The 57,208-nt window shown below is 63.3% G+C and carries 53 protein-coding genes and 2 pseudogenes (1 of these 55 cut by a window edge); 28 read left to right on the forward strand and 27 right to left on the reverse strand.

Annotated elements, in window-relative coordinates:
- Positions 1-213 precede the first annotated feature (213 nt).
- Complete coding sequence (locus tag EN859_RS09900) at positions 214-1,245, reverse strand: LacI family DNA-binding transcriptional regulator (RefSeq protein WP_127853178.1); 1,032 nt, start codon at positions 1,243-1,245, stop codon at positions 214-216.
- Positions 1,246-1,606: 361 nt separating this feature from the next.
- Between EN859_RS09900 and EN859_RS09905 the strand changes: the two genes are divergently transcribed.
- From EN859_RS09905 to purU, 15 genes and pseudogenes are all read left to right on the forward strand, one after another.
- Positions 1,607-3,220 carry an extracellular solute-binding protein gene (locus EN859_RS09905; protein WP_127853179.1) on the forward strand — a complete coding sequence of 538 codons (1,614 nt, stop codon included), beginning with the start codon at positions 1,607-1,609 and terminating at the stop codon, positions 3,218-3,220.
- A gap of 80 nt (positions 3,221-3,300) precedes the next feature.
- Positions 3,301-4,161 carry a carbohydrate ABC transporter permease gene (locus tag EN859_RS09910; RefSeq protein ID WP_127853180.1) on the forward strand — a complete coding sequence of 287 codons (861 nt, stop codon included), beginning with the start codon at positions 3,301-3,303 and terminating at the stop codon, positions 4,159-4,161.
- Positions 4,158-5,117: a sugar ABC transporter permease gene (locus tag EN859_RS09915; protein ID WP_127853181.1), complete on the forward strand. Its 960-nt coding sequence runs from the start codon at positions 4,158-4,160 to the stop codon at positions 5,115-5,117. Before EN859_RS09910 ends, EN859_RS09915 begins: the two co-directional genes overlap by 4 nt.
- Positions 5,114-6,205 carry an ABC transporter ATP-binding protein gene (locus EN859_RS09920; RefSeq protein ID WP_127853182.1) on the forward strand — a complete coding sequence of 364 codons (1,092 nt, stop codon included), beginning with the start codon at positions 5,114-5,116 and terminating at the stop codon, positions 6,203-6,205. The genes EN859_RS09915 and EN859_RS09920 overlap by 4 nt, the downstream gene beginning before the upstream one ends.
- 4 nt (positions 6,206-6,209) lie before the next feature.
- Positions 6,210-7,301: an ABC transporter ATP-binding protein gene (locus EN859_RS09925; RefSeq protein ID WP_127853183.1), complete on the forward strand. Its 1,092-nt coding sequence runs from the start codon at positions 6,210-6,212 to the stop codon at positions 7,299-7,301.
- 35 nt (positions 7,302-7,336) lie between these two features.
- On the forward strand, positions 7,337-8,425 hold the full coding sequence (locus EN859_RS09930) for a Gfo/Idh/MocA family oxidoreductase (RefSeq protein ID WP_127853184.1): 1,089 nt from the start codon (positions 7,337-7,339) through the stop codon (positions 8,423-8,425).
- Positions 8,426-8,467: 42 nt separating this feature from the next.
- On the forward strand, positions 8,468-9,382 hold the full coding sequence (locus EN859_RS09935; protein ID WP_127853185.1) for a sugar phosphate isomerase/epimerase: 915 nt from the start codon (positions 8,468-8,470) through the stop codon (positions 9,380-9,382).
- Positions 9,383-9,447: 65 nt separating this feature from the next.
- Positions 9,448-10,383 carry a substrate-binding domain-containing protein gene (locus EN859_RS09940; protein ID WP_127853186.1) on the forward strand — a complete coding sequence of 312 codons (936 nt, stop codon included), beginning with the start codon at positions 9,448-9,450 and terminating at the stop codon, positions 10,381-10,383.
- 40 nt (positions 10,384-10,423) lie between these two features.
- Positions 10,424-11,431, forward strand: a pseudogene (locus EN859_RS09945) (ABC transporter permease); the annotation flags it as partial.
- Positions 11,432-11,444: 13 nt separating this feature from the next.
- The gene (locus EN859_RS09950) at positions 11,445-12,221 is read left to right on the forward strand and encodes an ATP-binding cassette domain-containing protein (protein ID WP_127853187.1); all 777 of its coding nucleotides are present in this window, start codon (positions 11,445-11,447) and stop codon (positions 12,219-12,221) included.
- Between the two features lie 16 nt (positions 12,222-12,237).
- A complete protein-coding gene (locus EN859_RS09955) occupies positions 12,238-13,419 on the forward strand; it encodes an aldose 1-epimerase family protein (RefSeq protein ID WP_127853188.1) in 1,182 nt (393 codons plus the stop codon).
- A 133-nt stretch (positions 13,420-13,552) separates the two neighbouring features.
- Positions 13,553-14,635 carry a fatty acid desaturase family protein gene (locus EN859_RS09960; protein WP_189501831.1) on the forward strand — a complete coding sequence of 361 codons (1,083 nt, stop codon included), beginning with the start codon at positions 13,553-13,555 and terminating at the stop codon, positions 14,633-14,635.
- A 41-nt stretch (positions 14,636-14,676) separates the two neighbouring features.
- On the forward strand, positions 14,677-14,991 hold the full coding sequence (locus EN859_RS09965) for a MocE family 2Fe-2S type ferredoxin (protein ID WP_127853190.1): 315 nt from the start codon (positions 14,677-14,679) through the stop codon (positions 14,989-14,991).
- A 39-nt stretch (positions 14,992-15,030) separates the two neighbouring features.
- A complete protein-coding gene (locus tag EN859_RS09970; RefSeq protein ID WP_127853191.1) occupies positions 15,031-15,831 on the forward strand; it encodes a 3-methyl-2-oxobutanoate hydroxymethyltransferase in 801 nt (266 codons plus the stop codon).
- Complete coding sequence (gene purU / locus EN859_RS09975; RefSeq protein ID WP_127853192.1) at positions 15,828-16,709, forward strand: formyltetrahydrofolate deformylase; 882 nt, start codon at positions 15,828-15,830, stop codon at positions 16,707-16,709. Before EN859_RS09970 ends, purU begins: the two co-directional genes overlap by 4 nt.
- Before the next feature lie 19 nt (positions 16,710-16,728).
- On the opposite strand, the gene hutH is transcribed toward purU, so the two are convergent.
- A complete protein-coding gene (gene hutH, locus EN859_RS09980) occupies positions 16,729-18,210 on the reverse strand; it encodes a histidine ammonia-lyase (RefSeq protein WP_127853193.1) in 1,482 nt (493 codons plus the stop codon).
- Positions 18,207-19,208 (reverse strand): ornithine cyclodeaminase family protein, encoded by a 1,002-nt coding sequence (locus EN859_RS09985; RefSeq protein WP_127853194.1) that lies wholly within the window; start codon positions 19,206-19,208, stop codon positions 18,207-18,209. The genes hutH and EN859_RS09985 overlap by 4 nt, the downstream gene beginning before the upstream one ends.
- Before the next feature lie 195 nt (positions 19,209-19,403).
- Here EN859_RS09985 and EN859_RS09990 point away from each other — a divergent pair.
- Positions 19,404-20,497, forward strand: a pseudogene (locus tag EN859_RS09990) (MFS transporter); the annotation flags it as partial.
- Between the two features lie 110 nt (positions 20,498-20,607).
- Here EN859_RS09990 and EN859_RS09995 read toward each other — a convergent pair.
- From EN859_RS09995 to EN859_RS10045, 11 genes are all read right to left on the reverse strand, one after another.
- Positions 20,608-21,495, reverse strand: a complete 888-nt coding sequence (locus EN859_RS09995) for an amidohydrolase (protein ID WP_189501835.1) — start codon at positions 21,493-21,495, stop codon at positions 20,608-20,610.
- Positions 21,495-22,628 carry a VWA domain-containing protein gene (locus EN859_RS10000; protein WP_127853196.1) on the reverse strand — a complete coding sequence of 378 codons (1,134 nt, stop codon included), beginning with the start codon at positions 22,626-22,628 and terminating at the stop codon, positions 21,495-21,497. The genes EN859_RS09995 and EN859_RS10000 overlap by 1 nt, the downstream gene beginning before the upstream one ends.
- Complete coding sequence (locus EN859_RS10005) at positions 22,625-23,521, reverse strand: MoxR family ATPase (RefSeq protein WP_127853197.1); 897 nt, start codon at positions 23,519-23,521, stop codon at positions 22,625-22,627. Before EN859_RS10005 ends, EN859_RS10000 begins: the two co-directional genes overlap by 4 nt.
- Positions 23,522-23,530: 9 nt before the next feature.
- Entirely contained in the window at positions 23,531-24,535 is a 1,005-nt protein-coding gene (locus tag EN859_RS40235; protein ID WP_127853198.1) for a molybdopterin cofactor-binding domain-containing protein, read from the reverse strand.
- A 1-nt stretch (position 24,536) separates the two neighbouring features.
- On the reverse strand, positions 24,537-25,904 hold the full coding sequence (locus tag EN859_RS40240) for a xanthine dehydrogenase family protein molybdopterin-binding subunit (protein WP_127853199.1): 1,368 nt from the start codon (positions 25,902-25,904) through the stop codon (positions 24,537-24,539).
- 11 nt (positions 25,905-25,915) lie between these two features.
- A complete protein-coding gene (locus tag EN859_RS10020) occupies positions 25,916-26,398 on the reverse strand; it encodes a (2Fe-2S)-binding protein (protein WP_127853200.1) in 483 nt (160 codons plus the stop codon).
- A 60-nt stretch (positions 26,399-26,458) separates the two neighbouring features.
- The gene (locus EN859_RS10025) at positions 26,459-27,253 is read right to left on the reverse strand and encodes an FAD binding domain-containing protein (protein WP_127853201.1); all 795 of its coding nucleotides are present in this window, start codon (positions 27,251-27,253) and stop codon (positions 26,459-26,461) included.
- 16 nt (positions 27,254-27,269) lie between these two features.
- Positions 27,270-27,713, reverse strand: a complete 444-nt coding sequence (locus EN859_RS10030; protein WP_127853202.1) for an SRPBCC family protein — start codon at positions 27,711-27,713, stop codon at positions 27,270-27,272.
- A gap of 145 nt (positions 27,714-27,858) precedes the next feature.
- Entirely contained in the window at positions 27,859-28,686 is an 828-nt protein-coding gene (locus EN859_RS10035) for an AraC family transcriptional regulator (protein ID WP_127853203.1), read from the reverse strand.
- 247 nt (positions 28,687-28,933) lie between these two features.
- Positions 28,934-29,932 (reverse strand): ABC transporter permease, encoded by a 999-nt coding sequence (locus EN859_RS10040; RefSeq protein WP_127853204.1) that lies wholly within the window; start codon positions 29,930-29,932, stop codon positions 28,934-28,936.
- 37 nt (positions 29,933-29,969) lie between these two features.
- Positions 29,970-30,713 (reverse strand): ATP-binding cassette domain-containing protein, encoded by a 744-nt coding sequence (locus EN859_RS10045; RefSeq protein ID WP_127853205.1) that lies wholly within the window; start codon positions 30,711-30,713, stop codon positions 29,970-29,972.
- Positions 30,714-31,186: 473 nt separating this feature from the next.
- Between EN859_RS10045 and EN859_RS10050 the strand changes: the two genes are divergently transcribed.
- The gene (locus EN859_RS10050) at positions 31,187-32,176 is read left to right on the forward strand and encodes a sugar-binding protein (protein WP_127853206.1); all 990 of its coding nucleotides are present in this window, start codon (positions 31,187-31,189) and stop codon (positions 32,174-32,176) included.
- A 187-nt stretch (positions 32,177-32,363) separates the two neighbouring features.
- On the forward strand, positions 32,364-33,134 hold the full coding sequence (locus EN859_RS10055) for a FadR/GntR family transcriptional regulator (RefSeq protein WP_135913527.1): 771 nt from the start codon (positions 32,364-32,366) through the stop codon (positions 33,132-33,134).
- A 29-nt stretch (positions 33,135-33,163) separates the two neighbouring features.
- Here EN859_RS10055 and EN859_RS10060 read toward each other — a convergent pair whose 3' ends face one another.
- Positions 33,164-34,108 carry an NAD(P)-dependent oxidoreductase gene (locus tag EN859_RS10060; RefSeq protein WP_127853207.1) on the reverse strand — a complete coding sequence of 315 codons (945 nt, stop codon included), beginning with the start codon at positions 34,106-34,108 and terminating at the stop codon, positions 33,164-33,166.
- Positions 34,109-34,268: 160 nt separating this feature from the next.
- Between EN859_RS10060 and EN859_RS10065 the strand changes: the two genes are divergently transcribed.
- Positions 34,269-35,159 (forward strand): NAD(P)-dependent oxidoreductase, encoded by an 891-nt coding sequence (locus EN859_RS10065; RefSeq protein WP_127853208.1) that lies wholly within the window; start codon positions 34,269-34,271, stop codon positions 35,157-35,159.
- Between the two features lie 23 nt (positions 35,160-35,182).
- Here the strand turns inward: EN859_RS10065 and EN859_RS10070 are convergent, their stop codons facing one another.
- Both EN859_RS10070 and EN859_RS10075 read right to left on the reverse strand, forming a co-directional pair.
- Positions 35,183-36,040, reverse strand: a complete 858-nt coding sequence (locus EN859_RS10070; RefSeq protein ID WP_127853209.1) for an EamA family transporter — start codon at positions 36,038-36,040, stop codon at positions 35,183-35,185.
- Positions 36,037-36,651, reverse strand: a complete 615-nt coding sequence (locus tag EN859_RS10075; RefSeq protein ID WP_127853210.1) for a nitroreductase family protein — start codon at positions 36,649-36,651, stop codon at positions 36,037-36,039. Before EN859_RS10075 ends, EN859_RS10070 begins: the two co-directional genes overlap by 4 nt.
- A 67-nt stretch (positions 36,652-36,718) precedes the next feature.
- Here EN859_RS10075 and EN859_RS10080 point away from each other — a divergent pair, with 67 nt between their 5' ends.
- Together EN859_RS10080 and EN859_RS10085 are read left to right on the forward strand one after the other, a co-directional pair.
- Positions 36,719-37,678 (forward strand): LysR family transcriptional regulator, encoded by a 960-nt coding sequence (locus EN859_RS10080; RefSeq protein WP_245525517.1) that lies wholly within the window; start codon positions 36,719-36,721, stop codon positions 37,676-37,678.
- Between the two features lie 112 nt (positions 37,679-37,790).
- Positions 37,791-38,567, forward strand: coding sequence for a FadR/GntR family transcriptional regulator (locus EN859_RS10085; RefSeq protein ID WP_127853211.1), 777 nt, complete (start codon positions 37,791-37,793; stop codon positions 38,565-38,567).
- A 6-nt stretch (positions 38,568-38,573) separates the two neighbouring features.
- On the opposite strand, the gene EN859_RS10090 is transcribed toward EN859_RS10085, so the two are convergent.
- On the reverse strand, positions 38,574-38,861 hold the full coding sequence (locus EN859_RS10090) for a DUF3175 domain-containing protein (RefSeq protein ID WP_127853212.1): 288 nt from the start codon (positions 38,859-38,861) through the stop codon (positions 38,574-38,576).
- Between the two features lie 234 nt (positions 38,862-39,095).
- On the opposite strand from EN859_RS10090, the gene EN859_RS10095 reads away from it, so the two are divergent.
- The 7 genes from EN859_RS10095 (at position 39,096) to EN859_RS10125 (ending at position 47,068) form a co-directional block, all read left to right on the forward strand.
- On the forward strand, positions 39,096-40,268 hold the full coding sequence (locus tag EN859_RS10095) for an MFS transporter (protein WP_127853391.1): 1,173 nt from the start codon (positions 39,096-39,098) through the stop codon (positions 40,266-40,268).
- 175 nt (positions 40,269-40,443) lie between these two features.
- Entirely contained in the window at positions 40,444-41,472 is a 1,029-nt protein-coding gene (locus EN859_RS10100) for a LacI family DNA-binding transcriptional regulator (protein ID WP_127853213.1), read from the forward strand.
- 301 nt (positions 41,473-41,773) lie between these two features.
- Entirely contained in the window at positions 41,774-42,898 is a 1,125-nt protein-coding gene (locus EN859_RS10105; RefSeq protein WP_127853214.1) for a sugar ABC transporter substrate-binding protein, read from the forward strand.
- 77 nt (positions 42,899-42,975) lie between these two features.
- Positions 42,976-44,523, forward strand: coding sequence for a sugar ABC transporter ATP-binding protein (locus EN859_RS10110; protein WP_127853215.1), 1,548 nt, complete (start codon positions 42,976-42,978; stop codon positions 44,521-44,523).
- Between the two features lie 13 nt (positions 44,524-44,536).
- The gene (locus EN859_RS10115) at positions 44,537-45,517 is read left to right on the forward strand and encodes an ABC transporter permease (protein ID WP_127853216.1); all 981 of its coding nucleotides are present in this window, start codon (positions 44,537-44,539) and stop codon (positions 45,515-45,517) included.
- Positions 45,514-46,500 (forward strand): ABC transporter permease, encoded by a 987-nt coding sequence (locus tag EN859_RS10120; RefSeq protein ID WP_127853217.1) that lies wholly within the window; start codon positions 45,514-45,516, stop codon positions 46,498-46,500. The genes EN859_RS10115 and EN859_RS10120 overlap by 4 nt, the downstream gene beginning before the upstream one ends.
- 19 nt (positions 46,501-46,519) lie before the next feature.
- The gene (locus EN859_RS10125; RefSeq protein WP_127853218.1) at positions 46,520-47,068 is read left to right on the forward strand and encodes a gluconokinase; all 549 of its coding nucleotides are present in this window, start codon (positions 46,520-46,522) and stop codon (positions 47,066-47,068) included.
- Positions 47,069-47,164: 96 nt separating this feature from the next.
- Here the strand turns inward: EN859_RS10125 and EN859_RS10130 are convergent, their stop codons facing one another.
- From EN859_RS10130 to EN859_RS10170, 9 genes are all read right to left on the reverse strand, one after another.
- Positions 47,165-47,614: an Rrf2 family transcriptional regulator gene (locus tag EN859_RS10130; RefSeq protein WP_127853219.1), complete on the reverse strand. Its 450-nt coding sequence runs from the start codon at positions 47,612-47,614 to the stop codon at positions 47,165-47,167.
- Positions 47,615-47,871: 257 nt separating this feature from the next.
- Positions 47,872-48,858: a sulfate ABC transporter substrate-binding protein gene (locus EN859_RS10135; RefSeq protein ID WP_127853220.1), complete on the reverse strand. Its 987-nt coding sequence runs from the start codon at positions 48,856-48,858 to the stop codon at positions 47,872-47,874.
- A 254-nt stretch (positions 48,859-49,112) separates the two neighbouring features.
- Positions 49,113-50,153, reverse strand: coding sequence for a sulfate/molybdate ABC transporter ATP-binding protein (locus EN859_RS10140; RefSeq protein WP_127853221.1), 1,041 nt, complete (start codon positions 50,151-50,153; stop codon positions 49,113-49,115).
- Between the two features lie 69 nt (positions 50,154-50,222).
- Positions 50,223-51,107, reverse strand: a complete 885-nt coding sequence (gene cysW, locus EN859_RS10145) for a sulfate ABC transporter permease subunit CysW (protein WP_127853222.1) — start codon at positions 51,105-51,107, stop codon at positions 50,223-50,225.
- Entirely contained in the window at positions 51,100-51,951 is an 852-nt protein-coding gene (cysT, locus tag EN859_RS10150) for a sulfate ABC transporter permease subunit CysT (RefSeq protein ID WP_127853223.1), read from the reverse strand. Before cysT ends, cysW begins: the two co-directional genes overlap by 8 nt.
- Positions 51,952-51,974: 23 nt before the next feature.
- Positions 51,975-53,003, reverse strand: coding sequence for a sulfate ABC transporter substrate-binding protein (locus EN859_RS10155; protein WP_127853224.1), 1,029 nt, complete (start codon positions 53,001-53,003; stop codon positions 51,975-51,977).
- Between the two features lie 240 nt (positions 53,004-53,243).
- Positions 53,244-53,771, reverse strand: coding sequence for a M15 family metallopeptidase (locus tag EN859_RS10160; protein WP_245525518.1), 528 nt, complete (start codon positions 53,769-53,771; stop codon positions 53,244-53,246).
- Positions 53,772-53,970: 199 nt separating this feature from the next.
- Positions 53,971-56,052 (reverse strand): penicillin-binding protein 1C, encoded by a 2,082-nt coding sequence (gene pbpC / locus EN859_RS10165; RefSeq protein WP_127853225.1) that lies wholly within the window; start codon positions 56,050-56,052, stop codon positions 53,971-53,973.
- Between the two features lie 2 nt (positions 56,053-56,054).
- Positions 56,055-57,208, reverse strand: partial view of an alpha-2-macroglobulin family protein gene (locus tag EN859_RS10170; protein WP_127853226.1) — the 3' portion only. The gene runs 4,327 nt beyond the window's last position; only the last 1,154 of its 5,481 coding nucleotides appear in the window; its start codon lies off the right edge, out of view — the gene reads right to left on this strand; the stop codon is at positions 56,055-56,057.

A 57,208-nucleotide genomic window follows, 5' to 3' on the forward strand; every position in this document is an offset into this window, starting at 1 on the left:
AGTGCCCCCAGGGGTATCGCGCCGAGGTCATCCGCGCGGATCGAGGCTAACTGCCCGCCGAAGCGTCCGATCGGCGTGCGGATGTAATCGCAGATATAGGCCTCGGCCATCTATGCAGCCTTCTCTTATCCGGTTCCTTCATGCACCGCTCACATCTAGAGGCTTTGAGTCAATCCTGGCGAGAGTGTCAATTAACGACTGCACCGGGAAGGTTCAGATCTCTGGGATGTTTTCCCTGAAGATCACCTGCAGCCTGGGCTGGTGCAGTTCGTAGGGCAATCCCCTGACGGCATGGGTCAAGGTGTTGAGCGCTTCGCGGGCCTCGACGCGCGGGTTCTGGTCGATGACCGCGTCGAGCGTGCCGTCGAGCAAAAGGTCCTTGGTGCCTTCCGTCACTTCATGGCCGAGAAAAACGATCGAATGTTCGCGGCCGCGCTCCTTGAGCGCGCGAGCGATGCCGGTGTTGCCGGCGCCGACATTGTAGATCGCGGCAAGGTTGGAGTGGCGCTCAAGCAAAGCGGAAGCTTCTGAATAGGCCTTTTCCCGGTCGTCGAGCATCTCGCGCATCTCGACGATCTGCAGATTGGGCGATTCCTCCGTCAGTATGTGGCGGAAGCCCATCTCGCGTTCCTCATGGCCGCGATAGGACAGCGAGCCGGCGAACAGCGCGACCTTGCCCGGATGCCCGGTGCCCATGAAGCGGTTGAGCAGGTAGCCGGCGAGACGGCCGGCGGCACGGTTATCGATGCCGATGTAAGCGACCCGCGGTACGTGCAGGATGTCTGAGGCGATGGTGACGACCTTGACGTCGTTGGCCGACAGTGAGCGGATCGCTTCGCGGACCGTCGGGTGGTCGAGCGCGATCACGCCGACGCCTTGTGTGCGGCCGCGCAATTCCTGCAGCAGCCGGGCAAGGCGGTCGGGATTGAAGCCTTCGATCGTGGCGACATGCACGTCGAGATCAGGCCTGGAGAGCGCCTGCGCCTCGATGTGGCGATGCAGCATCTTGATGAAGGAATTGGTGCCGGCAGGCAGCGCGAAGTCGAGCCGGATGACATCGCCAGGCAGGGCCCTTTGCGGCGGCGCTCCGTTCGGGCCTTCCGCTATGTAGCCAAGCCGCTGCGCCATCTCGATCACGATTTCGCGCGTGCGTGCCCGCACACCCGGGCGGTTGTTGAGCACACGGTCGACCGTGGCGGCGGAAACGCCGGCTTCCCGGGCTATGTCTGTCAGGGTTGACCGCACAGTCGATTACCTCATTGTATGTGCGCTACAGGGGGCATCAAAATCGCGCAATTCCCGGTCGGAACACGGATGAGGTTCATCCGCGATTCTGATGGGAAATGATGTAACCGGCCTTGGCCGATGCGCAAGCCGCTGCGCTACACCAAATCGTCGAGCCGGGTCGAAGCGAGCCGGCGCGGCGCACGGTTCCCTCAATTTCAAGCAGCGAGTGCGGTATGATGACCTGGTGGACGGCATTTTCTCCCTCACTGAGATGTTATGACGTGTTTTGAGTATTTATGATGTTGACAGTTCTCCCATACTGCCGTCAATATCCATCATATGGGCCATGGAGGAACAGGCCCTGAGGGAGGAGTTTCCAATGTCGAATTTGATCCGCGTGTCGCGGCGGCGCTTGCTGTCGTCCGGTGGAAAGGCGGTGGTGCTTGTTGCCGCAGCAGGTATCGCGCCGAAATTCATTCGTCCCAGCCGCGCCTATGCGGCCGACGCCCTGGCGCCGGGCATGATCGGCGGCCCGACGGGCTTCGACGGCTCGGAGCGTTATCAATATGGCCCCGATACACCCGAAGGCCGCGCCATCGAGGCAATCAAGGCGATGAAGGGTGCCGGCAAGGCGCCGGCCAAGATCGTGCTCGGCCTGTCCGACGGTTCGATCGGCCAGCTGACGCAGCCGTTCCCGGCCGGCGCGCCCTCGATCAAGGATCTGTGGGAAAAGGAAACCGGCATTCCGCTCGAGATCGTAGGCGTGCCGAACGGCCAGGAATTCACCAAGACGATGCAGGACATCTCCACCAAGGGTGGGGCCTATGACATCTACGCCGTCGAGTGGAACCGCCTCGGCGACCTCGCCGAAACCGGCGGCATCCTGAAGCTCGACGACTTCGTCGCCCAGCACAAGCCGGAATGGGACGATCCCGAGCGCGGCTACGTCAACGGCGCCAAAGGCGTGTCGCTGCTCAACCAGTATCGCGGCTCGACCTATGGTGTGTCGCTGGACGGCGACTTCCAGACCTGGGTCTATCGCACCGACCTGTTCGGCGACGCGGCCGAGAAGAAAGCCTTCTCCGACAAGTACGGCTACCAACTGGCGCCACCGAAGACCTGGAAGCAGCATGACGACATCGCGGTCTTCTTCCAGCGGCCGGACAAGGGCCTGTTCGGTTCGACCGACCTGCGCAACCAGGGTTGGGGCTACACCAACTGGTACCAGCGCTACGTCTCGATGGCTTCGCCCAATCAGTTCCTGTTCGACGACAGCGGCAAGCCGCTGATCAATTCGGAGCAGGGTATCGCGGCAACCAACGAATATATCGCGTCGCTTGCGCATCATTCGCCGGACGCGATCTCGTGGGGCTGGCCGGAGCAGTACGGCAACTTCGCCAAGGGCGGTGCTGCCATGACCTGCGCCTTCTCCAACCTGCCGAAATTCCTCGACAATGCCGGCAACAAGGATTCCCAGGTCACCGGCAAGATCGGCTCGATGCTGCCGCCCGGCCGCGAGATCGACGGCAAGCTGGTCAGCCGCTCGGTGCTGTGGCTCAACCTGTCGGCTTCGGTCTCGACGCAGGCCAAGAACCCGGAGGCGTGCTACCTGTTCCTGCAGTGGTTGGGGTCGAGCCGCATCTATGCGTGGCTGACGGCCAATCCGGGCGGCTATTTCGACCCGTTCCGGCTGTCGGACTTCTCCGACCCGCTGGTCCGCCAGACCTATCACGCCTACCACATGGACGTGGTGCGCGAGACGGTCGCCCGTACCGTGCCGACCATCAATTATCCCGGCGCCACCGCCTTCCACAATGCACTGGACGAGAACCTCGTCGCCGCACTGACCAAGGCCAAGACCGCCGAGCAGGCGATGGCCGATACCGAGGCCGAGTGGAAGAAGATCGCCCGCCGCACCGGCGAGGACAAGCTTCTCGAAGCCATCAAGACCAACAAGGAGGCCTGGCCAACAGTCCTCGATCCGGTCGCTTGATCCTCCTCCCAGGATCCTAATGAAGGGGAGGAGTGAATGCTCCTCCCCTTCGCAAACGACGATACCAGCAAAGCTGCGAGATGAAGCGCTCCATTCCTTTTGAGATATTCCGCTATGCCGCGATCCTGGCGGCGATGGCGGTGACGCTGGTGCCAATCCTGTGGATGGTGTCGATGGCCTTCAAGCCGATCGCCGAATGGTCGGCGACCGGCGCCGAGCTGACCTGGTGGCCGAAGAACCCGACGCTCAGCAATTTCCGCTTCGTCTTCGGCGAGTCGACCAACAATCTCATCGTCGCGCTCGACCGCACCGCGCTGAAGCCGATCGCCTCGTCGCTATTGTCGGCGGTGTTCGGAACGGCGATCGCCATGTCGGCCGGCACCTCCGCCGCCTACGGGCTGTCGCGCTTCGGCTCGGGCCAGAACCTGCCGCTTGCGTTGATCCAGCTCAGGCTGTTTCCGCCGATGGCGGTCATGATCCCTGTCATGATCATGTGGTCCTTCCTCAATTTCACCGACAGCTGGTGGGGTCTCGCGCTGATCTACGGCATCGTCACGCTGCCCTTCGCCTTCTGGCTGATGAAGACCTTCTTTGACGATATGCCGCGCGAGATCGAGGAGGCCGCACTCGTCGAGGGCTGTTCGCGGCTGCGGGTCTTCACCCGCATCACGCTGCCGATGATGCGCGCGCCTTTGGCAAGTGCAGCACTCTTCGTCTTCATCCTCAACTGGTCGGACTATCTGATCGCGCTGCTGCTGACGACGCGCGAATGGGTGACGATCCCGGTCTACATGGCCTCGCTGTCGTCCTCGATGACCGGACAGCTCTACGGTGCCAAGGCCGCGCTCGGCCTGATCGCTGCCGTGCCGCCCGTCATCATGGGCGTCGCCATCCAGCGCCACCTCGTGCGCGGGCTGACGTTCGGAGCGCTCAAGCAATGAGTGCCGTCAATGTCGCGATTTCGGAGGACGCCATGGAAGCCGTCCTGGCAAAACCGGCCTTGCGGGACGAGGGCGCGCGGCTCGGCTTCCGGCTGACGCTGCCAGCGCAGATCCTGGTGCTGTTCATCGCACTCTTCCCGCTCTTGATGCAGCTCTACATCAGCCTGACCGACTGGTCGCCGCTGTCCGGCTTTGGCTGGTGGAGCGCCTGGTCGCTGTGGAACAGTTTTGCCAACTACACCGACCTTGCCGCCGATGCGCGCTTCTGGAGCGCGTTGAAGCGTACGGCGATCGTCATGATCATCTGCGTGCCGGCAGAGTTCCTCCTCGGCCTGGCGCTGGCCACGCTGTTTGCCGACGAATTTCCGGGCAAGCGGATCTTCTACTCGATCCTCTTGATGCCGATGATGGTGGTGCCGGCGGTGGCCGGCTACATGTTCTTCATGCTGTTTCAGTCGGGCGGTCCAGTGAATGACATCCTGTCGGCGATATCAGGCATGCCCGTCACCATCGCCTGGCTGTCGGACCCGACGCTGGCGCTGATCGCCGTCATGGTCGCCGATATCTGGCAGTGGACGCCGCTGATGTTCCTCATCCTGCTTGCCGGCCTGGTCGGCGTTCCCGAGGACCAGATCAAGGCGGCGACGCTGCTCGGCGCCAATCCCTGGCAGCGCTTCGTCACCATCGTGCTGCCGAAGATGAAGACGATCATCATTATCGCGCTGGCGATCCGGGTGATCGAGAACTTCAAGATCTTCGACACGCTCTACATCATGACCGGCGGCGGTCCCGGCGTCGCCACCGAGACCATCTCCGTCTACATCTACAAGGTCACCACCCAGGACCTGATCTGGGGCTATGTGGCTGCGATCGCGCTGACCATACTGATCGTTCTTTCCATCGCCGCCGTCTTTGCCATGAAGCGCATGGCCCGGGCTCGGGAGATGCCGGTATGAGCACCATCCACCTGCAGAACCTGGTCAAGAAATTCGGCGACTTCACCGCGCTGAAGACGATGGACCTCGCCATCGCCGACGGCGAGTTCATGGCGCTGCTCGGGCCGTCCGGCTGCGGCAAGTCGACGACGATGAACATGATCGCCGGCATGGAAGAGCCGACCAGCGGCAAGATACTGTTCGGCGACCGCGACATGGCCGGTGTGCCGATGGGGCGGCGCGGCGTCGGCTTCGTCTTCCAGAATTACGCGATCTTCACCCATATGAGCGTGCGGCAGAACCTCGCCTACGGCCCGAAGATGCGCGGCGCGGCGAAGGCCGAGATCGACCGCCGCGTCGGCACTATCGCCGAGATGCTGCAACTGACGCCGCTGCTCGACCGCAAGGCCGACAGGCTGTCGGTCAACATTTTGCAGCGGGTGGCAATCGGCCGTTCGACGATCATGGAGCCGGCGATCTTCCTCTTGGACGAGCCGCTGTCCAATGTCGACGCCGCCTTCCGGGCGGTGATGCGGACCGAACTGAAGCAATTGCAGCGCCAGTTCCGGCAGACCATGGTCTATGTCACCCATGACCAGCTCGAAGCCATGACCATGGCCGACCGTATCGCGGTGATGGACCATGGCATTCTGCAGCAGGTCGGCACGCCGCTCGAGGTCTACAACGATCCGGCCAATGTCTTCGTCGCGCGGTTCATCGGCGCGCCCGGCATGAACCTCCTCAAGGGCAGGCCGGCAGAGAGTGACCGTGGTCTGGTCATCGACCTCGGGCCGCTTGGCGCGACACCGCCGCTGCCGGCCGGGATTGCTGACACCGTACGCCGCGCCCGCGGCGAAGTGTTTTACGGCTTTCGCCCGGAGCAGGTGACATTGGTCGAAAGCGGCAGCGGCCTGTCGATGCCGGTGAGCTTCGTCGAGCGGATTGGCGCGCGCACCATTGTCCATCTCGGCGAGGGTGAGACCGCGGTGAAGGCGGTGTTCGAGAACGATGTCGGGCTGGCGATCGGGCAAACCGCCGTTATCGCCCCGGCCGAACCGTCAGTGCGCGTCTTCGACGCTGCTGCCGGCCGGGCTATGAGAGCGGGCTGAGACCATGGCCGATATAATCTTTCGCAATGTGACGAAACGCTATGGCAGCACTCTCGCTGTCGACGACGCCTCGTTCATGGTCAACGACAATGAGTTCTTCTGCTTCTTCGGGCCGCCGCTGTCGGGCAAGTCGACGCTGCTGCGGCTGGTGCTCGGGCTGGAGACCCCGGACACAGGCGAGATCCTGATCGGCGGCAAGCCGGTCAACGCGGTGTCGCCGGCCGAGCGCAACGTCGCCATGGTGTTCCAGAACCTGGCGCTGTTTCCGCATATGAGCGCGCTCGACAATGTCCGCTTTCCGCTTGTCGAACGCAGGGTCGCCGAGGCCGAGATCGAAAAGCGCGTCGCCGATGTCGCGACCAAGCTGCATATCGGTCATATCCTGCACAAGCCGCCGGCGCAGCTTTCGGGCGGTGAGCGGCAGCGCGTGGCGATCGCTCGCGCGCTGGTGCGAGACCCGGCCGCCTATCTGATGGACGACCCGATTTCGGCGCTCGACGCCCGGCTGCGCGAGGAGACGCGCGTCGAGCTGAAGCGCATCCAGCGCGAGCTCGGCAAGACGCTGGTCTTTGTCACTCACGACCAGGAAGAGGCGATGTCGGTCGCCGACCGCATGGCCATCCTGGAGAGCGGCAGGATCAGGCAGATCGGCGCGCCGGCCGAGATCTACGACCGCCCAGCCAGCACCTATGTGGCGCGGCTGCTCGGTTCGCCGATGATGAACATATTGAAATCGGTGCGCGGCGAGGGTGGCGTCGAGGCCGCCGAAGGCACGATCCGCATTGCGGATGCGGCTGCTCCGGCCGATGCCGTCGAGATCGGGGTCAGGCCGGAAGATATCAAGGTGCGGCCCTGGTCTGATGGGGGAGTATCAGAGGGGGGAATATCGGTTGGGGGTGCGGGCCGCCCGGCGCGGGTGTTCGAGGTCGAGCCGCTCGGCGGCTATACCGTGGTGACACTCGTCGCCGGGCAGGCGCGACTGAGAGCGCTGCTGCGCGGCCAACCCGACATCAGGCCAGACGCGATGGTGGCGATATCCTGTGAGCCAGGCCGCGTGCATTATTTCGGGCAGAGCGGGGGAGCGCTGGCGCGATGACAGCGACCGCAAGGAACAAGCTTCCGGAGGATCAGATGGCAAGCAACGGTTTCGAGCCGGACGTGAAAGTCCGCACCAAGGAATACAAGATCGGCTGCGTCGGCGCCGGTATGATCATGGCCGAATGCCATCTTGCCGCCTATCATGAGGCCGGTTTTCCAGTGGTGGCGATCGCCTCGCGCACCAAGGCCAGCGCCGAGAAGGTCGCCAAGCGCTGGGGCATCCCGACCGTCCACGACACGCCACAACAGCTGATCGAGGACACAAATGTCGAGATCATCGACCATGCGTTTCCGCCGGACCAGCAGCCGGCGCTGATCCGCCATGCGCTGAAGCAGCAGCACATCAAGGCGATCCTGGCGCAGAAGCCACTGGCGCTGTCGCTCGACGAGGCCATCAAGTTGCGCGACGAGGCGGCCAGAGCCGGAAAGATCCTCTCGGTCAACCAGAACATGCGTTACGACCAGTCGATGCGCGTCTTGAAGCAGATCATCGACAGCGGCGCGCTCGGCGATATCGTCTTCGCGCAGATCGACATGCATGCGATCCCGCATTGGCAGACCTTCCTGGAAGATTATGACCGGCTGACGCTCGCCAACATGAGCGTGCATCATCTCGACGTGCTGCGCTTCCTGTTCGGCGATCCGGACGAGATCACGACGCTGACCCGCAAGGACCCGCGCACGCGCTTCGATCACTCCGACGGCATCACCGTGTCGACGATCAAGTTCCCGTCCGGCGTGCTCGCCGTGTCGCTGGAGGACGTCTGGTCCGGCCCGCGCCAGGAAGGCTACAAGGACGACCAGCACATCAACTGGCGCGTCGACGGCACAAAGGGCGTCGCCAAGGGCACGATCGGCTGGCCGACCGGTTCTGCCTCGACGCTCACCTATGCCTCGACCGAGACCACCGGCGGCGAATGGGTCACGCCCAGCTGGGACACGATGTGGTTCCCGCATGCCTTCATCGGCGTCATGGAGCAGCTCCAGCACGCAGTGAAGACCGGCACGCCGCCGGCGCTTTCCGTCGCCGACAACGTCAAGACCATGGCGCTGGTCGAAGCCGGCTATCGCTCGATCGACAAGGGCCGCACGGTCAGGCTTTCCGAAGTCTCGACAGACTGAATCACCAATCAACTGAATCGCTTACAGGGAGGAACTCACACCATGATGCAGGCAGGTATCTTCACGGGCTATTTCCCGTACGGCCTCAAGGAAACCGCGCAGAAGATCCGCGCGCTCGATTTCAACACGGTGCAGCTCGACCTGCATTTTAGAGATGTCGATCTGTCGGCCGGGCAGATCACCAAGGACAAGGCGAGGACCGTGCGCGACACGTTCCGCGATCACAACCTGCCGATCTGCTGCGTGTCGGGCTACACCAACATCATTCATCCGGACAAGGCCGAGCGCGAGAGGCGGGTCGGCTATTTGAAGGAGATAGTCCGTAACGCGCGCCATTTCGGCACCCCTTACGTGATCTCGGAGACCGGCACCTACAACACCGAATCCGACTGGGTGCATCACCCGAAGAACAAGACCGAGGAAGGTTTCGAGGAGTGCCGCAAGGTCATCGCCGACCTTGCCCAGACGGCCTATGACCACGGCGCGGTTTTCCTGCTGGAAACCTATGTCAACAATGTCGTCGGCTCGGTCGAAGAGACGGTGAAGATATTCGCGCAGGTCGACCACCCCGGCCTCGGCCTTTTGATGGACCCGACCAATTATTTCGAGACGCACAACATCGACAGGATGGACCAGATCCTGAATCAGGTGTTCGACACGCTGACCGACAAGATCAAGATTGCCCACGCCAAGGACGTCAAGCGCTCGGGCGGCGACAAGTCGGAGAAGCACGCCGATATCGGCGACGAGGACGCGCTGGAGAGCCACACTTTCCGCGGCGTCGGCGAGATCGAGCTGCCGGCGCCGGGCCTCGGTTCGCTGAACTACGACCTCTATCTCAAGCGGCTGGCTGAAAAGCACCCGAACATCCCGGTCATCATCGAGCACCTTTCGGAGGACGACGTGCCGCGCGCCAAGAAATTCCTCGACGGGAAGTTCCGCGCCAACGGTCTGTGACGGCCACCGCGCGCCGCCCGTTTTGCGACGGCGCGTTTCGGCCCCAATGCAAGGGAGGAAGAGAAATGTTGAAGCTTGGATTGAAACTGGCGGCCGCAGCGACTTTGGTGGCAGGCGTCGCATTCGGCTCGCCGGCGTTGGCGCAGGAGAAGACCTTCTATCTGCTGTCGCATGGCGGTCCGTCGGACGCGTTCTGGATCGACTGGAACGCCGGCGCGACCAAGGCGTGCGACCAGCTCAAGGTGACCTGCAAGATCTCCTTCAGCGGTGGCGACATGGCGGCGCAGAAGGAAGCCTTCAACTCGGCACTTGCCGCCAAGCCGGACGGCATCGCCACCACTTCGGCACAGCCCGGCCTGTGGACAGAGGAAATCAAGGCGGCCAGGGCGGCCGGCATCCCGATCGTGTTCTTCAACACCGACGATCCGGCAACCGGGCGGCAGGCTTATGTCGGTGCCGACCTCAAGGAGGCCGGCGTCATCTGGGCCAAGTACCTGGTCGATCACAAGATGGTGAAGCAAGGCGACAAGGTGTTTCTGCCGGTGGAAGTGCCAGGCGCCAGCTACCAGCAGCTGGAGACTGAAGGCATCGCCAGCGTGTTCGATCCGCTCGGCATCAAATACGACGTGGTCGATTGCGGCACCGATCCGGCCGGCATCATCGCCAAGATGACCGACTACATGGTGGCCAACAATCCGCCGGCGATCATCGCGCTCGGTGATTCCGTCGCGGCGAGCGTCAAGCGGGTGTTCGACGGCGCCGGCGTGCCGGCCGGCAAGATCCCGGTCGTCGGCTGGGGCAATTCCAGGGGGACGGCCGAATCCGTCAAGGCCGGCTTTGTCAATGCGGCTGCTTGGCAGTTCCCGTCGGCGCAAGGCTTCATGCCGGTGGCGTTGCTCGGGCTCGCCGCCTCGGGCGAACCGATCGGCTACGACATCCACACCTTCAGCCTCTATGACGCATCAAGCGTCGAACCGATCCTGAAGCTCTACGACAAGTGAAACAGGCGTCCGCCGGAAGCGGCGGGCGCCACCCGGAAGCATGGACCAGGCAGTTATGGCAATCACAGCAGAAGACGACGTGCCTGTCGTGAAAAGCAGATCGGGCCTGATGCGCTCGCCGCAATTCTCATCCTTCGTCATCCTCATCATATTGCTGGCGGTGTTCGCCGTCGCCGACGGCAATTTCCTGTCGCCGCTCAACATCTCCAACATGATGGCGTTCCTGCCCGAGCTCGGCATCATCGCGCTCGGCATGACGCTGCTTCTGACGGCGGGCGAGTTCGACCTGTCGGTCGGCGCCGTGTTCGGGCTGGCGCCGGTCGTGGTCATGCTCCTGGTGCAGAACGGCGACGCTGATATCGGCATGGCGCTGCTTGCGGGCCTCCTGCTGTGCGTGGCGATCGGCGCGATCAACGGGCTGATCGTGACCAAGATCGGCATTTCCTCCTTCCTGGTCACGCTGTCGATGCTGCTCGTCGTGCGCGGGGCAGCACTGTACATCACGCAAGGCTTTCCGCTGAAATCCTGGAACCAGCCCGGCTTCTTCGTCACGCTCTTGGCCGGCAGCTTCAACATCGGCTCATTCCGGTTCTACACCTCACTGTGGTGGTTCGTCGGCCTGTCGCTGCTGGCGATCTATGTTCTGCGCTACGCCAAGCTCGGCAACTGGATCAGCGCCATCGGCTCGAACCGCAATGCCGCGGTAGCGCGCGGCGTGCCCGCCGAAGCGGTCAAGATCTGGCTGTTCATCCTGACCTCGGTGCTGGCAGGGTTGGCCGGCATGATCAGCGCCTTCCGCATCTCGGCCGCTTCGCCGGTGGCCGGCACCGGCTACGAACTCGAGGTGATCGCCATGGTGGTGGTCGGCGGCACGGCTCTGACCGGCGGGCGCGGCACTATCCTGGGGACGATCGTCGGCGCGCTGATGCTGCGTAGTATCCGCAACGGCATCGTGCTGATCGGCGTGCCCGGGCTCGCCTACAACATCTTTGTCGGCGTTATCATCCTCGCCATGCTCATCCTGCACGCTTTGCTGCAGAAGAACGCCCAAGGAGCTAACCATGGAAGTGCTTCGGCTGCAGAACTTGCAAAAATCCTTCGGCAGCGTGCGTGCGCTGAAGAACGCGTCCTTCGCGCTCAACGAGGGCGAGGTGGTGGCCTTGCTTGGCGACAACGGCGCCGGCAAATCGACGTTGATCAAGGCGATCTCCGGCGTCTTCCCGGTCGACCGCGGCGACATCTACGTGCGCGGCCAGAAGGTTTCCATCCGCTCGACGCGTGACGCGATGGACCTCGGCATCGAGACCATCCACCAGGACACCTCGCTGGCGCCGGATCTCAGCATCGCGCGCAATCTCTTTCTCGGCCGCGAGCCGGTCAATCTCAAATGGCTGGGCGTATTCGCGCCGCTCGATCTGGCCAGGCTGCGCGATGCCGCCTCCGCCTTGCTGAAGCGCGTCGGCATCTCGAAAAAGCTCGACGCCGATGCGCTGGTCAGCACGCTTTCCGGTGGTGAGCGGCAGTCGATCGCCATTTCGCGCGCCATGCAGTTCGCCGCCAAAGTCATCATCCTCGACGAGCCGACCAACAATCTCGGCGTGGAGGAAACGCATGGCGTGCTGCGCTTCGTCAAGGAGGTGCGCGAGGCCGGTCATTCGGTGCTGCTGATCACCCACAACATCCATCACGTCTTCCAGGTCGCCGACCGCATCATCGTCATGCGCCGTGGTGAGATCGTCGCAGAGCAGACGGTCGCCGATACCGATCTGCTGACTGTGGAAAGCATCATCACCGGCGCCGACATGTCAGCCCTGCTCAAGCAAGCGAGAGCGAAGTGAAGGAACTGGCCGTCATATGGTAGAGCTTTACGGCAAAACGCTTTCGCGCCGGCAGGTTTCGGAGCGAGCGGGCGCGCTGTCGCAATTCGCCGGCGTGCGGCTGATGACGCTGGGCGACGGGGTCGAGCGCGGCATCCGCATGCTTGAATTCCGCACCGGCTCGGGCCTGCGCTTCACCGCGCTCGTCGACCGGGCGCTTGACATCGCCGACTGCGAGTTCAAGGGCCAGGCGATCGGCTGGCATTCGCCGAGCGGCTTCCGTCACCCAGGCCTGCACGACTACGAGGGCGAGCAGGGCCTTGCCTGGGCGCGCTCGTTTTCCGGCCTGCTGCTGACCTGCGGTCTCGACCATATTTTGGGCCGCAGCGAAGTGCCGGCTGACAGCTACAACTACCCAGGCAAGAAAACCGTTATCCATTCGCTGCATGGTCGCGTCAGCACCATTCCGGCGCGGCTGACCGGTTGTGGCGAGGCGTGGGATGGCGACCGCTGCGTGCTGTGGGCCGAAGGCATCGTCCAGCAATCGACGGTGTTCGGCGAGGACCTGCATCTGTTGCGCCGGATCGAAGCCGACGTCGGCGGCAACGAGATCCGGCTTTCGGACCGCGTCGTCAATCACGGCTTCAGCCGGACGCCGCATATGTATTTCTACCACATCAATGTCAGCCATCCGGTGCTGGACGAAGGCTCGCGCTATCTGGCGCCGATCCGGGACGTGGTGTGGGCCGGGCATGCCGGCGAGCGCTACCAGGCGCAGAAGGTCGGCTACCGCACGGTGCCGGCGCCGCAATTGGGTTTCAGCGAGCAGGTCTGGCAGCACGAGCTCGGCGCCGACGGTGCGGGCGAAGTGCCGGTGGCCGTGGTCAACGACCGGCTTGGCCTCGGCTTCGAGGTGGTCACGCGAAAAGACCAGTTGCCCTGCAGCTATCAATGGCAGAATTTCCAGGCCGGGCAGTATGCACTGGGCATAGAGCCGTCGACGCATCATGTGCTCGGCAATCTCGCGGCGCGCCAACGCGGCGAGATGATCTGGCTGGAATATGGTGAAAGCCGTTCCTACGATGCGGTGTTCCGGGTTCTCGACGGCGCCGGCAGCATCGCGGCTGCTGAAAGCAGGATCGCAGCGATTGCCAGGCAACCGCAGCAGGATTATCCGCAGCCGTCGGGCAATTTCCCGAGATTGGCGGGCAGGGCATGATCGAGATGCGAAACATGCTTAGCTGCTTTGGCCGGCGGGCCGGAGATCAAAGGGTGCGCGCAGCGGCGTCGGGGTCGGTCCCAAGCGGCCTTGGCGATGCGCGGTCGGGAAACCGGAGGTCAACATGACAGGCATGACGAAAAAGCGCGACTACAGCCTGGTCGGCGAGAGCACGCGCAGGGCGATTGAGACGGGACTGGCTTCGGCCGAATGGTATCATACCGACGTCTCCCGCAAGGCGATAAAGGAACTGATGCAGCGTTCCGACGGCCCGGCGATCCGCGACACGGTCATCTGGATCGTCGCTATCCTGGCTTCCGCTGCCGGCGGCATTTATTTCTGGGGCAGCTGGTGGTGCGTGCCGTTCTTCTTCGTCTACGGCCTGCTCTATGGCTCGTCCAGCGACTCGCGCTGGCACGAATGCGGCCATGGCACCGCCTTCCGCACGCGCTGGATGAACGATGTGGTCTACCACATCGCCAGCTTCATGCTGATGCGCAACCCGGTGACCTGGCGCTGGAGCCACGCCCGCCATCACACCGACACCATCATCGTCGGACGCGATGCCGAAATTGCCGTGATGCGCCCACCGGACCTTTTGCGCGCGGCACTCGCCTTCACCGGGATCCTCGATTTTCGCTATTCGCTACCGGCGCTGGTACGCCAGGCGTTTGGCAAGCTCACGCCTGATGAGAAAAGCTACGTTCCCGAGATGGAACAGCACAAGGCCGTCATCGCCGCGCGCTGGCATGTTGTCATCTACATCGCGACGATAGCGCTTGCTGTCTACACGCGGTCTTGGCAGCCGCTGGTGCTCGTCGGGCTGCCGCGCCTCTACGGCACCTGGCACATGGTGATGACCGGACTGCTGCAGCATATTGGTCTCGCCGACGACGTCGTCGACCACCGGCTCAACACCCGCACCGTCTACATGAACCCGATCAGCCGCTTCATCTATTGGAACATGAACTACCACGTCGAGCATCACATGTTCCCGATGGTACCCTATCATGCGCTGCCCCGGCTGCACGAGCTGATCAAACACGATTTGCCCGAGCCGAACCCGTCGATATGGCATGCCTATCGCGAGGTCTGGCCGGTCCTGCTCAAGCAGCTCAAATACGAGGACTACTTCCTCAAGCGCGAGCTGCCGCCGACGGCGCGGCCCTACCGTGGCGAGTTCCACGACGTGAACATGTCGGCAGCGGCGGAATAGGTTTCGCCGGCAACATGTCGTTGGCAGGACAGGAGGCAGAGATGGCCGATTGGGTTGAAGCGTGCGCCGTGGACGATGTGGACGAAGAGGATGTCATCCGCTTCGATCATGGCGGCCGCACCTTCGCGATCTATCGTTCCCCGGACGATGAGTTTTTCGCCACCGACGGGTATTGTACCCATGAGCAAGCGCATCTGGCCGATGGGCTGGTGATGGACGACATCATCGAATGCCCCAAGCACAATGGCCGCTTCAACTACAAGACCGGCCAGGCCAAGGGTGCACCTGTCTGCGTCAACCTCAGGACATATCCGGTCAAGGTCGAGGCCGGCAAGGTGATGATCCAGATCGGGTAACCAGCCTGCCATAATACGCAACATAAGGAACGAAAATCGATGAGCCGGAAGAGACCCACGATTGCAGACCTGCGCGCCATGAAAGGCAAGCGGCAGCTGACGATGCTGCGCGTGCTGACCATGGACGAGGCCGAAGCCGCCGAAAGAGCCGGGATCGATATCGTTTCGGTGCCGGCGGAGCTGGTGCTCAATCCGCAATATCGCGATGCGGCGCCGAGCCTGTTCACCATGCCGGGTGACAATTTCTACGAGATCGGCACCGCCGACGATTTCGTGCGGTGGGCGTTCCGGCTCTACAAGGCCAGCGCCGACGCGGTCTATTGCAGCGCCGGCTTCGCCACCGTCAAGCGGCTGGCCGACGACGCGATTCCCGTGATCGGCCATGTCGGCCTGATCCCGTCGCGCGCCACCTGGACCGGCGGCTTCAAGGCCGTCGGCAAGACCGCCAACACCGCCATGCAGGTGTACGAGGCGGTGAAGCAGTATGAGGCCGCCGGCGCCATCGGCGCCGAGATCGAGGTGGTGCCGGTCGAGGTGGCCAAGGCGATCTCGGAACGAACCTCGCTGATCATGCTGTCGATGGGGGCGGGCACCGGCTGTGACGCGCAATATCTGTTTGCCGACGACATCCTAGGCCAGAACCGCGGCCACATGCCCCGCCATTCCAAGGTCTATCGCAATTTCGCCGCCGAATACGACCGCCTGCAGGCGGAACGCGTCGCCGCTTTTTCCGAATATGTCGCCGACGTGAACAGCATGGCCTATCCCGAAGACCGGCATGTGGTGCATATGGATCAGGCTGAGCTCAGCCTGTTCATGAAAAGGATCGACGGCGCGTGAAACCTGACAACAATGATGCGATTGGCGGTGTGGGGCCAGTCCATATCCTCACTCTTTCGTGCGAAGACCGGCCGGGGATCGTCGCCGCGGTCACGACTGAGCTTGCCGCGAGCGGAGCCAACATTGTCGAAAGCAGCCAGTTCTGGGATCGGCAGACCGGCCGCTTTTTCATGCGGATTGCATTCACCAGCCCGGCAGGCTCGACGAAGGATGATGTGGAGCGGACCCTGAAATCGTCCATCGACCGGTTCGGGATGAAAACCGCGCTGGTCGATCAGGTTCGTCGCCCGAAGATCATCGTCATGGTGTCGAAATTCGACCACGCACTTCTGCATCTGCTTTACCAGATCAGGGTCGGCTGGCTGAATGCCGAGGTCGCCGCAGTCGTCTCCAACCATGAAGATGCCCGGCGCTTCGCCGAGCTGGAGGGCATCCCCTTCCACCATTGGCCGACGACCAGGGAAAATAAGGCCGAACAGGAGCAGAAATTGCTGGATCTCGTGCAGGAGACGGGATCCGAACTCGTCGTCCTGGCGCGCTATATGCAGGTCTTCTCGAAAGGCCTGTCGGACCGGCTGTTCGGGCGGGCGATCAACATCCACCATTCCTTCCTGCCGAGCTTCAAGGGCGCAAAGCCGTACCACCAGGCCTTCGACCGCGGCGTCAAGCTGATCGGCGCAACGGCGCACTACGTCACATCAGACCTCGACGAAGGCCCGATCATCGAACAGGAAACCGAACGCGTCACACATGCGATGAGCGCTGAGGATTTCGTGGCCGTTGGCCGCGACATAGAAAGCCGCGTGCTGGCACGGGCCGTAAAGCTGCATCTCGAGGCCCGTGTCATGCTCAACGGCCACAAGACAATCGTCTTCTAGTGTTCGTTCGTTTGGCTTTCTACGCCTGCCACGCCCCACTGGCGAGCGTGGCGTAGAGCGCCTCGGCGTCCCTACCCAGAGGACGATCACCTTTGAGCGGTGGAACGAGCGCGCGCACGGCCGCATGAATTGCCGCGGTGGCCGGCGCCAATGTCAGCCCGTCGCGCAGGTCAATCGCCTGAGCAGCGGCCATCAGTTCAAAGGCGATCAGCCGCCGCCACAGCACGATCATGTCCGCGCATTTCGAAATAGCCAGAGGTGTTTGCGTCGCATGATCCTCGACGCCTTCTGAGACCGGCAGGAAGTCGAGCATCACCGGATTGGCCTTGTGGCGAATCGCGGCGAGGATTGCGGTCACCGTCTTCTGCAGCGGCACGAAACCGGCCGACGTGCCACCAAGCGGCGACAGATATCTGGGCAGGCCGTTGCGGCCAGAGCCTGTGAGCTGGATGAAACGAGCAGCGCAGGCGGCTGCACTCTGCGCGATTGCCAGGCCGAGCGTCTCGAAGGCCAGCGCCAGCGACGCGGTGTGGAAATTGCCTGTCGACAGCACCAGCTCGTCATCACCCAGCACCAGCGGGTTGTCGGCGGCGGCGGTGAGTTCGATCTCGACCGCTAGCCGCGCCTGATCGATCGCCTGGATCAGGGCGCCATGGATCGACGGCATGCAGCGAATCGACAGCGGATCTTGCAAACTCGTCGGCGCTGGCGCCTCGTCGCGGGCAAGCAGATCGCGCAAGCCCTTTGCCGCCAGTTGCTGGCAGGCAGCCGGCCGTGCCAGGTGCAGACGCGGATCGAGGAGCGTGCGGTTGGCGCCGATGCCTTCCATGGTCAGCGCACCCGTCTGCTGTTGCTGCGCGAAGGCGGACAGTGCATCGACCACCGCCAGCGCGCCGCTGCCGGCTGACACCGCCGAGGCGTTGATCAGCGACAACCCGTCCTTCGGCGCGAGGCTGACTGGAGCGAGGCGCGCCATCGCCAGCGCCTTGGCCGCCGGCATGCGCCGCCCCTGATAGTCGGCTTCGCCGTCGCCGATCAGCATACGGCCAAGTGCTGCCATCAGCACCAGATCGCCGGCGCCGATCGAGCCAAGCGACGGCATCACCGGATGAACGCCGGCATTGAGCGTGTCGACGAGTGCGACAAACACGTGAGGCGAAATGCCTGAACCACCGACCGAAAGCATTGCCGCACGGGCAAGCATCGTCGCGCGTACGATCTCTTGCGGCAGCGGGTCACTGACCGCGCCGCTGCGTCCCTCCAGCAACTGGCGCTGGAAGGCGCTGGCGTCGCCGCTGACCGACGTGCCGAGATTGGCACCGAGCCCGGTGTTCAGCCCATAGATCTGCTGGCCGGACGCAGCGGCGCCATCGAGCACTTTTCGCGCTTTGTCCAGCCTCTGCATGACCGCTGGTGCTATCTCCACCTTGCGGCTGCCGCGGGCAACGGCCGCGACATCCTCGACGCTGACGCCATCACCAGTGAGGACGAGCGCGCTCATGCGAAGCGCAGCCTCTGGCCGATGCCTTGCGCCTGCGCCTTGGCCAGCATCGCCTTGCCCAGCGCGATGTCGGAGAGCGACAGGCCGCGATGCCAGAACAGGATCGTCTCCTCGTCGCTCTCGCGCCCCACCTTGCGCCCGGCGGCGATCTGGCCAAGTTCGGCGTACAGCGTCTCTTCACTGAGCCGCCAGGTCTCGACATGGGCGCGCAGCGAACCGAACTTGCCGGTCTTGCACTGGCCCCAGTCGTCGACGACGATCTTCTGCATGATGTCGGTGAGCGACAATTCCACCGCGCTCATTGTGCCGTAGGGCACCACCAGCGCACCGGGCTTGATCCATTCCGTCTTGAGCAGCGGCTGCGGTTCCGGCAGCCGCGAGGCCTCGACGACGATATCGGCACCCTCGACGCATGAGCGCCAGTCGGCGACCGCCGTGACCGGCTTGCCGAGATCGGCGGACAGTTTTGCGGCAAAGCCGTCGCGGCTTTCCGGCCGGCGCGAATGCACACGGATCTCGTCGAAGTCGAAGAGATGGTCGAGCAGGCGCACGTTCCAGTAGGCGGTGCCGCGCGCGCCGACATGGCCGAGCACCTTCGATGTCTTTTTCGCCAAGTGTTTTGCGCCGATGGCGGTTACGGCGCCGGTGCGCATGTCGGTGATGACGGTGGCGTCGAGGATGGCGTGCAGCGTGCCGGTGCGCGGATCGAACAGGTTGAGGATGCCGAATTCCGACGGCAGGCCATGCAGGTAATTGTCGACATAGTCGCCAACGATCTTGACGCCGGCTGCATCGAGCGGCGCGACGTAGCCGCGCAGGACATTGAAATGGCCGTGGAAGGAGGGGTCCGGCTCGAGATGGACGCGGGGTTCGATCACCGTCTGGCCGTTGCCTTGCGCCACCAGGCCGGCCTCAACCGCATCGATGATTTCGGCATCGGTCATATCAAGCGCTTCGATGTCGAGCGCGTTGAGATAGTCGATATAGATGGGCTTCATGCGGAGAAGATTCCCTGTCAGGAGGGCAAAGCGAGATCGCTGTGAAGGCGAGTTCCAGGCTCAATTCATCGCATAACAGGCCACGACGCGACACGAAAGCTTGTTGATCCGTCTCTGGCAGCGCCCGTATGCTGTTCAACCCCGGTACGTCATCGTTTGCCGGCAATTGCGTGGCTGCCGATGGCGCGCGCCGCGCGCGCGGTGCAGGGCCTGGGCAGCGCGCTGATGACACCGGTCGGCCGCATCCTGGTGCTGCGCAATGCGTCGAAGTCCGAACTTCTCAACGCCACGGCGCTGATCACCTGGCCGGCGCTGTTCGCGCCGGTTGTCGGGCCGGTGCTTGGCGGCTTCATCACCACTTATCTCTCCTGCACTGGAATTTCTTCATCAACATTCCACTCGGCGTGGCCGGCCTGTTGCTGGTCGCCTACTTCATTCCTGGAGACCGCGAAGCCGAGACCAGGCCGCTCGACTGGCCGGGCTTCTTCCTGACGTCGGTCGGGCTCGCCTGCCTGCTCTACGGCCTCGAGCGCATCGCCCATCCGGAAGATGGCGCCTTGCCGACCGTGACGCTGCTTGCCGCCGGCATCCTGGTCGGCTGGCTGGCGGTGCGGCATCTGGCGCGCGCACAACATCCGTTGCTCGACCTGTCGGCGTTCAGGGTGCTAACCTTTGCCCTATCGACGCTGTCGGCCGGCACGATTTTCCGCGTGGCGATCAACGCCACGCCATTCCTGTTGCCGCTCTTGTTCCAGGTCGGTTTCGGCCTGAGTCCCGTCGCTGCCTGCATGATGATCTTGGCTTATTTCCTCGGCAATCTCGGCATGAAGGCGGTGACGACGCCGACGCTCAGGCGTTTCGGCTTCCGTTCGGTGCTGGTCATCAACGGGGTGATCGCCTCCGCGTCGATCATGGCTTGCGCGGCGATCTCGCCGCAGACGCCGCAGGCGCTGGTAGTGGCGCTGATGCTGATTGCCGGCCTGTCGCGCTCGATGCAGTTCACCGCGCTCAACACGCTGGCCTTCGCCGATATCGCTTCGGCGCAGCGCAGCTCGGCGGCGACGTTGTCCAGCATGCTACAGCAGGTGGCGATGCTGTTCGGCGTTGCGGTCGCGGCGGCGATCCTCAACCTGTCGCAGATCGCCAGGGGCGCGCCGGCGCTCGACCTCGTTGACTTCCGCATCGCCTTCCTGGCGATCGGCGTGATCGGGCTCGCCGCGTCGTTCCGCTTCCTGGCATTGCCGCCGGCTGCGGGCGCCGAGGTTTCGGGGCATTCACTTGGGAATTGAAACGGCCGGCAGACCAACCACACCGCCATGCAGATCCCGGTCGATCCGGAGTCCGAGGTGAGGTGAGGGATCTTCCCTTCTCCGACAAGGCGAGAAGGGAATTCAGCGCTTCAAACCGGCCGATACACCCGCTCCGCCGTGTTCCAGAAGATGTTGGCCTGGTCGGCGGTGGTATGTTTCGCCGCCGCCTCGCGATGCGCCTTGATCAGCTCGGCGTGGCTCGTCCATAGTTTCTCGATCGGGAAGTTCGAGCCGAACATCAGATGATCGCTGCCGAGGATGTCGATTGCATTGTCGACGATATAGGTGATCAGCACCGGGTCGTTGCGATGGATGAATGTGCCGAGACCGGAGAGCTTGGCGTAGAGGTTGGGCGCGGCTGAAAGGGTGCGCAAGCCGGCCTTCCAGGCCTCGGTGGTTTGCGGCGACATATCGGTCAACATGCCGGCGTGGGTGAGGACGAAATTGGTCTCCGGGTTCTCGCCGACCAGCGTCAGCCCGTCCTTCATCTGGGTGGGGAAAAGCTGCAGATCGAAGGACAGGCCATAGTCCTTCAGTCGCGCCACATTGGCGCGCACCTTCGGGTCGATAACCTGATCTGCCGAGGCGGCGAAGCGGAAGGCCGGCGTTTCATGCCAGTGCAGCTGCATGCGCACGCCGCGCAGCAGCTTGTATTTTACCAGCTGGTCGATCTGGTGGCGCACATCGTCCACGGTCATGTCGGCATAGCCGACGATGGCATGTGGCCAGCCGGTCTCGTCGGCAGTCTTCTGCAGGAAGGCGACCTCGTTCTCGAAATCCTCCTTGGCCCAGTTGGTCTGGACATAAACCGCCTTCTCGACGCCCGAGCCTTGCTGGTCGGCCAGGAATTCCTCGATCGGGTAGTCGCGGCGGATCGGCTCGTAGGGTCCGAAGATGCGCGGCACCATCGGCCCGCGCAGCCAGGGCTGGTCCTGCTGGCGCCAGATGTGGAAATGCGCGTCGATCGCGTTTTGCATCATGAGACCCTCTTCCAGATTGCCTCCGCCACAGGGGCGGTTCGGGCGAGCGACAGGATGAAATCGGCAAGGCCTGAGAGGGACGAGCCGTCGACCAGATCGTCGAGCAGCGGCAGGATGGCGCGAAGGGCAGCGGTGGCCGGCCGGAAGCGCGGATCGCCGGCCAGCGGCGTCGCCAGCGACAGCCGGAAGGCGCGGGCGCTCAGCCGGCGCATCGCCATCTCCAGTTCGGCATGGTCGCCGCGCTCCAGCGCGTCGGACAGGATGACGACCGCCGCCCCGCGCGCGAAGGCGGAAAAGCGCGGCACCGACAGGAAGGCAAGCAGCGTCAGGCCCATGCGGGTGCCGCCGTCCCAGTCGTCGACCTGTGCCGCTGCTCGGGCCAGAGCCTGGCCGCGATCGCGAATGCGCAGCCCCGACGTGATGCGGGTAAGCCGGGTGCCGAAAGTGAAGACTTCCGCCCGGTCGGCGCCTTGCAGAACCGCATGCGCCAGCTTGAGATAGTCGGCGGTGTAAAGCTTCATCGAGCCGGACACATCGATCAGCATCAAGAGCTTACGCGGCACGGTTTGCCTGCGGCGCAAGAGCGGCGATGGTATGTCGCCGTCGGCGCTGACGATTTCCCTAAGCGACCGGCGCAAATCGAGGCTGCCGCGCGAGCGCGTACGCATGGTGCGGAAGGAGCGGCGGGCGGGCAAGGCGGCGGCGAGCTTGCGGCGGAAGGCGTCGAGCCCATCGCCATTGCGCCGGAAGTCGCGACTACCCAGCTGTTCGCTGGCCGAAGATAGTTCTCCACCTTCTTCCCGGCGCGCGACCTCGGTCTCTTCATCGCTCGCGCCGCTATCATCCTTGATCCGGGTTTCCTCGTCTGCGTCGCCTTCGGCGAGTGCTGCTGCATTGCCGTAGAAGTAGCTCTGGAAATGCGCCTCGAATTCGTCACGGCGGTCGGGCGTTGGCGCCAGTGTGGCGAGCGCGGCCTCGTGTATGTCGGCCATCGAGCGAGGGCCAAGCAGCGTCACCGCCTGCATGAAGCTTGACACCTGTTCGGGCGCTATGGGGAAGCCGTAGCGGCGCAGCAGCCGGCCAAAACCGAGCAATGGCGCAGCCGCCCGAGGTAAGGCGGCGGGGCTCAAGCCAGCGCCTCCTCGACAATCCGGCCAAGCTCGGGCGCGATGCAGGACAGGTCCTCCTCGTCCTTGATCAGCACGCCGATGGCGCGGCGAAAGGCTTGCGGCCACGGGCTGCCGCCTTTTTCCAGGATGGTGGCGGCATTGGCCCATTCGACCGCCTCGGCGATGCCGGGCGGCTTGGCCAGCGGGCGGGCGCGGATGTCGCGCACGGCCGAAGCCACTGCGCGTGCCGTGGCTTGGGCGATATCACCAGCGCGCAGCATGATGATCTCGGCCTCGCGCTCGGCGTCGGGGTAGGTGATCCAGTGGTAGACGCAGCGGCGGCGCAGTGCCTCGGCCAGTTCGCGGGTGCGGTTCGAGGTCAGGATGACGACGGGCTGCGTCCTGGCGCTGATGGTGCCGCGCTCGGGAATGCTGATCTGAAAATCGGACAGGAATTCCAGCAGCAGCGCCTCGAATTCGTGGTCCGAGCGGTCGATCTCGTCGACCAGCAGCACGCGCTTTTCCGGTGCCTTCAGCACCTGCAGCAGTGGCCGGGCGATCAGGAAGCGATCGTCATAGATGTCGATCTCGTGCTCGCCGGCATGGCGGATGGCGAGCAACTGGCGCTGGTAATTCCACTCGTAGAGCGCGTGCGCGGCATCGATGCCCTCATAGCATTGCAGCCGCACCAGTTCGCGGCCGAGCAGTTCGGCGATCGCCTTGGCAGCCTCGGTCTTGCCGACGCCGGGCGCGCCTTCGAGCAGCAGCGGCTTGCCCAGCCTTATCGCCAGGAAAATGGCGGTGGCCAGGCTCTCGTCCGCCAGATAGCGCGAGGCGGCAAGGCGGGACGCCACTGCCTCCGGCGAGGTCGCGACAGTCTCCGTGCTTGTAATCTGGGCGGTTGCCTTGGGCATTTGCAGCACTCAGTTCGGCGCGTGCGCCTTCAGCGCCCGCAGGATGCGCTCCGGGGTGATCGGCAGCGTGTCGATGCGCACGCCGACGGCGTCGAAGATGGCATTGGCGACCGCCGGGATTTGCGGGTTGGCGCACATCTCGCCCGGCCCCTTGGCACCATAGGGTCCATCGGCCGAGGGCCGTTCGAGCACAATGATCTCGGTCTTGGCGAGATCGCCGGGCCCCGGCATCAGATACTGGTTGAAGTCGGTGCCGCCATGATCGCGGCTGGGATAATAAGGTTCGGTCGTTTCGTAGAGGGCGTGGCTGATGCCCATCCATGAGCCGCCGACGAGTTGCTGCTCGACCATCTTCGGGTTCAGCGCACGGCCGATCTCGAAGACGTTCTTGACCGTCAGCACGGTGACCTCGCCGGTCTCATCGTCGACCTCGACCTCCGCCACGGTGCAGGCATGGGCGTAGCAGGTCGATGGCTTCATGGCGCCGGTCTCTTTCTCCGGATAGGAGCGCGGGATCAGGAACATGCCGCGGCCGGAAATCGAACGGCCGCGCTTGAAATGCGCCGATAGCGCGACATCGAAGATCGAGATCGATTTTTGCGGCGCGCCCTTGACGATGATGTTGCCCTGGCCGTCCGTCTCAAGGTCGGACGCATTCACTTCCAGCTCCTCGGCCGCCACTTCCAGCATCACCTGGCGGGCTTCCCGGGCCGCCTGGATGACGGCGTTGCCGGCGCGATGCGTGCCGCGCGAGGCGAAGGTGCCCATGCAATGCGGGCCGGTGTCGGTGTCGGCGGTGTCGACGACAACGCGGTCGGTCGGCACGCCGATCGTTTCAGCGCAAATCTGCGCCATGATCTGCTTCATGCCCTGGCCGAGGTCGACGCTGGACAGCGTGACCATGAAATTGCCGGTCGGCGTCGAATGCACCAGCGCCTGGGTCGGGTCGCCGCCGAGGTTCATGCCGGTCGGATAGTTGATCGCGGCGACGCCGCGTCCGCGTCTGATCGCCATCTCAAGCTCCCTTTGCGTAGGACGACATGGCCAGGAATTTTTCCGCCACCGGCCAGTTGGCGGCGCGCGACGCCTCCTGCATGCACTCGATCAGCGCCGCCCCTTCGGTCGGCTGGCGATGTGCCTTCATGTCGCCGTCGCGATAGGTATTGATGAAGCGGAATTCGAGCGGGTCCATGCCGATCAGCCGGGCGAGCTTGTCCATCTGCACCTCCAGCGCGAAGTCGCCGATGGTGACGCCAAAGCCGCGCATGGCGGAGGAGGGGGTGCGGTTGGTATAGACGCAATAGGTGTCGATCCAGACATTCGGGATCGTGTAGGGGCCGGGATAATGTGCCGCGCCCTTCTGCGCGCCATAGGGCGAATGGCGCGAATAGGCGCCGGCATCGGTGTAACCGGTGACCTTGCGGGCGACGATGCGGCCGTCGTTCATGACGCCGTCCTTGATGATGATCTTTTCGGCGGCGCGCGGCGAGGAGATCTGCATCTCCTCCTCACGGCTGTAGATGAAGGAGACCGGACGACCGGTCAGCTTGGCGCCGAGGATGGCGATCGGCTCGACGATGACGTCGACCTTGCCGCCGAAGCCGCCGCCGACGGTGCCGCCGACGAAATGCAGCTTGCTGCCGGGCATCTGCAGGATGATCGAAGCGTTGTCGAGGGTGAAGAACATCGCCTGCGTGTTGGTGTAGCAAGTGAAGCGGTCATTGCCTTCCGGCGCGACGATGCAGCCGGTCGTCTCGGTGGGCGCGTGTTCAATCGGCGAGGACGAATAGGTTTGTTCCAGGATGTGGTCGGCTGTGGCGAACCCCGCCTCGATATCGCCGAAGCGCACCTTGCGGCACTCGCCGCTGTCGTAGAGGTAGTAGTTCTGGCCGTGGTATTCGTTGACCAAGGGCGCGCCGGGCTTGAGCGCTTCCTCCATGTCGAAGACAGCCGGCAGCACCTCGTAGTCGACCTTGACCTTGGCAGCGGCCTCCTGCGCGGCGCGCTCGGTCTCGGCCAGCACCGCCACCACGGCCTCGCCCTTCCAGCGCACCTTGCCGTCGGCCAGCACCGTCTCGTCCTCCGGCCCGATCTGGATCAGTATCAGGATGGTGTAGACATTGTGCGGCACATCCTTGGCGGTCAGCACCTTGACGACGCCCGGATGTTTCTCAGCCTCGGAAGTGTCGATGCCGCGGATGCGGGCGTGATGGTGCGGGCTGCGCACCATCTTCAGATGCAGCATGCCGGGAAAGTTGCGGTCGGCGAAATAGGCGGTCTTGCCTGTGACGTGGCCGGGTGAATCGGAGCGTGGCCGCGGCTGGCCGACCTCGTGCAAATTGTCCCTGCGCTGGTCGGCGAAATAGCTCTTGCGGAGTTCCATGGGTTAGGTCCTCAAGCCACGTTCTGCGAATTGGAGCGCGCCGCGGTCAGCACCGCCTGGATGATCGGTTCGTAGCCGGTGCAGCGGCATATATTGCCCGACAGCGCCTCGACCACCTCCTCGCGGCTGGGGTTCGGCGTGTGGTCGAGCAGCACCTTGGCCGCCATGATCATGCCTGGCGTGCAGAAGCCGCACTGCGTGGCGAAGGCGTCGAGGAAGGCGCGCTGCAACGGATGCAGACCGCCACCTTCCGAAAGGCCTGCCGTCGTCCTGACATCAGCGCCGTTGCAGGTCTCGGCCAGCGTCAGGCAGGAAAGCCTGAGTTCGCCGTCGATGATGATCGAGCAGGCGCCGCAGGTGCCTTGATGGCAACCGCCTTTCGGCGAGGTATCGCCGATCTTGTCGCGCAGCGCGTGAAGCAGCGTCGTGCCGCTGTCGATGAATTCGGCCTTTTCCGAACCGTTGAGCGTGAATTGAACCGGGACCTTTGCCATCTTTTCCTCCTTGCGCGCCTGCCCGAACCGTCTGACAAGCGCGCGCCCCAACGGGCAATTTCAGCCAAGCAGCAGCCGGCCGAAATGGACCGGCAGGACTTCATTGCGATACCAGGCGCTGGCGATCGGATCGGTCGGCGGCGAAGTGCCGTCGCCGACGACGGCCAACGCCGGCGCGATGCCGTCCCTGGTCAGCTTCCTGCCGAGCAGCGCATTTTCCGCCGCCCTGGCGCGCATCGGACGGTCGGCCATGCAGCCGAGTGCAATCCGTGACGATGAGACGGTGCCGTCCGGCGCCTGTTCCAACACTGCGGTGATGCTCAGCACCGAGATGCCTTTCGGCTTCACCCTCGACACTTTTAGGAAGCGAAGGCCGCCGTCCTTCGGCAGCGTGAAACCGACCGAGGTGACGATGGCGCGGCTGTTGTCGCGCCCGGCCAGGAAGGCTTCGACCGGCAGATCGCCGTCACCGGTACTGACGATTGCGTCCAGTGCCAGCAGCGCGACGGCGAAGTCGCCGTAGGGCGCCGGCGCGAAGAGATTGCCGCCGATCGTCGCCATGTTGCGGATCGCTGGGCCGCCGACGGCTCGCGCAGCCGGGGCCAGCAGGGCAAGATCCGGATGGCGGGCGATCGCAGCCATGGTCACGGAGGCGCCGATGCGGACCTTGCCGCCGGAAACTGTAATGGCCGACAGCGACGGCTCGGTCGACCTGATGAAGCCAGAGATCGACACGTCGCCTTCATTGGTGGCTCGAACAACCAGCGTGCCGCCGCCGAGATAGAGGGTACCGGCGGATTTCAGCGCCGCGCTGGCGTCCTTGACCGTCGAGAAAGTCTGCAGTGCAAGCGCCATGGCACGCTCCTGTCTATCAGATCTGGCCGGCGAAATGGGCCTTCAGGGCGTTGAAGCCACCCTGGAAGACATTGGCGCCCATGCCCTCGGCGAGCTTGTCGGCTTCTTCCGGAGCGGCGTCGAAACTGGCGGTCCATTCGGCATAGGTGCGGTTGCCGTCGGTCACCCGCCGCAATTGCAGCGTCGCCTTGTGATTGCTGAGCGGCTGCGGCGTCTCCAGGATGGAGTAGCTGACGAGAAATTTCTCGTCGGAGAAGTCGAGCAGCTTTTCACGGATGCGGGCGCCGCTGGCGAGCTGGAAGTTGCGCACGCAGCCGATCATGCCGGCGTCCTTGCCATCCTCGATATGGCTTTCGACCATGCGCGGGTGCCAGTTCGGCAAGCCGTTGAAGTCGCGGATGCGCGCCCAGACCTTTTCGATCGGCGCGTCGATGACGCTGGAGATGGTGACTTTCGCCATATGATCGTTCCCTTGCGAGTTAGCTGCTCAGAAGGGTAGGGCGGCGAGGCCGGCGCCGCTTATCAATGCGTCTTGAATGCGTATCAATCAGTCTGAAAATAGGCAGTCTGAAAAAACGAGCGCCTGAAAACGGGCGGCGAACGGTTCAGGAAATGGCCCGCGCCGCCTCGCGATAAAGCGTCGGCGGGACGCCGACATGGTCGCGGAAGAAGCGCGAGAAATTTCCCTGTGTGGTGAAGCCGAGATTGCAGGCGACCGAGATCAGCGGCTCCTGCGACCACTGCAACTGCCGCACCGCTTCTTCCATGCGCAGCGTGTTCCAGTAGACGTTGGGCGTCAGGTTGGTCTGTTCCTTGAACAGGGCGAAGAAATGCGGTCGCGACAGGCCGACGCTGCGCGCCATGTCGTCGAAGCAGATGCGCTCGCAGACATTGGCCTTCATCAGCTGGATTGCCTTGCGGACGCGGAAGTCCTGCATGGTATGGATGCGGGGGCGCGCCACCTGCGGCGCCGAGGCGTCGGCGGCATCGAGCACGCTGTCAATGAAGCGCTCGATCTCGTAATTGGCGATGTCGTCGATGCTCTCATTGTCGCTCAGATGATAGAGCAGGTTGGCCGCCGCCTTGTGCAGCCAGGGTTCCAGCGTGATCGCGGATGCTGAAAACAGCGGCGCCGACGAAGGCAGGTCGCGACGCCGGCGCGCCCAGTCCGGATCGATGTAGAAGGCGAGGAACAAGCCAGGCCTGCCGTCGCGGGACAGAGCGTGGCTGTGCGGCTCGAAGGAGTTGATGCCGGCGGCGGTGCCGGGTCCGAGGCGCACTATCTCACGGCCTATGGTCATCTCGCCGGCCGTGCCTTCCAGCCAGATGATGATGTGCGCTTCGACATGGGCATGGGTGACGAAGTCGCTGGCGACATTCAGGACAGAAACATGTCCGAACCGGCCCCAGTAGAGCCTGATCGCTTCCGTCATGGGTATCCTCCCGCAGGCGACTGGCCTCCCTTCGCCTGCTGAGGGGGATTGTGGTCGCATTTGCATCCGCGTCAAGGCGCACATTAGCGACCTGGCACCTGCCATGTGCCGCGCAGATTGATTTTCAGACTGAGCGATAGGTACCGGAACGAACAAACGCCTGGAGGGAGCTTCGTGCCGTCGGCTCGAGGCTGAACACGGATTTTGCCGTCAGACCATCCCGTGTTGAAAGCCGGCGCGTTGTGCTTTAGTCGCTGCGCCTGAAATTGCGGATCCGATCGAACAGGACCGCGAGAAGAATGGCGCCGCCGATGAACACGCCCTGCCAAAAGGCATTGATACCAAGCAGCCCGAGGCTGTTACGGATCACTTCGATCAGCGCCGCGCCGACGATGGCGCCGAAGGCAGTGCCGAAGCCGCCGGCCAGATTGGCGCCGCCGATGACGGTCGCGGCGATCACCTGAAGTTCCATGCCGGTGCCGATATTGGTGGTGACGGCGCCCAGCCAACCGGTTTCGATGATGCCGGCAATACCGGCCGCCAGCGCCGAGATCATATAGACCGCGACCTTGATCTGGCGCACCGGAACGCCGGTCAGCGTCGCAGCATGCTCGTTGCCGCCGATGGCGAAGATATGCCGGCCGAATTTCGTCCAGCGCAGGATGAAGCCGGTGATCAGCGCCAGCACGATGGTGTAGAGAACCGGGTTGGCGATGCCGAACAGCCAGGCGCCGCCGCCGAGCGCCAGAAGCTGGGCGTGGTCCGGCCCGAACTGGAAGACGACGGTGTTGTTGGAGGCGACCATGGCGAGGCTGCGCGCGATCGACAGCATGCCGAGCGTCACTACGAAGGGCGGAAAGCCGAGATAGGCGATCAATATGCCGTTGAAGGCGCCGATGATCAGCGCCGTGGCGATCGAGGCGGCAATGCCAACCTCGATGCCGTAGCCGGCATGCATGGTGACGGCGAGTACCATCGAGCACAGGCAAAGCACAGAACCGACCGACAGGTCGATGCCGCCGGTGATGATGACGAAGGTCATGCCGAGCGCGACGATGGCGACGAAGGTGACGTTGCGGGTGATGTTGTAGATGTTCTTCGTCGTAGCGAAGGAATCGGTGGCGAAGGACAGGAACAGGCACGCGAGAATGACCGCGATCACCACCCAGAAGGTCTGGCTGGCAAACACCCTGGTCAGCAAGGTGTGCTGCTTCTGCGCGATCGTCTGGTCAAGGGTGACTGCCATTATCGACCTTTATCTGCTGCCCGTGGTGGAATTCGCGCTACAAAACCTGTTCGATCGCGCCGGTGATGAGCCCGGTGACTTCCTCGGGCGAACTCGAAGCGATCGTCTTGTCGGCGACCTTGCGGCCACGCCGCATGACGATGACGCGGTCGGCGACAGTAAAGACGTCAGGCATGCGGTGGCTGATCAGGACGACCGCGATGCCCTGGTCACGCAAATGCCGGATCAGATTCAGCACTTCGGCGACCTGGCGGACCGAGATCGCCGCCGTCGGCTCGTCCATCAGCACGATCTTGGCCTGCGAAAGCATGGTGCGGGCGATCGCCACCGCCTGCCGCTGGCCGCCCGACATCTGCTTGACGAGGTCGCGCGGCCGGGTCTCCGATTTCAGCTCGGCAAAGATCTGACCGGCACGCTTGTACATCGAGGCATAGTCGAGGATGCCAAATGGGCCGACGCCCCGGCGCAGCTCGCGGCCGAGATAGACATTTGCGGCGGCGGTCAGATTGTTGCACAGCGCCAGATCCTGGTGGACGATCTCGATACCGTGCTGGCGGGCTTCCACCGGCTTGTGCAGGATCAATTCTTTGCCGTCCATGTGCATCGTGCCATGGCTCGGGCGGAAATTACCGGCGATCATCTTGACCAGCGTCGACTTGCCGGCGCCGTTGTCGCCCATCAAGCCGACCACCTGTCCGGCCTCGATGGACAGCGACACATCGTTGACCGCCTGGATGGCGCCAAAATGTTTCGAGATGTTGGTGAGTTCGAGAACCGCCACCAGCCTTCTTGCCTCCCCGTGCTTTGCGGCCCGCTGCTGTTCCCAGCGTGAATGCCGGCGCTGCTTTGACCTCGCTCTCCCCAACTCCTCCCGGGAACAGCGTTAGCGTTCTTTTACGCAAAAGCCGGCGCGCGTCAATCAATTGTCGGACGAATTAAAGCCGGGATATTTTAAAAATCCGTTTTGTAGGACAAATAGCATTGACGTTGGTGGCAAGCCGATATTAGCTAGGCGTTGGAGGAGATTATGCCGATCCCTGCTGGCGGTTCGCCGGGCGGAACCGGCGGAGGTTTATCGGCCGAGGATCCGGCAACGGCTGTGCTTGTTGGGGGTGATCTTTAACCGCATCTGGAAATGCTTATCGACTTGGCTTGCCGACACGAGCGCTCGCGAAACGATCCTCTGTCATCACGCATCCGGGTTGATCTGTGTGGCGGGCACGTCGTGTCCGTTTGTTTCAAGGGAGGACTGATATGAGGAAATCACTATTGCTCGCCGCTGCCGCCGTCATGGCGTTGGGCGCCGGGCCGGCTTTGGCCAAGAAACAGCTCGTCATCGTCGTGAAGGGGCTCGATAATCCATTCTTCGAGGCCATCCACCAGGGCTGCGAGAAATGGAACAAGGAAAACGCCAGCTCGGAATATGAGTGCTTCTACACCGGCCCGGCATCGACCTCCGACGAGGCAGGCGAGGCCCAGATCGTCCAGGATATGCTGAGCAAGCCGGACACGGTGGCGATGGCGATTTCGCCGTCCAACGCGCCGCTGATCGCGCAGACGATCAAGACCGCCAATCCGTCGATCCCGATCATGACCGTCGACGCCGACCTCACCAAGGAAGATGCGGCGCTGCGCAAGACCTATCTCGGCACCGACAATTATCTCATGGGTCACAAGATCGGCGAGTATATCAAGAAGGCCAAGCCGAACGGCGGCACGGTCTGCCTGATCGAAGGCAATCCCGCTGCCGACAACATCCTGCGCCGTGCCCAGGGTACACGCGATGCGCTTAGCGGCAAGGAAGGTCTCGCGGCGCTCGCCGGCGAAGGCGGCTGGACCGAAGTCGCCGGCTGCCCGGTGTTCACCAACGACGACGGCGCCAAGGGCGTGCAGGCGATGACCGACATCCTTGCCGCCAATCCGAAGCTCGACGCTTTCGCGATTGAGGGCGGCTGGCCGCTGTTCGGCGCTCCGCAGCCCTATCGCGACCTGTTCAAGCCGATGGCCGACAAGATCGCCAGCAACGATTTTGTCATCGGCGCTGCGGACACGATTGGCGACGAAGTGGCGATTGCCCGCGATGGCCTTGTCACCGCATTGGTCGGCCAGCGGCCGTTCGAAATGGGCTACAAGGCGCCGTCGGTGATGATCGACCTGATCGAGGGCAAACCCGTCGCCGATCCGGTGTTCACCGGCCTCGACGAATGCACCAAGGACACGGTCGACACCTGCATCCAGAAGTAGGTTCGCACGCTCGGGGCGTCCGGAAAACGGGCGCCCCGTCACACCAGTTCATGACATGGACGAATCGTCGGGGCGGTAGGCTCCGGCTTTGACGCGCCCCAGAGTTCGTACTTTTTCGGCAAAGAGACTGGCGGATGCGGATAACTCCGGAGTTCCCGCGACAGACAGCCGACGCATTGGAACGTGGATGCCGCACGAAAAGCCAGGGAAGCGATCCGCCAAGGCCAAGGCGCCGGCCGCTGCCGTGCGCCGGGCTGATGCGGCCCGATTTCCGGGGTCGAGCGTGCACGCTTCGCTGGCCAATGAGATCGGCCTTCGGATCGTGCGCGGCGACTATCCGCCGGGAACCATTCTGCCCAACGAAGCCAAATGGTCGGAAACCTTCGACGTCAGCCGCTCGGCGGTGCGCGAGGCGATCAAGATGCTGATGGCAAAAAGCCTGCTCGCGTCCCGCCCAAAGATCGGCAGCTGGGTCGAGCCGAAAGAGCGCTGGAACCTGCTCGATCGCGACGTGCTGGCCTGGTACGCGACAGCACCCGATCGCGAAATGTTCCTGCGGACCGTGCAGGAATTCCGTCACATTATCGAGCCGGAAGCCAGCGCCTTCGCGGCGATGCGGCGGAGCGAGGAGCAGATGGCCGAGATCAGCCAGGCCTGCCGCGAGATGGGCGAGGCGACCAGCCTGCAGGAGCGTACACGCGCCGACACGCGCTTTCATCTCGCTATTCTGCGGGCCTCGGGCAATGATCTCCTGGTGCCGCTCGGGGTGCTGATCGAATCCGCGCTCGACCATCTTTTCATCTTCACGACGCGACAGACAAGCGACCAGCGGCAGGCGCAGAAGCTGCATGAGGCGATCGAGAAGAACATCCGCCTGCAGCGGCCGGAAGCGGCGCGTAACGCTGTGCGCAAGCTTCTGGCCAACACCGATGACGGGATCGGGCGATCGCGGCTTTGACGCTTTTCCGCCGCTCCCAGGTGAGCCTGCTACCCTCGAACCTCCTGCCGCTTGCCGTCCTTCGTTGGCGTCAGATCAACGCCGTTGACCTTGCCGATATGCGTTGCCAGCATCGGCACATATTGATCGGCGGGCCCGGCGGCGAAGGCGCCGGCGAAGGAGTTCTTGGTGGCGTTGCCGAGCGGATTGGCGATGCCGGCTGCACCTGCCATCGATTCGAGATAGGTGAGGTCCTTGAAGGCGTTGGCAATGGAGAATTTGTGCGCGTCGCGATCGCCTTCCAGCGTCCAGCGCATGAAAGTCTGGTAGAAGCCGCAATCCATGCGGCCGTTGCGGATGACGCTGTCGAAACGCGCCGGCGATATGCCCACCTTCTCGGCCAGGGCCAGCGCCTCGGAATAGATCGCTGCGTAGCCGAGTGAAATGAAATTGTTGAGCAGCTTCATGCGGTGGCCGTCGCCGGTGTCGCCGATATGGACGATGCGACCGGCCCAGGTTTCGAGCACCGGCTTCAGCCTGGCAAAGACGGCGTCGGGCGCGCCGACCATGGCATCGAGCGTGCCTTCCCAGGCCTCCTTCGGTGTGCGGCTGAGCGGGGCGTCGACATAGTCGACGCCGAGCGCCTTGAGTTCGGCGGCAAGCGCTACTGTCGAGGTCGGATCCGAGGTCGAGCAATCAACGACCACCGAGCCTTTCCTGAGGCATTCCTTGAGGCCGCCGGGGCCACGGATAATGGCTTCGACCTCGCGCGAGCCGGTGACGCAGATGAAGACGATGTCAGATGCTGCCGCGACGTCGCGCGAGGTCGTTGCTTCCTTTGCGCCCCGGCCAAGCAGGTCCTCCGCCGGCTTGCGGTTCTTGCGGCCGAGGAACGTCAGTGCGTAGCCCTTGTCGACAATGTTCTTCGCGATTCCATGCCCCATCAGGCCAAGGCCGATGAAGCCGATCTTTTCGCTAGCGGCAGTCGTATTCATGTCGTTTCGTCCCTGTTTTGCGGTGATCGATGGCAGCGCTGCCAACTTGCAGGCGATTGTTGGAAGGGTTTTTGCCGCAGGTGTTGGCAGGCGATCGCGGAATGCCATATTGTCTGACAATACACAGAAATCCCGAAGAATGAAGAATGTGGAGAGCAAAATGACCAAGCGGATCATGTTCACCGGCGGCAGCGGCAAGGCCGGGCGCCATGTGGTGCAGTATCTGGTCGAGCATGGCTGTCAGGTGCTCAATATCGACACCAAGCCGCTCGACAATCCCAAGGTGCGCACGCTGATCACCGACATCACCGACAGCGGGCAGGTCTTCAATGCGCTGTCGAGCTATGCGGGCCTGCACGAGTTCGATCCTTCGCTGCGCTCGCAGCCGGTCGATGCTGTGGTGCATTTCGCGGCCATCCCGCGCATCATGATCACGCCCGACAACGAGGTGTTCCGCATCAACGCGCTCGGCACCTACAATGTGATCGAGGCGGCGGTGAAGCTCGGTATCCGCAAGGTGGTGATCGCCTCCAGCGAGACGACCTATGGCCTGGTGTTCGCCAACGAGCCGCGCAATCCGACGCATTTCCCGCTCGACGAGGACTACGATGTCGATCCGATGGACAGCTACGCGCTGTCCAAGGTCGTCAACGAGAAGACGGCGCGCGCCTTCGCGCTGCGCAGCGGCTTCGACATCTATGCCTTGCGCATCGGAAACGTCATCGAGCCGCAGGAATATTCGCTGTTCCCGAAATGGTTCGCCGATCCGGGTTTCCGCAAGCGGATCGCCTGGAGCTATATCGACGCGCGCGACCTCGGCCAGATCACTCTGCGCGCCATCGAGAAGGACGGGCTCGGCTATCAGGTGTTCAATGCCGCCAATGACGATGCCTCGTCCGACCTGCCGACCGCCGAACTGTTGAAGCGGTTTTACCCCGGCGTGCCGGTCAAGGCCGAGCTCGGCGAATATGAGACGCTGCTCTCCAACCGCAAGGCTAAGGATGTGCTCGGCTTCCGTCCGGAACACAGCTGGCGGAAATACGTCAAATAGACCCTCCGGCAACCCGGAGCGGTTCATCCGGAACTGCGATTGGCGCGTTGACTTAGCCAGATACTGCCGATGACGAAAACGACACCGGCGATTTGAGGCAAGGTCAGTGTCTGATCCAAGAACACCCATCCAAGCAGCACTGCGGTCACGGGGCTGAGGAACAGGAGCGATGACACGACTGCAGATTCCAGTCGTGCAATACCCCGGAACCAGAGGACATAAGTCAGGGCCGCACCGATCAGTCCGAGCCATACCAGTCCAAGCAGGTTGGCCCCGGTCAGGAATGGGATGGACGGTTCGAAAAGCAGAGCCACCGGAACGAGAAGGAGACCACCGGCAGTTAGTTGCCATGCTGTAAAGGTGAGCAGCGATACTGAGGGTTGCCACTTACGGGTCAACACGTTTCCGAAGGCCATGGAGGCCGCCCCGGCGAGGCCGGCGGCAACGCCGACCGCATCGAGCGCCGCATTCGGGGTCAGCACCAACAATGCAACACCTCCGATCCCGACAAGAGCGGCGAGGATCGACAACCGGCGGACAGGGCTGGCAAGCAGGACAGAGGCGAGGAAAATCACGATCAACGGCTGGACCGCTAACACCGTCGCGGCAACCCCGCCCGGAAGCCGGTAGGCCGCGACAAACAACATGCTCAAGAAGATCGAGATGTTGAGGGCCCCGAGGACAAAACTGCGTAGCCACCAGATGCCCGTCGGAAGTTGCCGAACGATCACGAGCAGCAGCAATCCGGCGGGCAAGGCACGCAGCATTGCGACCGTCATCGGGGAAAAGTTGGTCAGGAACTCGGTGGTGACGATATAGGTACTGCCCCAAATGGAGGGTGCAATTGCCGTGTAAAACAGATCGAAACCGCGCGTTTTCATGAGATTTCCAGAACTTCGGCAAGAGGGCGGCGGGGCTTTTGCGGCCAGTTCCCGGGCGCGGCGCGGCCGACTGCGACGAGCATCACGGGCACTTCATTCGGCCCAAGGCCAAACTCGCGCGCCACGCCTTCGGCATCGAAACCGACCATAGGACAGGAGACGAGGCCCAGCGCTTCGGCTGCAAAAATCAGCGTTGCAGCGCCAAGGGTTGCCGAGCGCACGGCTTCATCGCGGGCTGTCTGAGGATCGGCATATTGTGAGCGGGCGCCTTCTTGCCAGCCCGAAGCCATAGCCGCCGGCATGAAGCCGGCTTTCACGAAAGGAAGCAGCCTTGCGGCGAGGGCAGCATGGTCGGGCAGCACGCCGCATATGATGAAGGTGACGGCGGCCTCCTGCACCTTGGCCTGGCCATAGGCGAGGCTGCGCAATAGTGCCTTTGCTTCCGGCGCCCGCACAGCAATGAACCGCCAATTCTGAAGGTTGTAGGCGGTTGGCGCGCGCGTTGCCAGACGTGCCAGTTCCTCGACCTCGGCATCCGCCAATGCGTGCGAGGCATCGAACAGATTGGCCGACACACGTCGCTCGATAAGGGAGATTGTGGGGTTGGTCATCATGTCATTCCGAAACTGAGAAAGTCGTTCGGAAGCAAATACAGAATTTACCAGAGGGCGATAATATGTGACAAATGAAAGACATTATTTACTGGTAGAGAATGGTGCGATGGATCGCCTTACTGCATTGCAGGTTTTCCGCCATGTGGCGGAGCTGAACAGCTTTGCCGAAGCCGGACGGCGGCTTGGTCTCTCTCCTCCAGCGATCAGCAAGAACATCGCCGAGTTGGAGGCGCATCTGGGCGTGCGGCTCATCAACCGGACGACGCGGCGTATGGCCCTGACCGAAGAAGGCAGGATCTATCTGGAGCATGTCACGCACGGGCTCGATGCGCTGGCCAGGGCGGACCAGATCCTGTGCCCGATCAAGACGGCACCGAGCGGCACGTTGCGGGTCAGCGCGCCGATGACTGTCACGCTGACATGGCTTTCGGCTGCTATTCCCGAGTTTCTATCGCGCTATCCCGATTTGAAACTCGATCTGCATCTTGATGACAGGCGCGTCGATATCGTCCGGGAGGGGTTTGACCTTGCCATCCGCGGCAGCGACAATCTTGAGGATTCCAGCCTGGTCGCGAGAAAGCTTGCGGTCATGCCGCACGTGCTTTGCGCAGCTCCGTCTTATTTTGAGAAGCATGGCCGGCCAAAAACACCCTCCGATTTGAAGGCGGTCAACTGCATACGATTCAGCCTCTCGGGGCATGCGGACATATGGGAGTTCCGCAAGGACGGTCGCACCGAGCGGATCGCCATCGACGGACGATATTCGGTCTCGTCGAGCCTTGCTGTGCGCGATGCGCTGCGCGCGGGCTTCGGCGTCAGTCTGATCCCCTGTCTCTATGTCGAGAGCGACCTGAACGCAGGCCGGCTGCAATCGGCTCTGGATGACTGGAACACGGTCGAAACCACACTGTACGCGGTCTACCCTGCACGGCAACATCTTGCCCCGAAGATCCGCGTCTTTCTTGACTTTCTGATCGAGGAATTCAGTCGGAACAAAGAGAGTGTCCATGCCTCTCCGGCGTGAACGCTCGGCAAAGCGCGGTGTCGGCAAGGAGTCGGGTGCGGAATTTCAAACTGAGACACTGCCGTCTATTTCATCTGCTTGACACGTCTCCAAATCCAGACTTTGTGAGCACATGCGGGACGGGAAGCCGAATAAGGGAAAAATGCCTGCCAAGGCGGTATCCGCCGAGCGCCCGACTGTCGTTCGCCGGGCCGACGCAGCACGTATGCCGGGCTCGAGCGTGCATGCGTCATTGGCCAATGAGATCGGCCTTCGCATCGTGCGCGGCGACTATCCGCCGGGGACTATCCTGCCCAACGAAGCCAAATGGTCGGAAACCTTCGACGTCAGCCGCTCGGCGGTGCGCGAGGCGATCAAGATGCTGATGGCGAAGAGCCTGCTGGCGTCACGCCCCAAGATCGGCAGCTGGGTCGAGCCGAAAGAGCGCTGGAACCTGCTCGATCGCGATGTGCTGGCTTGGTATGCGACCTCGCCCGATCGCGAGGTTTTCCTGAAAACCGTGCAGGAGTTCCGCCACATCATCGAGCCGGAGGCGACCGCCTTCGCCGCAATGCGGCGCACCGACGAGCAGATGGCCGAGATCAGCCACGCCTGCCGCGAGATGGGCGAGGCGACCAGCCTGCAGGAGCGTACACGCGCCGACACGCGCTTTCATCTCGCTATCCTGCGGGCGTCGGGCAATGATCTCCTGGTGCCGCTCGGCGTCTTGATCGAATCGGCGTTCGATCATCTGTTCGCCTATACGACGCGGGAGCTGGACGATTTACAGCAGGCGCAGAAGCTGCACGAGGCGATCGAGAAGAACATCCGCCTGCAGCGTCCGGATGCTGCCCGCGCCGCGGTGCGCAAGCTGCTGGCCAATACCGACGCCGTGATCAGGTCCAGGTAGGGCGCTCTAACCCTCTTTAGGGCGCCCGAAAGCGGCGCGCAGTTCGTCCTTAGCGTCCTCCAGCACTTTCTTCCTTGCAGCCGGCAAGTTCTTGCCGGCGCGGTTGATGTAGAAATTCAGCATCGACATGGCGGACCGGAATGGCTCGGCCTTGCGGCGGTCGCTGTGTTCGGCAGATCGCTTGAGTGAGGCCGCGATCTTCCTGGCGTCATCGGATTCGAACACATGCGCTTCGAGATCCAGGGCATCGCTGTGCTTGGTGACGTCCGCCGACCATTTCTTTTTCGCGGTCATGGCAAACTCCTTTCACAACTAGTTTGATAGAAAACTCCAGACGGCGGCCAGTGTTCCCGCATTGCGAAACGCCTGGAGCCACGGATTTGCCTGTCGTGGCGCTGCTCGCCGCCGTGAACGCGGCGATAGTGGCACAAACCGGTCGATTTCACGAAACCGCGGACAGGAAACGCCTTGCCCCCAACCGTCTCAAGCCAGGCAAGCCGCCCCGGCATCGACAGCGCCTACGCCTGGATGCGGCTCGCCATCTCGATGCTTCTGGCGACCATCGGCGGTGTCGGCATGTGGGCTGTGGTGGTCGTTCTGCCTGCCGTGCAAGCCGAATTCGGCGTCGACCGCGCCGCCGCGTCGATGCCCTACACTGCAACGATGATCGGCTTCGCCGCCGGCAATGTTCTGGTCGGCCGCGCCATCGACCGCATGGGCTACTGGATCCCGGCGCTCATCGCCGCGATGGCGCTCGGCGCCGGTTTCCTGCTCGCCTCGCTGACTACTTCGATCATGCAGTTCACCCTCGTCCAAGGGGTTTTGATCGGCGTCGGCACGTCGACGATTTTCGGACCGTTGATCGCAGACATATCGCACTGGTTCAACCGCCGGCGTGGCGTCGCGGTGACGGCGGCCGCCGCCGGCAACTACCTCGCTGGAGCGATCTGGCCATTGGCGATCCCCCATGTCATACAGAGCGAAGGCTGGCGCTTTACCTATGCCGCGATCGGCGTTGTCTGCCTCGCGACCATGGTGCCGCTGATCCTGTTGCTGAGACGCGGCGCGCCCCGCGAAGCCATCTCCGGATCGTCCGGCAGCCGGCGCGTGCAGCCGATCTCGCTGTCGCCGGCGGCCTTGCAGGTGCTGCTCGTCGTTGCCGGGCTAGGCTGCTGCGTGGCGATGTCGATGCCGCAGGTCCATATCGTCGCCTATTGCATGGATCTCGGCTACGGCGTAGCGCATGGCGCCGACATGCTGTCGATCATGCTGGCGGCAGGCGTCGTCAGCCGGCTGGCGTCCGGCTTCATCGCCGACCGCATCGGCGGCGTGAAAACACTGCTGATCGGCTCGGTGCTGCAATGCCTGTCGCTGTTGTTCTACATCCCCTTCGATGGCCTCGCCTCGCTCTATGTCGTCTCGTTGGTCTTCGGCCTGTCGCAAGGCGGCATCGTGCCTTGCTATGCGATCATCGTACGCGAATACATGCCCGCAAAAGAGGCTGGTCAGCGCGTCGGCATCGTGATGATGGCGACCATATTCGGCATGGCGATCGGCGGCTGGATGTCGGGCTGGATCTACGATTTGACAGGCTCCTATGCCGCCGCCTTCCTCAATGGCATTGCCTGGAACCTTGCGAACATCCTCGCCATGGTGCTTGTGCTGTGGAAGGCGCGGCGCAGCGCCGCGGCTGTGGCCTGAAGCAGGACGGCTTCACCGGCCGTGCCACCCGTTCGCTTGACATTGGCGGAAGGCTGCGCGACGCCAGATGGCGAGTGGGTGCGGCAGCAGGCCGGGTTGGCATGGCGACAGTGGCAAAGACGCTGAACATCGTTTCGCGGCCAGCCGACGATTGTTCGGCGTTGGGGAAAAGGCCGTGATCAAGCCGCGCTCACGCCGCGGCGGCGGTCGCCCCACCATCGCCGATGTCGCGCGCAAGGCCGGCGTCGGCGCCATTACCGTGTCGCGCGCCTTGCGCGAACCGGAGCGCGTCTCGGAAGATTTGCGCCGCCAGATACTCGCCGCCGTCGACGAGCTCGGCTATGTGCCCGACCCGAATGCGCGGGCGCTGGCCTCGGCGCGCGCCGAGGTGTTTGGCGTTCTGGTGCCGTCGCTTACCAACAACGTCTTCGCCGAAACGGTGCGCGGCATCTATGATAGCCTGTCGGACAGCCCGTTCCGCATCCAACTCGGCAACACCCATTATTCTGGCCTCGAGGAGGAACGGCTGTTGCAGGTGTTCGGCCCGCAGCGTCCGGCGGCGCTGATCGTGGCCGGCATCGACCAGACGCCGACGTCGCGAAGACTGCTCGAGGCGGCCGGCTGCCCGGTGGTCCAGGTCATGGAGACCGGTCCCGATCCAGTCGACATGATGGTCGGCTTCTCGCATTTCGACGGTGGCAGGACCGCGGCGGAACACATGATCGAGGCAGGTTATCGCCGGATCGGCTTCATCGGCGCCCGCATGGACCCGCGTTCGCAACGGCGCCTGGCCGGCTATCGCGCGGCGATGGAGGCAGCCGGCCTGTTCGACGCGCGGCTGGTCACCACCACGCCGGTGCCGTCCAGCGTGTCGCTCGGCCGCGAGCTGTTTCGCGGCGCACTGGCCAAGATGCCGATGCTCGACGGGGTTTTCTGCAACAATGACGACATCGCGCTCGGCGTGCTGTTCGAATGCCACCACGCCTCGATTGCCGTGCCGAAGACCATCGGCATCACAGGTTTCAACGATCTCGATATGATGCAGGTGGCGTTTCCGTCGGTCACCAGCGTCCGGACGCCCCGCTACGAGATCGGCCGGCGCTCGGTCGCCATGGCGCTCGCGGCGATTGCCGGCGAGAGGCCGGAACAGCGGGTTGTCGACCTCGGCTTCGAGCTCAAGCGTCGCGAGAGCACGGCCCGCTGAGCCACTCTCGATATCTTGTGAATGACGCTTTACATAGCGTCATGGTAGCGCTACCATCTCTCGCGCTCGGAAGCTCCAAGCGAAGATCCACGCCTGTTTATTATATATAAGCGACAGCTCATGCTTGTTTATTATATATAATATGATAGCTTTCATCTCCGCTTGAGGGGCGGTGAGGCAGGGGTCGGATCGGCAATTCGATCCACCTGAAAGGGCGCGACCGGCAGGAGGTGCCGGCCAGACGCGCAAAGACTTTCACGACAGGTAACGACAAGCAGAACTGCAATCGGGAGGAATATCGATGATCAAGTCACTCGCTGGTGGCATCGTTGCCGCCACTGCATTCGTTATGTTGAGTTCGTCGGCCATTGCCGATCCTGAAATCGTCAAGGGGCCGGCCGCCGAGCCGGACTGCTTCGTGCCATGGTCGGCCGATACCGAGTTCTTCAAGTTTCCCAAGAAGGAAGGCCCATACCGTATCGCGCTCGCCAACGGTTATATCGCCAACACCTGGCGCATCCAGATGGTGCAGACGGCAAAGGCCTATGCCGCGCAGCCGGATGTCGCCGCGAAACTAAAGGAATTCAAGGTCGTCTCGACCGGTGAAGATGTGCCGGCACAGATTTCAGCGATCAACAACTTCATCGATTCCGGCTATGACGCGATTGTCGTCAACGCGCAGAACCCGACCGCATTCGGACCAGTCATCAAGCGCGCCAAGGAAGCCGGCGTCGTGCTGGTAGCCTTCGACAACATTCTCGACACCAAGGACGCCATCAACGTCAATGTAGACCAGAAGGGCCTTGGCGAGCTGTGGGGCAACTGGCTGGTCAAGCATGTGCCGAACGGCGGCAAGGTGCTCGAAGTGCGCGGTGTCGCCGGCACTTCGGTCGACACCGACCGCCACAACGGCATTCACGAGGTTCTCGATGCCTCCGGCAAGAAGTGGGACGTCACCGAAGTCGTCGGCAAGTGGGACGACGGCGTGGCGCAAAAGGCCTCGGCCGATGCCATCGCCACCAATGGTCCCTTCGACGGCGTCACCGGCCAGGGCGGCGACACCGGCATCGTGCAGGCGATGATCGACGCCAAGCATCCGTTCGTGCCTTTCGGCGGCGAGACGGAAAACGGCTTCCGCAAGTTCTGCGCGGCCCATGCCGCGGACGGGCTGAAATGCTCGTCGGCCGGCACCGGCCCCGCCCAGGTCGCGGTTGCCATCAAGACGGCGATTGCAGCGCTCGAAGGCCAGGTCGTCCCGCAATCGGTGAAGCTGCCGCTGGCCATCGTCGAGGATCCGAACTTCAAGGAAGGCCAGGACTACTTCCCCGACCAGTCCGACAATTTCTTCGTCGGCAATTCCTTCCCGACCTGCGGCATCAATTTCACCGCGCAGGAAATCATGGGCCAGACCAAGGAAAACCAGTAAACTGATCGTCCGGCGCCGTGGAAATTCCACGGCGCCGGCCGCTCGATGCTCAATCGTCAAAGTGCCTTGGAGGGCCGATGGACGGTGCGGTTCCGCTCTTCAGCATGGAAGGCATATCCAAGCGCTACGGTGGCGTGCGGGCGCTGGAAAAGGCCGAGCTTTCGGTTACGCCAGGCAGCATTCATGCCATTCTCGGCGAGAACGGCGCCGGCAAATCGACGCTGATCAAGGTTATGGCCGGCGTCGTCGCGCCCGACGAAGGCCGCATGATGCTGGATGGCCGCGAGGTCACCTTCGCTTCGCCAGCCGCCGCCAACCAGGCCGGCATCGTTTGCATCTTCCAGGAGCTATCGCTGATCCCCGAACTCAGCGTTGCCGACAACATCGCCATTTCCGATCCGCCGAAGCGCTTTGGCATGATCGACCGCAAGGCACAGCGCCGCATCGCCGAGGAGGCGCTGGCGCGCGCGGGCGCCGCCGACATTCATCCGCTGGCGCTGGTCAAGGACCTGCCGCTGTCGCGGCGGCAGATGGTCGAGATCGCCAAGGCGCTGGCCAGGAAGCCGCGCATCCTGATCCTCGACGAGGCGACCTCGGCGCTGACCGCAGCGGACGTCGCCAAGATCTTCGCCGTGCTGAAGCGGCTGCGCTCGGAAGGGCTGGCGCTGCTGTACATCTCGCACCGCATGAACGAGATCGCCGAGCTTGCCGACCAGTGCACGGTGTTCCGCAACGGCCGCAATGTCGCCAGCTACGCAGCCGGCTCGAAGAGCGACAACGAAGTCGTCCAACTGATGATCGGCCGCGAATACAGCCATATCTTCCCGGCAAAACCCGCGCGTGCACCGGGCACTGCCGTTCCCGTGCTGGAGGCGCGTAAGCTTTCGTGGACCGACCGGCTGGACAATGTCTCGCTGTCGGTTGGCGCAGGCGAGGTCGTCGGCCTTGGCGGCCTCGACGGTCAGGGCCAGCGCGAATTGCTGCTGGCTTTCTTCGGTGTGCTGCGCGGCCTGTCCGGCCAGATTTTGATCGACGGCAAGCCGGTGGCGATCGCCAGTCCGGCCGCCGCGCGCGGCGACCGGATCGGCATGGCGCTGATCCCGGAGGATCGCAAGACCGAAGGCCTGATGCTGCCGATGACGGTACGCGAAAACCTCTCTTTCGCAGCGCTCGACCGGCTGTCCAGGGCCGGCATCATCGACCGCACCGCTGAGCAGCGGCTGATCGACGACATGGTCGGCCTGCTGGCGATCAAGACGGCGGGCCTCGACATTCCGGTTGGCGCGCTATCCGGTGGCAACCAGCAGAAGGTCGTCATCGCCAAATGGCTGATGCGGCAGCCGCGCATCATCCTGCTTAACGATCCGACGCGCGGCATCGATGTCGGCACCAAGCAGGAACTCTATCAGCTGATGCGCAAGCTCGCCGATGCCGGTGCGGCGATCCTGTTCTATTCGACCGACTATGACGAACTGATCGGCTGCTGCGACCGGGTGCTGGTGCTCTATGACGGCGCGGTCAAGCGCGAACTGGTCGGCGCCGAGATCACCGAGCGGGCGCTGATTGCCAGCGCGCTCAACATCCGTGGCGATGAGGCCAGCCCGAGGCGAGGAGCTAACGCGTGAAAGGGATCATAGCGTGAAAGACTGGCGCTACTGGCTTGCCGAACAGCGCGGAACGCTGCTGGCGTTCGGCATCTTCATTGTCATGTTTGCGATCTACACCTCGAACCATCCGGCGGGCTTTACCGCCAACGTCGTGCAGACGGCCTCGAACAAGGGCGTGCTGCTCGCCTTCGTGGCGATGGCGCAAACGCTGGTAGTGATCACCGCCGGCATCGACCTTTCCGTCGGCATGATCTTCACGCTGACCAATTGCCTGGCCTCCTGGCTGGTCATCGGCAGCGGCGTCGAGACCGCCTTCGGGGTCGCCGCGGTGCTAGGCACCGGGCTGCTGTGCGGGGCGATCAACGGCGCCATCGTCATCTATGGGCGGCTGCAGCCGATCGTCGCCACCATCGCCACCGGTGCGGTCTATTTCGGCATCGCGTTGCTGCTAAGGCCGTTTCCGGGCGGCTCTGTCAACGAAGGTCTAGCCGATGCGCTGACCGGACGCCTGTTCGGCGTGGTGCCGGCGAGCCTGGTTGCGCTGCTGGCCGTCGTGCTCGTCGTCTGGGTGCCGTTCAGCCGCTCGGTGCTCGGCCGCGCCGCCTATGCGGCGGGGTCGTCGGAGATGGCGGCGTATATGTCCGGCGTGCCGATCCGGCGCGGAAAATTCACCGCCTATGCGCTAGCGGGGCTGCTTGCCGCGATCGGTGGGCTGTTCCTTACGTTCTTCACCTATACCGGCGACGCGGCCTATGCCAGCGGTAACGCCTATACGCTGTTTTCGATCGCCGCCGTGGTGCTCGGCGGCGTGTCGCTGTTCGGCGGCAAGGGCAGTGCCATCGGCGCGATCTTCGGCGCGCTTGCTTTCCGCACCATCGGCGACCTGCTCTTCGTCTTCGATTTCGATCCGCTCTGGCAGCCGCTGTTCCAGGGCGTTATCCTACTGATCGCGGTCAGCCTCGGCGCCTTCGGCCTGTTCAGGGTCCGCAACCGGCTGGAGTGGTTCCTGTGAGCGAAACGACTATCGGCGGTATTGCGAACCGCATGCCGAAATTCATCCGCCGCGCCGATCCGGCGGTCGTTACGGCCTTTGCCTGCATCGTGCTGCTGCTATTCGTCGGCAGCCTCTATTCACGCAGCTTCCTGTCGCCTGAATATCTGCTGCAGCAGCTCAAGGTGGCCTCGTTCCTCGGTGTCATCGCCACCGGTATGATGCTGGTCATCCTGCTCGGCCAGATCGACCTGTCGGTGCCATGGTCGGTGGCGGTCGGCGCCATGATGGCATGTGCGGCGGCCGCTTACGGTCCGGTCGGCGTGGCCCTTGCCATTCCGTTCGGCATCTTCTGCGGCGTACTGATCGGCATTGTCAACGGCATCGGTGTCGCCTACCTGCGCATTCCCTCGATGATCATAACGCTTGCCACCAACGCCGTCGCGCAAGGGCTGATGGTGGTCTACACCGGGGGCTTCTCGCCGCAGGATTCGGCGACGGCGGCGATGCGCTACCTGGCGACCGGCTTTGCCATTCCGGCTGTACCCAACGCGGTCATCATCTGGGTGCTGATCGGCGCGGCAACAGTGTTCGTGCTGAGCCGCACCGGCTTCGGCCGTACCGTCTATGGCATTGGCAACCGCGAGCGCGCCGCCTATCTTTCCGGCATCGACACGCGGCGTGTGGTGATGATCGCCTTTGCAGTGTCCGGAGGACTCTCGGCCTTTGGCGGCGTGCTGCTGGCCGGCTATGCCTCCAAGGCGGCCCAGTCGATGGGCGATGCCTACCTTTTGCCGTCGATCGCTGCGGTGGTGCTCGGCGGCACCTCGATCCTCGGCGGTCGCGGCTCCTATCTCGGCACGGTAGCCGGCGTGATCCTGATCACGCTTTTGCAATCCATTCTCTCCGTCATGCAGATGCCCGAGGCCGGACGGCAGATCATCTACGGCGTCGTCATCGTCGCCATGCTGCTGCTCTATGGCCGCGCGCCGGCAAGCCGCTAAGCTGCATGGCTGACGCTGCATGACTGACGAAAGAGTGACACAGCCGCCAGCGGGTCGATCGGCACCGGCCATCGTGGTGATGGGGGTGGCCGGCTGCGGCAAGTCAGTCGTCGGCGAAGCGCTGGCGGCGGCATTGGGGGCACTCTTCGTCGAGGGCGACAGACTGCATCCGCCCGAAAACGTCGCGCGCATGGCAAGCGGCGAGCCGCTCACCGATCAACTCCGCCAAGGTTGGCTCGACGCCATCGGCCAGCGCATTGCAGCGTCGGTCGCCGGCGGGCGGGGTGTGGTCGCCGCGTGCTCGGCACTGAAGCGCAGCTACCGCGATCGTCTGCGTGGTTTTTGCCAGGATATCGTTTTCGTCCATCTGGAGATCGACCCCGCAACGGCAAAACTGCGCGTCGGCAACCGCAAGGGTCATTTCATGCCGGCAAGCCTGGTCGACAGCCAGTTCGCCATTCTCGAGGCGCCGGCAGCGGACGAGCGGGCATTGACGTTGGACGGGACGCGCCCGGTCTCCGACAGTGTCGCCACCGTGGTTAGCCTGCTCGGCGGGGCGAGTTCATGAGGTCGCACAGGCATCCTTGAGGTGCCCGAGGGCTCGACTTCCAAGATCCAGCCTATCGGTTGCTGCTGGCAGGCTCGGACCGCGGCAACGCCGGATTTAGATCTGCGACGTCAGCTCGACCTGGAAATCGTCGTTGTCGGCGTCACGCATGGCGGCGAGGCTGCGGTTGTCCAGCACCTCGGCGATCGCCTGGCGTACCTCCAGCATCATATGCCGTACCTGGCACGTCGCCTCGTTGCAGTCCTCGCAACGCTGGTACTGCGTGCGGCTGGCGCAAGGGATCGGCGCCAGCGGCCCGTCTAGGACGCGCACGACATGGCCGATCTTGATTTCGGAGGCTGGCCGGGCGAGGCGATAACCGCCTTCCTTGCCCTTGCGGCTCTGGACGAAGCCGGCATTGCGCAACTCGCCGAGAATGGCGTCCAGAAATTTCTTCGGAATGTTGTTGGCGACGGCAATGTCGTTGACGAATGCAAGCTGGCCGACCGGCAGGCCGGAGAGATGCACGAGGGCCTTGAGGCCGTATTTGCCTTTTTTGGTAAGCATGCCCGATTCAGTTCATGAAACCCCAACCACCCGCATCTGGCGGTTGTTTGTGTGCAAATCATGACGTTTCGATCGCGCGATGCAGGTTCGTGCAAACAAGCCGCCCGATGGCACGGTTGTCACAAAGGCGTTGATTCTTCGTAACGTTTTGGACGCCAGGCGGCCGGAACCCGGCCGAATTGCACTTCCTGAGCCGAATAGCAAAGAAAGCCGGCTCGCCGCCGGCTTTCTTTGCTCAGTTCGGAAAGTGGAGGAGCTTAGCGACTGCCGTAGGTCTGGTCGAGCAGACCACCAGCCGCGAAATGCTCGGCCTGCACCTTATCCCAGCCGCCGAAGACATCGTTCACTGTCAGCAGGCGAACATCGGGAAACTGGTCCTTGTACTTGGCTGCAACTGCTGGGTCGCGAACCCGGTTGCCGTTCTCGGCAAGGATCTCCTGGCCTTGTGGCGTGTAGAGGAAATCGAGATAGGTCTTGGCGAGATCGCGAGTGCCATGCTCTTCGGCGACCTTGTCGACGATCGCCACCGGAAACTCGGCCAGCAGGCTGACGGAGGGCGTGACCTGTTCGAACTTGTCTTCGCCATACTCCTTGCGGATGCCGCGCGTCTCCGACTCGAAGGTGATCAGAACATCGCCGATCTCGCGCTGCACGAAGGTGGTGGTGGCGGCGCGGCCGCCGGTATCGAAGATCGGCACGTTGTTGAACAGCTTGGTGACGAACTCCTTCACCTTGGCGTCGTCGCCCTTGAAGGCTTCCTTGGCATAGGCGGTGGCTGCCAGATAGGTGTAGCGCGCATTGCCTGAGGTCTTCGGATTGGGGAAGATCACCTGCACGTCGTCGCGCACGAGATCGTTCCAGTCCTTGATATGTTTCGGATTTCCGGCGCGTACCAGAAAGGACGGTAGCGAATAGAACGGCGAGGCGTTGTCGGGGAAATTCTTCTGCCAATCGGCGGAGACGAGGCCCTTCTTGACCAGGAAGTTGACGTCGATGACTTGGTTGAAGGTGACGACATCGGCACTGAGGCCTTCCGCGATGGCGCGCGCTTGCGCCGAACTTCCGGCATGCGACTGGTCGATGCTCACGCCGGGGTGCTCGGCAATGAAGGCCTTGTTGACCTCAGCAAAGAGTTCGCGGCCGACATCATAGGATGCGTTCAGCAATCTGTCGGCCGACCAGGCCTGTGAGGATGCGAGGAACAGGCCGGCCAGGGTGGCGAGGCCAAGCAAAAATCGCTTCATGAAAACAGGACTCCCTGAGAATGCCGCCTAAGAATACCGCTTGTCGAACGCCGAGAGAATAATAGGGCGGTGGACCGCCGCGACGAGACATGCGGGCCGGGCCTGTGGCGTTGCCGTGAGAAAAAGCTTTGCCGAAACAGCCCGCTGGTAGGATTTTCGTCCAAGCGGAGTCTTTTCGGCGTGTCCTTGCCAAGTCAGCACGGCAAAACCGGTTCCCACTTTTTTCTGCGCGGACTTCGGTTCAGGATCATGGTCTAGGCGACTGGAAAAAGCTTCCAACGCCCCGGCCGGAATGCCACCCGGCTCTTTTGCGCCGCCGGATGGTCGACAGGCAGCTCGATCTCGACCCGTTGGCGTTCGCCGCCGATTTCGAGCTCTACCCGTCTCGTGCCCGAAAGCCGGCGGCTGGCGGCGACCGTGCCGGCGATGCAGCCGTTGCAACTGTCCAGCAATTCGATATCGTGCGGTCGAAAGAACAGTACGGCCTCGCCGTTCGGTACATGTGGCGCGGACAGTCCGATCGGACGATCGGCGATCCAGACCTCGCCGTCCTCGACCTTGACCGGGACCGAGCTCGATTCGCCGATGAAGCTGTAGACGAAGGGCGAGTTCGGCGTGTCGTAGATTTCGTCGGCGGAGCCGACCTGCTCGATGCGGCCCTGGCTCATCACAACGACGCGGTCGGCAAGCTCCAGCGCTTCTTCCTGGTCATGAGTAACGAAAACCGTGGTGTGGCCGGTAGCGTCATGGATATCGCGCAGCCAGCGGCGCAGTTCGCGCCGCACCTGGGCATCGAGTGCGCCGAACGGCTCGTCGAGCAATAGCACACGCGGTTCGATCGCCATGGCACGCGCCAACGCCACGCGCTGGCGCTGGCCGCCTGAAAGCTGTGCCGGATAGCGCTTTTCGAGACCCGAGAGCTGAACGAGGTCGAGCAACTCAGAAGCGCGGCGGCGGATTTCCTTCGCCGACGGACGCGCCGCGCCGTGCCGCACCTTGAGGCCGAAACCGATATTGTCGGCGACCGTCATATGGCGAAACAGCGCATAGTGCTGGAAGACGAAGCCGACATTGCGCTCCTGGATCGACTTGTGCGAGGCGTCCTCCTCGCCGAAGAAGATCGCGCCCTTGGTCGGCTGCTCCAGCCCGGCGATCAGCCTGAGCAGCGTCGTCTTGCCTGAACCGGAAGGTCCGAGCAGCGCGATCAGCTCGCCGGATTTGATGTCAAGCGATACGTCGTGGAGAGCCGGAAACCGCTCAAACTCCTTGCGTACGTTGGTAATGCGGACTTCCATCAACCGTCCCTTTTTTGTCGATGCATGTCGTTACCCCAAAACCGCTACGCACTTTTGGGCCACGTGCATCTAGTGTCCGCGCACCGCGGCGATCTCGGCGCCGTAGCGCATCTCGAGAAGTGTTTTCAAGACCAGCGTGACGAGCGCCAAGCCGGCAAGCAGCGAAGCGACGGCGAAGGCGGCGACTGCGTTGTACTCATTGTATAGGATTTCGACATGCAGCGGCATGGTATTGGTCAACCCGCGTATGTGCCCCGACACGACCGACACCGCGCCGAATTCGCCCATTGCGCGGGCATTGCACAGCAGCACGCCGTAGAGCAATCCCCATTTGACGTTGGGCAGCGTCACGTACCAGAAGGTCTGCGAGCCATTGGCGCCGAGCGACAGCGCTGCCTCCTCGTCGCCATTGCCCTGTTCCTGCATCAGCGGGATCAGTTCGCGTGCGACGAAGGGGAAGGTGACGAAGATGGTGGCCAGCACGATGCCCGGCACGGCAAACAGGATGACGATGCCATGCGCCTTCAGCCAGGCGCCGAGCAGGCCTTGCGCGCCGAACAAAAGCACGTAGACCAGTCCGGAAATGACCGGCGAAACCGAGAAAGGCAAGTCGATGAGCGTGGTCAGGAAGGCCTTGCCTGTGAACTCGAACTTGGCGATCGCCCAGGCGGCGGAGATGCCGAAGACGATGTTGAGTGGTACCGAGATCGCCGCCACCAGCAGTGTCAGGCGGATCGCGGAGCGCGTGTCGGGGCTGGCCAGCGCCTCCGTGTAGGTACCGATTCCCTTGGCGAAGGCTTCGTTGAAGACGACGATCAGCGGCAACAGCAGGAAAACGCCGAGGAAGGCAAAAGCCACAATCATCAGCGCCGCCCGCACCGGCCGGCTTTCGGTAACCGCCGCGGACAGGCTTTCGTGGTACGGCTCGTAGGATTTGATCTCGGGGTCAGCCATAGCGTTTGCGGCTCCACGATTGCACCAGATTGACGACCAGGAGCATTACGAACGACAGTGCCAGCATGATCGTCGCGATCGCGGTCGCCGCCGGGTAGTTGTATTCCTCCAGCCGGATGACGATCAGGAGCGGCGCGATCTCGGACTTGTAAGGCAGATTGCCGGCGATGAAGATGACGGAGCCGTACTCGCCGACGCCACGCGCGAACGCCAGCGCGAAACCGGTGATGATGGCTGGCGCCAAACCGGGAAACAAGATGCGGGTGATAATCTGGAAACGGCTGGCGCCAAGCGTGGCGGCTACTTCCTCCACCTCCTTGTCAATCTCCTCCATGATCGGCTGCACGGTGCGCACGACGAAGGGCAGCCCAATGAAGACCAGCGCAATGACAATGCCGAGTGGCGTATAGGCGACTTTGATGCCGAGCGGCATCAGCAGCTTGCCGATCCAGCCGTTCGGGGCGTAGAGCGTGGTCAGCGCGATGCCGGCCACAGCGGTCGGCAGCGCGAAGGGCAGATCGACCATGGCATCGGCGATGCGACGGCCCGGAAAGCGATAACGCACCAGCACCCAGGCGACGATCGTGCCGAAGACGACATTGACGACAGCGGCGGCGAAGGCGGCGCCGAAGCTAATCCCAAGCGCATTGATGGTGCGGCGGTCGATGACAATCGCCCAAAAGTCGGCCCAGCCGAGCGCTGCCGAGCGCCAAACCAGCCCGGACAGGGGGATGAGGATGATGAGGGTGAGGTAGGCAAGCGAGAAGCCGAGCATCAATCCGAAACCTGGAATGACGCTCGGCTGTCTGAACCGCCACCCCGCCTGCGCGGGTGCTGTGGTCATGTCGTCCTGATCCAGGTCTTAGCTTACTGGGCCGGCTTGTAGATCTGGTCGAATATACCACCATCGCCGAAATGATAAGGCTGTGCTTTCTTCCAGCCACCAAAAAGCGGATCGTCGACGGTGATCAGCTTGATCTCGGGCAGTTTGGCAAGATCCTCCGCCGGCACCAGGTCGGGCTTCGCCGGACGATAATGGTTCTTGGCGATGATCGTCTGGCCTTCCTTGGAATAGAGGTAGCTCAGATAGGCTTCGGCGACTTTTCGTGTGCCCTTGGCATCGACATTGGCGTCGACCACCGCGACCGGCGGTTCGGCCCGGATCGAGGTTGGCGGATAGACAATGTCGAAATTGTCGGCGCCGAATTCGTCAAGCGCCAGATAGGCCTCGTTTTCCCAAGCGAGCAACACGTCGCCCAGGCCTTTTTGCGCGAAGGTCACGGTCGAGCCGCGCGCGCCGGCGTCAAGCACCGGAACATGGGAATAGAGGTTGCCGACGAATTCCTTGGTCTTGGCTTCGTCGCCACCGTTATTGGCGTTGGCGTAGGCCCACGCAGCGAGATAATTCCAGCGCGCGCCGCCCGAGGTCTTCGGGTTGGGCGTGATCACCTGGACATCCTCTTTGACCAGGTCGCCCCAGTCGTGAATGCCCTTCGGATTGCCCTTGCGGACGAGAAATACGATGGTCGAGGTATAGGGCGCTGAATTGTTCTCGAACTTTGTCCGCCAGTCGGGATTGATCTTCTTGGTTTTCGAGACGATGGCGTTGATGTCGCCCTCCAGCGCCAGCGTCACCACGTCGGCGTCGAGGCCGTCGATCACGGCGCGGGCCTGCGCGCCCGATCCGCCATGCGACTGCTGAATGGTGACCGTCTCGCCGGTTTCGGTTTTCCAGTGGGCGGCGAAAGCCTCGTCATAGGCCTTGTAGAGTTCACGCGTCGGATCATAGGACACGTTGAGAATGGTGGTATCGGCAAACGCGAAACCGAGGGTGCCGAACTGGACAGATGTGGCGACCAGTGCGCCGAGCAGTTTCCTGAAATGAGGGTTGGTCATTTCTGCCTCCGTTGAACTCACGCCAAATCTACCGACTTGATAGAAATTAGATGCATTCATTGTTGCCTTTTTTGCCCTTTCGAAGGAATTTTTCGCCTAGATTTTCGCATGGGAAGAAATTTTTTCCTCGTGAGGCCGTAGCCGGATTTCGGCGTCGTGAAGCGATCTAACTAGAAGCAGCCCACACGTCGGCAAGGCTGCTACTGTGAATGCGGTTCACGATCGCTGCAGCCAGTGTTTTCACTCGGCGGCGACGGGAAAATCGAAGCGCTGCTTGGCAAACGGCTCGTTTTCCAGTGTGAAATGCCACCATTCGCGCGCGTAATTCCTGAAGCCACCGGTGCGCATGGCATCGACAAGCCTTTTCCGGTTTGCCGTCGCCTCGCCGGCGAGAGGATGATGGGCGGTCTCGCTTGCCGGGTCGAAGCAGTCGAAGCCGGTACCGAAATCGAGCGTGTCGGCATCGGCTGCGCCGCAGGCCGGTTTTGGCGCGCTCTTGCGGTCGGCTCGCGCGATGGCGACATCGACGGTCGAGCCGCGCGAATGGGTAGACAATTCGCCGACATAGCCCTTGGCGATGAGGTCGTTGCGCCTGACCTTGGGGTACCATTGCGGGTCGGGTGGTCCGCCCTGCCTTGTCCATTCGCCCATGTCGGAGACGGCGCGCGCCGGCCGGTAGCAGTCGAAGACGACCAGCGTCAGCCCGTCAGCGGCAATCGCTTTCTGCACGCCGGAAAGCGCTACCGCCGCCTGCTGGTGAGGATGCACACCGGCGCGTCGTACCCGCTGGCCTTGCGGTGCAGGAAATTTTCGACGCCGGCTGCCGGATGGTGGGATCGACGTCGGCCAGCCGAACAAAGCTGGTGGGAAGCTCGGCGGCACGCGCCGGCAGAGGGAAGGCGAGGGGAAGCACGGCGCAAAACGCAATGCGCTGAATCGTTTGGCGTATTCTATTCAATGGGCACTTTCACTCGACGAACACCTTCACGCTCGCCGCGCGTCCTGCCGCGTCGATCACCGTCAGGGTCGAGTAGCCGGCGCCGTCCGGCTGCCAGGTGGCGGTGCGCCGCCGGTCGATGCCGACCAGCGGCTTGCCGTTGGCCAGCCAGCGGAAGGGCGCGCGGCCGCCTTGCAATTTCAGCACCAGCGGCGAAGCGTCGGCCGAATTGGTATCGAGATCGACACGCGCGCCGTCGGGCGGAAAGATGATCGTCGGCGCGGGCTCGGTCGGCGTGGCCTGCACCAGCCCGTCGGTGCCGGCACCGAAGCGCGCCAGAGTCACCGGCAGTTCGTCGCGCTTCGGCCTGATGACGCCGGCCGGCTTGCCTGGCAGCGGCACTGCGGCCAGGCCAGAACGGACAAAACCGTCGAACAGGATGGGTGCGGCAGAGACATAACCTGACAGACCTGGCACCGCGCCGGCATCGGGGCGGCCGACCCAGACGCCCAGCACGTAGCGGCCGTCGAAGCCGACCGACCAGGCGTCGCGGTAGCCGTAGGAGGTGCCGGTCTTGTAGGCGATGCCGCGCTGGGCGGCGCCCTCGGGCGGCTTGACGCCAGACAATATGTCGGTGACCTGCCAGTTCGCCTGGTCGTCGAGGATGGTGGCGGTGGAGCGTTCGGTATTCGCCGGCTCGGTGCCGTCATGCAGCGTGTGCGCCTTGCCGCCATTGGCGAGTCCGGTATAGAGTTGGACGAGATCGCGCAGCGTCACGCCGACGCCGCCAAGGCCAATCGCCAGGCCCGGCGCTTCGTTGACGGGCAGCACCGGCATAACTCCGGCCCGCCGAAAGCGCGCCGTCAGCCGCGCCGGCCCGACAGCGTCGAGCACCCGGATTGCCGGCACGTTGAGCGACAGTTGCAGCGCCTGTCTGATGCTGACGTCGCCCTGATAGCCCATGTCGAAATTCTTCGGCCGGTAGCCTGAAAAATCGGCCGGGCTGTCTTCGATCAACGTTTCCTGCGCAACCAGTCCCTGTTCGAAGGCGAGCCCATAGATGAACGGCTTCAGTGTCGAGCCGGGCGAGCGGACGACCCTGGTCATATCGATCCAGCCAGAGCGGCTGGCGTCGAAGAAATCGGCCGAGCCGACCTCGCCAAGGATATCGCCGGTGCGGGCATCGGCCAGCACCATGGCGACGGACAGGCGGGGGCCGAGCTTGGCGGCAGCGTCCTTGGCCACCTGCTCCAGCCCTTCCTGGACACTTTTGCGGATCGTCAGTCTTAGCGGCTGACCGGGGACGGCCTTGGGCAGCATCGCATAGGCGGCATGAGCTGCGAACGCCGGCAGCGTGCGCCGGAGGCTGGAAACGTCGTCGAGCGCGGCCCTGGCTGCCTCGCGTTCGCCGAGCAGGCCGGCCGAAATCATGCGGGTCAGCACCCGGTCGCGAGCGGCATGGGCGACCTGGAGGTTGCGGTCGGGCCGGCGCTTTTCCGGCAGCTGCGGCAGGGCGACGAGCAGCGCTGCCTCCGAAACCGTCAGTCGTTTCGGCTCCTTGCCGAAATAGGCCAGCGAGGCGGCACGCACGCCTTCGAGGTTGCCGCCATAGGGAGCCAGCGTCAGGTAGCGTTCAAGGATCTCGCGCTTCGACAGACGCCGCTCGATCTGGATGGCGCGCAGCATCTGCTTGATCTTGGAGCCAATGCTGCGGCTGTCGCGCGGCTCGATCAGCCGGGCAAGCTGCATCGACAGCGTCGAGCCACCGGAGACGATATGGCCGCTGGTGACGAACTGGCCGGCGGCGCGGGCCAGCGCCAGCACGTCGACGCCTTTGTGGTCCCAGAAGCGCTTGTCCTCATAGGTGGCCAGCATGTCGACGAACTGCCTGTCGACCTGGTCGAGGCTTGTGGCCAGCCGCCAATAGCCGTCCGGCGTGGCGAAGGCACGCAACAGCTGGCCGTCGCGGTCCTGCACCTCGGTCGACACTGTAAGGCTAGCCGGAAGCGGCGGCGGAAAGGCACGGTCGAGTCGCCAGAGAGCGACGGCGGAAAGCGCCAGCAGGCCGGCGCCCGCCGCCGTCCAGACCGCGATCCTGCGCAGCGCTTCCATCGTTATGGCGCCTTGACCTCCATCATGCCGGTCGCGGTGCGGGCCGAATATTGCGGCCGGTACATGTCCTCGACGGTTGCTGCCGGATGTGCATAGGTGCCCGGCGTCACCGCTCGCACGACATAGGCCAGCGTAATGTTGCGGTCGCCGTCGCCATCGTTCGGATTGAAGGCCGCGACGAAACGATCGTCGCGGAATTCGAGATGGGCGGCGTCGGTCTGCCCCAGCCAGGAGAAGTTGGACAGCTGGGCGCTGGAGACTAGGCCTGGATTGTCGATCTCGAAGCCGGCCGGCAGGAGATCGGTGATAAGCAGGCGCGAAGGCCACCTGTTCTGCTCATATATCTTGAGCACGACGACATAGCGTTCGTTCTGCTCGACCTCCGACACATTGGCCTCGGTACCATCGAGCTTGTAGTAGGTGCGCTCGATGGTGAAACCGCTGCCGCTGGCCGGCAGAGGCTGGATCGGCGAGGCCACAGTGGTGACCACCGCTTGCAGCGGGGTCTTGCCGGTGTTGGCGATGGTGAGCGGACTGTCAGCCAGGTCGCTGCCGGCGATCTGGTCCGAATAGCCGCCGGCATGTGGCGCGCCGTTGACAGTCAGCGTAATCGTATCATTGCCGGCCTTGAGCGCACGTGCTGCCAACAGCATCCAGGACTCGTCCTGGGTGCTGGTCCAGCGGGCGTTGGCGCGCTCCCTCGCCACCATCCTGATCAGCACCGGCACGATGGTCGGCACCGGTTTGCTTTCGGCTGCAAGCGCAAGCATCGCCGCGCCGTCGCGCAGCGGCGAGCCGTAATCCGACCGGTAATAGTCGTATTCGGAGGTCGACTGGGCTAGTTGCAACGCCGCCTGGAAGGTGGTTTCCGAACGCTGCGTGTCACCGTAAAGCGCCAGGCTAGCCGCCAGCTGGGCAACGGCCATCGGGCTCGAAAAAGCTTCGAGCTGCGTGTCGGCATAGTAGCGCAGGTCGCCGATCGAAGCCTTCTTGTTGCGGGCCAGCACATAAAGCGCATAAGCGATCTCGCTGCCGCGACCCTGGACGTCCTGGTCGTAGCCGAGCGAGTTCTGCAGGTTGCTCAGCGCTTGGCTGATCGCCAGGCTCGGCACGTCGTATTTCTGCTCGCGCGCCCTTGTCAGGAAGTCGGTGACAT

This window comes from Mesorhizobium sp. M00.F.Ca.ET.216.01.1.1 (genome assembly GCF_004010325.2).
In the GTDB taxonomy this organism is placed as follows: domain Bacteria; phylum Pseudomonadota; class Alphaproteobacteria; order Rhizobiales; family Rhizobiaceae; genus Mesorhizobium.

What these genes read in the sequence shown, in the direction of transcription:
- EN859_RS09905 (WP_127853179.1), top strand. Translation starts at nt 1,607, where the DNA reads ATGTCGAATTTGATCCGCGTGTCGCGGCGGCGCTTGCTGTCGTCCGGT.
- EN859_RS09910 (WP_127853180.1), top strand. Translation starts at nt 3,301, where the DNA reads ATGAAGCGCTCCATTCCTTTTGAGATATTCCGCTATGCCGCGATCCTG.
- EN859_RS09915 (WP_127853181.1), top strand. Translation starts at nt 4,158, where the DNA reads ATGAGTGCCGTCAATGTCGCGATTTCGGAGGACGCCATGGAAGCCGTC.
- EN859_RS09920 (WP_127853182.1), top strand. Translation starts at nt 5,114, where the DNA reads ATGAGCACCATCCACCTGCAGAACCTGGTCAAGAAATTCGGCGACTTC.
- EN859_RS09925 (WP_127853183.1), top strand. Translation starts at nt 6,210, where the DNA reads ATGGCCGATATAATCTTTCGCAATGTGACGAAACGCTATGGCAGCACT.
- EN859_RS09930 (WP_127853184.1), top strand. Translation starts at nt 7,337, where the DNA reads ATGGCAAGCAACGGTTTCGAGCCGGACGTGAAAGTCCGCACCAAGGAA.
- EN859_RS09935 (WP_127853185.1), top strand. Translation starts at nt 8,468, where the DNA reads ATGATGCAGGCAGGTATCTTCACGGGCTATTTCCCGTACGGCCTCAAG.
- EN859_RS09940 (WP_127853186.1), top strand. Translation starts at nt 9,448, where the DNA reads ATGTTGAAGCTTGGATTGAAACTGGCGGCCGCAGCGACTTTGGTGGCA.
- EN859_RS09950 (WP_127853187.1), top strand. Translation starts at nt 11,445, where the DNA reads ATGGAAGTGCTTCGGCTGCAGAACTTGCAAAAATCCTTCGGCAGCGTG.
- EN859_RS09955 (WP_127853188.1), top strand. Translation starts at nt 12,238, where the DNA reads ATGGTAGAGCTTTACGGCAAAACGCTTTCGCGCCGGCAGGTTTCGGAG.
- EN859_RS09960 (WP_189501831.1), top strand. Translation starts at nt 13,553, where the DNA reads ATGACGAAAAAGCGCGACTACAGCCTGGTCGGCGAGAGCACGCGCAGG.
- EN859_RS09965 (WP_127853190.1), top strand. Translation starts at nt 14,677, where the DNA reads ATGGCCGATTGGGTTGAAGCGTGCGCCGTGGACGATGTGGACGAAGAG.
- EN859_RS09970 (WP_127853191.1), top strand. Translation starts at nt 15,031, where the DNA reads ATGAGCCGGAAGAGACCCACGATTGCAGACCTGCGCGCCATGAAAGGC.
- hutH (WP_127853193.1), bottom strand. Translation starts at nt 18,210, where the DNA reads ATGAGCGCGCTCGTCCTCACTGGTGATGGCGTCAGCGTCGAGGATGTC.
- EN859_RS09985 (WP_127853194.1), bottom strand. Translation starts at nt 19,208, where the DNA reads ATGAAGCCCATCTATATCGACTATCTCAACGCGCTCGACATCGAAGCG.
- EN859_RS09995 (WP_189501835.1), bottom strand. Translation starts at nt 21,495, where the DNA reads ATGCAAAACGCGATCGACGCGCATTTCCACATCTGGCGCCAGCAGGAC.
- EN859_RS10005 (WP_127853197.1), bottom strand. Translation starts at nt 23,521, where the DNA reads ATGCCCAAGGCAACCGCCCAGATTACAAGCACGGAGACTGTCGCGACC.
- EN859_RS40235 (WP_127853198.1), bottom strand. Translation starts at nt 24,535, where the DNA reads ATGGCGATCAGACGCGGACGCGGCGTCGCCGCGATCAACTATCCGACC.
- EN859_RS40240 (WP_127853199.1), bottom strand. Translation starts at nt 25,904, where the DNA reads ATGGAACTCCGCAAGAGCTATTTCGCCGACCAGCGCAGGGACAATTTG.
- EN859_RS10020 (WP_127853200.1), bottom strand. Translation starts at nt 26,398, where the DNA reads ATGGCAAAGGTCCCGGTTCAATTCACGCTCAACGGTTCGGAAAAGGCC.
- EN859_RS10025 (WP_127853201.1), bottom strand. Translation starts at nt 27,253, where the DNA reads ATGGCGCTTGCACTGCAGACTTTCTCGACGGTCAAGGACGCCAGCGCG.
- EN859_RS10030 (WP_127853202.1), bottom strand. Translation starts at nt 27,713, where the DNA reads ATGGCGAAAGTCACCATCTCCAGCGTCATCGACGCGCCGATCGAAAAG.
- EN859_RS10035 (WP_127853203.1), bottom strand. Translation starts at nt 28,686, where the DNA reads ATGACGGAAGCGATCAGGCTCTACTGGGGCCGGTTCGGACATGTTTCT.
- EN859_RS10040 (WP_127853204.1), bottom strand. Translation starts at nt 29,932, where the DNA reads ATGGCAGTCACCCTTGACCAGACGATCGCGCAGAAGCAGCACACCTTG.
- EN859_RS10050 (WP_127853206.1), top strand. Translation starts at nt 31,187, where the DNA reads ATGAGGAAATCACTATTGCTCGCCGCTGCCGCCGTCATGGCGTTGGGC.
- EN859_RS10055 (WP_135913527.1), top strand. Translation starts at nt 32,364, where the DNA reads ATGCCGCACGAAAAGCCAGGGAAGCGATCCGCCAAGGCCAAGGCGCCG.
- EN859_RS10060 (WP_127853207.1), bottom strand. Translation starts at nt 34,108, where the DNA reads ATGAATACGACTGCCGCTAGCGAAAAGATCGGCTTCATCGGCCTTGGC.
- EN859_RS10065 (WP_127853208.1), top strand. Translation starts at nt 34,269, where the DNA reads ATGACCAAGCGGATCATGTTCACCGGCGGCAGCGGCAAGGCCGGGCGC.
- EN859_RS10070 (WP_127853209.1), bottom strand. Translation starts at nt 36,040, where the DNA reads ATGAAAACGCGCGGTTTCGATCTGTTTTACACGGCAATTGCACCCTCC.
- EN859_RS10075 (WP_127853210.1), bottom strand. Translation starts at nt 36,651, where the DNA reads ATGACCAACCCCACAATCTCCCTTATCGAGCGACGTGTGTCGGCCAAT.
- EN859_RS10085 (WP_127853211.1), top strand. Translation starts at nt 37,791, where the DNA reads ATGCGGGACGGGAAGCCGAATAAGGGAAAAATGCCTGCCAAGGCGGTA.
- EN859_RS10090 (WP_127853212.1), bottom strand. Translation starts at nt 38,861, where the DNA reads ATGACCGCGAAAAAGAAATGGTCGGCGGACGTCACCAAGCACAGCGAT.
- EN859_RS10095 (WP_127853391.1), top strand. Translation starts at nt 39,096, where the DNA reads ATGCGGCTCGCCATCTCGATGCTTCTGGCGACCATCGGCGGTGTCGGC.
- EN859_RS10105 (WP_127853214.1), top strand. Translation starts at nt 41,774, where the DNA reads ATGATCAAGTCACTCGCTGGTGGCATCGTTGCCGCCACTGCATTCGTT.
- EN859_RS10110 (WP_127853215.1), top strand. Translation starts at nt 42,976, where the DNA reads ATGGACGGTGCGGTTCCGCTCTTCAGCATGGAAGGCATATCCAAGCGC.
- EN859_RS10125 (WP_127853218.1), top strand. Translation starts at nt 46,520, where the DNA reads ATGACTGACGAAAGAGTGACACAGCCGCCAGCGGGTCGATCGGCACCG.
- EN859_RS10130 (WP_127853219.1), bottom strand. Translation starts at nt 47,614, where the DNA reads ATGCTTACCAAAAAAGGCAAATACGGCCTCAAGGCCCTCGTGCATCTC.
- EN859_RS10135 (WP_127853220.1), bottom strand. Translation starts at nt 48,858, where the DNA reads ATGAAGCGATTTTTGCTTGGCCTCGCCACCCTGGCCGGCCTGTTCCTC.
- EN859_RS10140 (WP_127853221.1), bottom strand. Translation starts at nt 50,153, where the DNA reads ATGGAAGTCCGCATTACCAACGTACGCAAGGAGTTTGAGCGGTTTCCG.
- cysW (WP_127853222.1), bottom strand. Translation starts at nt 51,107, where the DNA reads ATGGCTGACCCCGAGATCAAATCCTACGAGCCGTACCACGAAAGCCTG.
- cysT (WP_127853223.1), bottom strand. Translation starts at nt 51,951, where the DNA reads ATGACCACAGCACCCGCGCAGGCGGGGTGGCGGTTCAGACAGCCGAGC.
- EN859_RS10155 (WP_127853224.1), bottom strand. Translation starts at nt 53,003, where the DNA reads ATGACCAACCCTCATTTCAGGAAACTGCTCGGCGCACTGGTCGCCACA.
- pbpC (WP_127853225.1), bottom strand. Translation starts at nt 56,052, where the DNA reads ATGGAAGCGCTGCGCAGGATCGCGGTCTGGACGGCGGCGGGCGCCGGC.